This is a genomic window from Kocuria sp. cx-455 (genome assembly GCF_057707085.1).
The window spans coordinates 57,022-113,582 of sequence record NZ_JBYIPM010000005.1 but is presented as its reverse complement, the minus strand read 5'-3'; the positions used below and the strand labels follow the sequence as shown (position 1 = coordinate 113,582).

Annotated in this window: 53 protein-coding genes and 3 pseudogenes (1 of these 56 running past the window's edge); 21 read left to right on the top strand and 35 right to left on the bottom strand. The window is 64.2% G+C overall.

Annotation, left to right across the window (positions count from 1 at the left end; all coding sequences use genetic code 11):
- A protein-coding gene (gene selD, locus AC3ENJ_RS08930; RefSeq protein ID WP_431813780.1) for a selenide, water dikinase SelD crosses the window boundary here: on the top strand, positions 1–330 show its final stretch. It extends 687 nt beyond the left edge of the window; the window shows 330 of its 1,017 coding nt (coding positions 688–1,017); the start codon falls outside the window, past its left edge; the stop codon is at positions 328–330.
- Here the strand turns inward: selD and nrfD are convergent, their stop codons facing one another.
- From nrfD to AC3ENJ_RS08895, 7 genes and pseudogenes are all read right to left on the bottom strand, one after another.
- Complete coding sequence (nrfD, locus tag AC3ENJ_RS08925; RefSeq protein ID WP_431813779.1) at positions 331–1,431, bottom strand: NrfD/PsrC family molybdoenzyme membrane anchor subunit; 1,101 nt, start codon at positions 1,429–1,431, stop codon at positions 331–333.
- Complete coding sequence (locus AC3ENJ_RS08920) at positions 1,428–2,570, bottom strand: 4Fe-4S dicluster domain-containing protein (protein ID WP_190781490.1); 1,143 nt, start codon at positions 2,568–2,570, stop codon at positions 1,428–1,430. Before AC3ENJ_RS08920 ends, nrfD begins: the two co-directional genes overlap by 4 nt.
- Positions 2,567–5,308: pseudogene (gene fdh / locus AC3ENJ_RS08915) on the bottom strand (formate dehydrogenase); the annotation flags it as partial. The gene AC3ENJ_RS08920 and the pseudogene fdh, both read right to left, overlap by 4 nt.
- A gap of 12 nt (positions 5,309–5,320) precedes the next feature.
- Complete coding sequence (locus AC3ENJ_RS08910; protein ID WP_498957867.1) at positions 5,321–5,887, bottom strand: hypothetical protein; 567 nt, start codon at positions 5,885–5,887, stop codon at positions 5,321–5,323.
- 9 nt (positions 5,888–5,896) lie between these two features.
- Complete coding sequence (locus AC3ENJ_RS08905) at positions 5,897–6,130, bottom strand: hypothetical protein (RefSeq protein WP_190781487.1); 234 nt, start codon at positions 6,128–6,130, stop codon at positions 5,897–5,899.
- A 158-nt stretch (positions 6,131–6,288) separates the two neighbouring features.
- Positions 6,289–6,993 carry an SCO1664 family protein gene (locus AC3ENJ_RS08900; protein WP_190781486.1) on the bottom strand — a complete coding sequence of 235 codons (705 nt, stop codon included), beginning with the start codon at positions 6,991–6,993 and terminating at the stop codon, positions 6,289–6,291.
- 9 nt (positions 6,994–7,002) lie between these two features.
- Entirely contained in the window at positions 7,003–7,635 is a 633-nt protein-coding gene (locus AC3ENJ_RS08895; protein WP_190806996.1) for an MSMEG_4193 family putative phosphomutase, read from the bottom strand.
- Positions 7,636–7,757: 122 nt separating this feature from the next.
- Between AC3ENJ_RS08895 and AC3ENJ_RS08890 the strand changes: the two genes are divergently transcribed.
- The 5 genes from AC3ENJ_RS08890 to AC3ENJ_RS08870 all read left to right on the top strand — a co-directional run bounded on the left by AC3ENJ_RS08890 (position 7,758) and on the right by AC3ENJ_RS08870 (position 14,500).
- Entirely contained in the window at positions 7,758–9,146 is a 1,389-nt protein-coding gene (locus AC3ENJ_RS08890; RefSeq protein ID WP_190781484.1) for a sigma 54-interacting transcriptional regulator, read from the top strand.
- 8 nt (positions 9,147–9,154) lie between these two features.
- The gene (locus tag AC3ENJ_RS08885) at positions 9,155–11,155 is read left to right on the top strand and encodes a vWA domain-containing protein (RefSeq protein ID WP_190781483.1); all 2,001 of its coding nucleotides are present in this window, start codon (positions 9,155–9,157) and stop codon (positions 11,153–11,155) included.
- Positions 11,156–11,313: 158 nt separating this feature from the next.
- Positions 11,314–12,483 (top strand): baeRF2 domain-containing protein, encoded by a 1,170-nt coding sequence (locus AC3ENJ_RS08880; protein WP_431813777.1) that lies wholly within the window; start codon positions 11,314–11,316, stop codon positions 12,481–12,483.
- Positions 12,484–12,822: 339 nt separating this feature from the next.
- Positions 12,823–13,569, top strand: coding sequence for a helix-turn-helix domain-containing protein (locus tag AC3ENJ_RS08875; protein ID WP_431813776.1), 747 nt, complete (start codon positions 12,823–12,825; stop codon positions 13,567–13,569).
- A 133-nt stretch (positions 13,570–13,702) separates the two neighbouring features.
- Positions 13,703–14,500, top strand: coding sequence for a VOC family protein (locus AC3ENJ_RS08870; RefSeq protein ID WP_431813775.1), 798 nt, complete (start codon positions 13,703–13,705; stop codon positions 14,498–14,500).
- A 158-nt stretch (positions 14,501–14,658) separates the two neighbouring features.
- On the opposite strand, the gene AC3ENJ_RS08865 is transcribed toward AC3ENJ_RS08870, so the two are convergent.
- Positions 14,659–16,095: a phytoene desaturase family protein gene (locus AC3ENJ_RS08865; RefSeq protein ID WP_431813774.1), complete on the bottom strand. Its 1,437-nt coding sequence runs from the start codon at positions 16,093–16,095 to the stop codon at positions 14,659–14,661.
- A 58-nt stretch (positions 16,096–16,153) separates the two neighbouring features.
- Here AC3ENJ_RS08865 and AC3ENJ_RS08860 point away from each other — a divergent pair, with 58 nt between their 5' ends.
- The 3 genes and pseudogenes from AC3ENJ_RS08860 to AC3ENJ_RS08850 form a co-directional block, all read left to right on the top strand.
- A complete protein-coding gene (locus tag AC3ENJ_RS08860; protein ID WP_431813773.1) occupies positions 16,154–17,611 on the top strand; it encodes a lipase maturation factor family protein in 1,458 nt (485 codons plus the stop codon).
- Positions 17,612–17,653: 42 nt separating this feature from the next.
- Positions 17,654–17,983, top strand: coding sequence for a hypothetical protein (locus AC3ENJ_RS08855; RefSeq protein ID WP_190781477.1), 330 nt, complete (start codon positions 17,654–17,656; stop codon positions 17,981–17,983).
- A gap of 3 nt (positions 17,984–17,986) precedes the next feature.
- Positions 17,987–18,601 (top strand): annotated as a pseudogene (locus AC3ENJ_RS08850) (nitroreductase family protein); the annotation flags it as partial.
- 56 nt (positions 18,602–18,657) lie between these two features.
- Here AC3ENJ_RS08850 and AC3ENJ_RS08845 read toward each other — a convergent pair.
- The 4 genes from AC3ENJ_RS08845 to AC3ENJ_RS08830 all read right to left on the bottom strand — a co-directional run bounded on the left by AC3ENJ_RS08845 (position 18,658) and on the right by AC3ENJ_RS08830 (position 24,615).
- Positions 18,658–19,506 (bottom strand): methyltransferase domain-containing protein, encoded by an 849-nt coding sequence (locus AC3ENJ_RS08845; protein WP_190781476.1) that lies wholly within the window; start codon positions 19,504–19,506, stop codon positions 18,658–18,660.
- Positions 19,503–20,651 (bottom strand): type III polyketide synthase, encoded by a 1,149-nt coding sequence (locus AC3ENJ_RS08840; RefSeq protein ID WP_223841209.1) that lies wholly within the window; start codon positions 20,649–20,651, stop codon positions 19,503–19,505. The genes AC3ENJ_RS08845 and AC3ENJ_RS08840 overlap by 4 nt, the downstream gene beginning before the upstream one ends.
- Before the next feature lie 176 nt (positions 20,652–20,827).
- Positions 20,828–22,264 (bottom strand): dihydrolipoyl dehydrogenase family protein, encoded by a 1,437-nt coding sequence (locus AC3ENJ_RS08835; protein WP_431813772.1) that lies wholly within the window; start codon positions 22,262–22,264, stop codon positions 20,828–20,830.
- Between the two features lie 119 nt (positions 22,265–22,383).
- Entirely contained in the window at positions 22,384–24,615 is a 2,232-nt protein-coding gene (locus AC3ENJ_RS08830; RefSeq protein ID WP_431813771.1) for a multicopper oxidase family protein, read from the bottom strand.
- 319 nt (positions 24,616–24,934) lie between these two features.
- On the opposite strand from AC3ENJ_RS08830, the gene AC3ENJ_RS08825 reads away from it, so the two are divergent.
- Positions 24,935–25,639 carry a superoxide dismutase family protein gene (locus tag AC3ENJ_RS08825; protein WP_431813770.1) on the top strand — a complete coding sequence of 235 codons (705 nt, stop codon included), beginning with the start codon at positions 24,935–24,937 and terminating at the stop codon, positions 25,637–25,639.
- Positions 25,640–25,670: 31 nt separating this feature from the next.
- Here AC3ENJ_RS08825 and AC3ENJ_RS08820 read toward each other — a convergent pair whose 3' ends face one another.
- Both AC3ENJ_RS08820 and AC3ENJ_RS08815 read right to left on the bottom strand, forming a co-directional pair.
- The gene (locus AC3ENJ_RS08820; RefSeq protein ID WP_190781471.1) at positions 25,671–26,234 is read right to left on the bottom strand and encodes a protein-L-isoaspartate O-methyltransferase family protein; all 564 of its coding nucleotides are present in this window, start codon (positions 26,232–26,234) and stop codon (positions 25,671–25,673) included.
- Between the two features lie 8 nt (positions 26,235–26,242).
- The gene (locus tag AC3ENJ_RS08815) at positions 26,243–26,863 is read right to left on the bottom strand and encodes a DUF2238 domain-containing protein (protein ID WP_431813769.1); all 621 of its coding nucleotides are present in this window, start codon (positions 26,861–26,863) and stop codon (positions 26,243–26,245) included.
- A gap of 66 nt (positions 26,864–26,929) precedes the next feature.
- Between AC3ENJ_RS08815 and AC3ENJ_RS08810 the strand changes: the two genes are divergently transcribed.
- Together AC3ENJ_RS08810 and AC3ENJ_RS08805 are read left to right on the top strand one after the other, a co-directional pair.
- Entirely contained in the window at positions 26,930–27,547 is a 618-nt protein-coding gene (locus AC3ENJ_RS08810) for a hypothetical protein (RefSeq protein ID WP_431813768.1), read from the top strand.
- A 213-nt stretch (positions 27,548–27,760) separates the two neighbouring features.
- Positions 27,761–29,041 (top strand): glycerophosphodiester phosphodiesterase family protein, encoded by a 1,281-nt coding sequence (locus tag AC3ENJ_RS08805; RefSeq protein WP_431813767.1) that lies wholly within the window; start codon positions 27,761–27,763, stop codon positions 29,039–29,041.
- A gap of 81 nt (positions 29,042–29,122) precedes the next feature.
- Here the strand turns inward: AC3ENJ_RS08805 and AC3ENJ_RS08800 are convergent, their stop codons facing one another.
- Entirely contained in the window at positions 29,123–29,269 is a 147-nt protein-coding gene (locus tag AC3ENJ_RS08800; RefSeq protein WP_190781467.1) for a hypothetical protein, read from the bottom strand.
- Positions 29,270–29,398: 129 nt separating this feature from the next.
- Between AC3ENJ_RS08800 and AC3ENJ_RS08795 the strand changes: the two genes are divergently transcribed.
- On the top strand, positions 29,399–30,061 hold the full coding sequence (locus AC3ENJ_RS08795) for an NAD(P)-dependent oxidoreductase (protein ID WP_431813766.1): 663 nt from the start codon (positions 29,399–29,401) through the stop codon (positions 30,059–30,061).
- 21 nt (positions 30,062–30,082) lie between these two features.
- Here AC3ENJ_RS08795 and AC3ENJ_RS08790 read toward each other — a convergent pair whose 3' ends face one another.
- Positions 30,083–30,862, bottom strand: a complete 780-nt coding sequence (locus AC3ENJ_RS08790; RefSeq protein WP_431813765.1) for an amidohydrolase family protein — start codon at positions 30,860–30,862, stop codon at positions 30,083–30,085.
- Positions 30,863–31,101: 239 nt separating this feature from the next.
- On the opposite strand from AC3ENJ_RS08790, the gene arr reads away from it, so the two are divergent.
- Positions 31,102–31,530, top strand: a complete 429-nt coding sequence (arr, locus tag AC3ENJ_RS08785; RefSeq protein WP_190781464.1) for an NAD(+)--rifampin ADP-ribosyltransferase — start codon at positions 31,102–31,104, stop codon at positions 31,528–31,530.
- A 208-nt stretch (positions 31,531–31,738) separates the two neighbouring features.
- A complete protein-coding gene (locus tag AC3ENJ_RS08780; RefSeq protein WP_431813764.1) occupies positions 31,739–31,936 on the top strand; it encodes a dodecin in 198 nt (65 codons plus the stop codon).
- A gap of 45 nt (positions 31,937–31,981) precedes the next feature.
- On the opposite strand, the gene AC3ENJ_RS08775 is transcribed toward AC3ENJ_RS08780, so the two are convergent.
- Genes AC3ENJ_RS08775 through AC3ENJ_RS08765 form a run of 3 tightly spaced genes read right to left on the bottom strand, consistent with a single transcriptional unit; the run spans position 31,982 to position 33,881 of the window.
- Complete coding sequence (locus AC3ENJ_RS08775; RefSeq protein WP_431813763.1) at positions 31,982–32,332, bottom strand: Fpg/Nei family DNA glycosylase; 351 nt, start codon at positions 32,330–32,332, stop codon at positions 31,982–31,984.
- Complete coding sequence (locus AC3ENJ_RS08770; RefSeq protein WP_431813762.1) at positions 32,301–32,666, bottom strand: DNA-formamidopyrimidine glycosylase family protein; 366 nt, start codon at positions 32,664–32,666, stop codon at positions 32,301–32,303. The genes AC3ENJ_RS08775 and AC3ENJ_RS08770 overlap by 32 nt, the downstream gene beginning before the upstream one ends.
- Before the next feature lie 15 nt (positions 32,667–32,681).
- A complete protein-coding gene (locus AC3ENJ_RS08765; protein WP_431813761.1) occupies positions 32,682–33,881 on the bottom strand; it encodes a winged helix-turn-helix domain-containing protein in 1,200 nt (399 codons plus the stop codon).
- A 199-nt stretch (positions 33,882–34,080) separates the two neighbouring features.
- On the opposite strand from AC3ENJ_RS08765, the gene AC3ENJ_RS08760 reads away from it, so the two are divergent.
- Complete coding sequence (locus tag AC3ENJ_RS08760; protein ID WP_431813760.1) at positions 34,081–34,320, top strand: PspC domain-containing protein; 240 nt, start codon at positions 34,081–34,083, stop codon at positions 34,318–34,320.
- Positions 34,321–34,331: 11 nt separating this feature from the next.
- On the opposite strand, the pseudogene AC3ENJ_RS08755 reads toward AC3ENJ_RS08760, so the two are convergent.
- Positions 34,332–34,838 (bottom strand): annotated as a pseudogene (locus AC3ENJ_RS08755) (DUF429 domain-containing protein); the annotation flags it as partial.
- A gap of 337 nt (positions 34,839–35,175) precedes the next feature.
- On the opposite strand from AC3ENJ_RS08755, the gene arfB reads away from it, so the two are divergent.
- Positions 35,176–35,619 carry an alternative ribosome rescue aminoacyl-tRNA hydrolase ArfB gene (gene arfB, locus AC3ENJ_RS08750; RefSeq protein ID WP_190781460.1) on the top strand — a complete coding sequence of 148 codons (444 nt, stop codon included), beginning with the start codon at positions 35,176–35,178 and terminating at the stop codon, positions 35,617–35,619.
- Positions 35,620–35,684: 65 nt separating this feature from the next.
- Positions 35,685–36,431 carry an ASCH domain-containing protein gene (locus AC3ENJ_RS08745; protein ID WP_431813759.1) on the top strand — a complete coding sequence of 249 codons (747 nt, stop codon included), beginning with the start codon at positions 35,685–35,687 and terminating at the stop codon, positions 36,429–36,431.
- A gap of 308 nt (positions 36,432–36,739) precedes the next feature.
- On the opposite strand, the gene AC3ENJ_RS08740 is transcribed toward AC3ENJ_RS08745, so the two are convergent.
- The 4 genes from AC3ENJ_RS08740 to AC3ENJ_RS08725 all read right to left on the bottom strand — a co-directional run bounded on the left by AC3ENJ_RS08740 (position 36,740) and on the right by AC3ENJ_RS08725 (position 38,578).
- On the bottom strand, positions 36,740–36,994 hold the full coding sequence (locus tag AC3ENJ_RS08740) for a Txe/YoeB family addiction module toxin (RefSeq protein ID WP_431813758.1): 255 nt from the start codon (positions 36,992–36,994) through the stop codon (positions 36,740–36,742).
- Complete coding sequence (locus tag AC3ENJ_RS08735; RefSeq protein ID WP_431813757.1) at positions 36,994–37,254, bottom strand: type II toxin-antitoxin system Phd/YefM family antitoxin; 261 nt, start codon at positions 37,252–37,254, stop codon at positions 36,994–36,996. The genes AC3ENJ_RS08740 and AC3ENJ_RS08735 overlap by 1 nt, the downstream gene beginning before the upstream one ends.
- Before the next feature lie 61 nt (positions 37,255–37,315).
- Positions 37,316–37,762, bottom strand: a complete 447-nt coding sequence (locus tag AC3ENJ_RS08730; protein ID WP_431813756.1) for a GNAT family N-acetyltransferase — start codon at positions 37,760–37,762, stop codon at positions 37,316–37,318.
- A 258-nt stretch (positions 37,763–38,020) separates the two neighbouring features.
- The gene (locus AC3ENJ_RS08725) at positions 38,021–38,578 is read right to left on the bottom strand and encodes a helix-turn-helix domain-containing protein (RefSeq protein ID WP_431813755.1); all 558 of its coding nucleotides are present in this window, start codon (positions 38,576–38,578) and stop codon (positions 38,021–38,023) included.
- An 85-nt stretch (positions 38,579–38,663) separates the two neighbouring features.
- On the opposite strand from AC3ENJ_RS08725, the gene AC3ENJ_RS08720 reads away from it, so the two are divergent.
- Positions 38,664–40,331, top strand: a complete 1,668-nt coding sequence (locus tag AC3ENJ_RS08720; protein WP_431813754.1) for an FAD-dependent oxidoreductase — start codon at positions 38,664–38,666, stop codon at positions 40,329–40,331.
- A 526-nt stretch (positions 40,332–40,857) separates the two neighbouring features.
- Here the strand turns inward: AC3ENJ_RS08720 and AC3ENJ_RS08715 are convergent.
- From AC3ENJ_RS08715 to AC3ENJ_RS08705, 3 genes are all read right to left on the bottom strand, one after another.
- A complete protein-coding gene (locus tag AC3ENJ_RS08715) occupies positions 40,858–41,154 on the bottom strand; it encodes an AAA family ATPase (RefSeq protein ID WP_431813753.1) in 297 nt (98 codons plus the stop codon).
- A gap of 113 nt (positions 41,155–41,267) precedes the next feature.
- Positions 41,268–41,696 carry a hypothetical protein gene (locus AC3ENJ_RS08710; protein ID WP_431813752.1) on the bottom strand — a complete coding sequence of 143 codons (429 nt, stop codon included), beginning with the start codon at positions 41,694–41,696 and terminating at the stop codon, positions 41,268–41,270.
- On the bottom strand, positions 41,689–42,249 hold the full coding sequence (locus AC3ENJ_RS08705) for a MarR family transcriptional regulator (RefSeq protein WP_431813751.1): 561 nt from the start codon (positions 42,247–42,249) through the stop codon (positions 41,689–41,691). The genes AC3ENJ_RS08710 and AC3ENJ_RS08705 overlap by 8 nt, the downstream gene beginning before the upstream one ends.
- 144 nt (positions 42,250–42,393) lie before the next feature.
- Between AC3ENJ_RS08705 and AC3ENJ_RS08700 the strand changes: the two genes are divergently transcribed.
- The gene (locus tag AC3ENJ_RS08700; protein ID WP_431813750.1) at positions 42,394–42,627 is read left to right on the top strand and encodes an AbiV family abortive infection protein; all 234 of its coding nucleotides are present in this window, start codon (positions 42,394–42,396) and stop codon (positions 42,625–42,627) included.
- Positions 42,628–42,866: 239 nt separating this feature from the next.
- Positions 42,867–43,355 (top strand): recombinase family protein, encoded by a 489-nt coding sequence (locus AC3ENJ_RS08695; RefSeq protein ID WP_431813749.1) that lies wholly within the window; start codon positions 42,867–42,869, stop codon positions 43,353–43,355.
- 96 nt (positions 43,356–43,451) lie between these two features.
- On the opposite strand, the gene AC3ENJ_RS08690 is transcribed toward AC3ENJ_RS08695, so the two are convergent.
- The 8 genes from AC3ENJ_RS08690 to AC3ENJ_RS08655 form a co-directional block, all read right to left on the bottom strand.
- Positions 43,452–46,007, bottom strand: a complete 2,556-nt coding sequence (locus AC3ENJ_RS08690; protein WP_431813748.1) for an AAA family ATPase — start codon at positions 46,005–46,007, stop codon at positions 43,452–43,454.
- A 54-nt stretch (positions 46,008–46,061) separates the two neighbouring features.
- On the bottom strand, positions 46,062–48,644 hold the full coding sequence (locus tag AC3ENJ_RS08685; protein ID WP_431813747.1) for a DEAD/DEAH box helicase: 2,583 nt from the start codon (positions 48,642–48,644) through the stop codon (positions 46,062–46,064).
- Complete coding sequence (locus tag AC3ENJ_RS08680; RefSeq protein ID WP_431813746.1) at positions 48,645–50,783, bottom strand: site-specific DNA-methyltransferase; 2,139 nt, start codon at positions 50,781–50,783, stop codon at positions 48,645–48,647.
- Between the two features lie 39 nt (positions 50,784–50,822).
- Positions 50,823–52,574, bottom strand: a complete 1,752-nt coding sequence (locus AC3ENJ_RS08675) for an ATP-dependent nuclease (RefSeq protein WP_431813745.1) — start codon at positions 52,572–52,574, stop codon at positions 50,823–50,825.
- Positions 52,575–52,695: 121 nt separating this feature from the next.
- Positions 52,696–53,781: a redox-regulated ATPase YchF gene (gene ychF, locus AC3ENJ_RS08670; RefSeq protein ID WP_431813744.1), complete on the bottom strand. Its 1,086-nt coding sequence runs from the start codon at positions 53,779–53,781 to the stop codon at positions 52,696–52,698.
- Between the two features lie 30 nt (positions 53,782–53,811).
- Positions 53,812–54,711 (bottom strand): alpha/beta hydrolase fold domain-containing protein, encoded by a 900-nt coding sequence (locus AC3ENJ_RS08665; RefSeq protein ID WP_431813743.1) that lies wholly within the window; start codon positions 54,709–54,711, stop codon positions 53,812–53,814.
- The gene (locus AC3ENJ_RS08660; RefSeq protein WP_431813742.1) at positions 54,711–55,754 is read right to left on the bottom strand and encodes an alpha/beta hydrolase; all 1,044 of its coding nucleotides are present in this window, start codon (positions 55,752–55,754) and stop codon (positions 54,711–54,713) included. Before AC3ENJ_RS08660 ends, AC3ENJ_RS08665 begins: the two co-directional genes overlap by 1 nt.
- Complete coding sequence (locus AC3ENJ_RS08655) at positions 55,754–56,548, bottom strand: SDR family NAD(P)-dependent oxidoreductase (protein WP_431813741.1); 795 nt, start codon at positions 56,546–56,548, stop codon at positions 55,754–55,756. The genes AC3ENJ_RS08660 and AC3ENJ_RS08655 overlap by 1 nt, the downstream gene beginning before the upstream one ends.
- Positions 56,549–56,561: the final 13 nt, after the last annotated feature.

The window sequence follows — 56,561 nt, the reverse complement described above, 5'->3', positions numbered from 1 at the left end:
ACCGGTTTCGGGCTGCTCGGCCACCTCTACAAAATGGCCCGTGCCTCCGGGGTGGGTGCGGTCATCGACCGCAGCGCGGTACCCATGGTCTCCGGCGCGGCGGAAGCGCTGCGGGACGGATTCGTCTCCGGCGGCACCCGTCGCAACTTGGACTGGGTGCGCCCCCACCTGACGGCTGACTCCGGACTCTCGGAGGAGGACCTCCTGTTCCTCGCTGATGCCCAGACGTCCGGCGGGCTCCTCGTGGTGGGCGAGCTGCCCGGGTGCCCCGTGATCGGTGAGACCGTGGCCCTGCCCGAACACGACGAAGAGCTGGTTCGGGTCCGCTAATCAGCCGGCTGTGGTGATCGAATCGTCCACGATGCCCGCGGCCCGGCGTTTTGCCAACCGATTGCGCTGCGGTTCCACCGTGTACTTGGGGTCCTTCACGGAGTCCTTGCCCGCCTGGAACACTCCGAAACGGGTGAGCGCGGAGGAAGCCATTAACGCGGCGCCCGAGAGCGCGGCGGCCCAGCGGCGTCGTCCGCCGAGGATCGTACCCGCGGCACCGGCCAGGCTCAGCCGTTCGCTCCACGTGAGCCACGTACCCGGGCGGCCCTGCTCAAGAGGTTCGACGACCACGGGGTCCATGCGCTGCTTCATCAGGTGCATGGCCGCGAATTCACCCGCCACACCGACGAGGGCAAAGGTCCGCGCGGGCGCGGTCTCCGTGACCGGCGTGGTCAACATGGCGAGGCCGCCGGCGGCCAACGACGCCGAACTCACGAACACGAACGGAAGGTCCTTGTGCATCGCGTTCCACGTGGGCACCGCGGTATCACTGAGCAGCACGGCGGTGTAGGCAGCCAACGGTGCGCCCGTGACCGCGGCGCCGGCCGCGGCGGGCCGTTCGATAAGGCGCAGGACGCGACGCAGCGGCCCCAAGGGCAATTTCGCGTGGGTCACCCGATCCACTTCGGCGGCCGCGGCAAAACCCGCGTGAGTGGCGTAGTAGGCAAGCAGCCATGAACCCAGACTCATGGGAGAAGTGGGCTTGATGGTGCGCATCATGTTCAGGAACCGCTCGGGACGGCCCAGGTCACTCACCAGGGCGAGCGTGCCCAGGCTCGCCGCGGCGAGGGCGGACAGTCGCATGTTGCGCCTCAGCAGTGGCCGGCCGGTTAGTTCCGCGCCGAAGGCCAGGATCGAGGAGCCGCCCGCCAGCCCGCCCAGGAACAGGTACGCGCCGATTTGCGCCTCCCACGGCGGTGCCTTGACGATGGGACGCCCGTAATAGGACGTGAACTCCGGTTCGGGCACCATGGGCATTTCGCGGGACCCGTCGCCGCCTCTGCGGAAAGCGGATCCGGATGCCCTGCGGCGCCCTTTCCCCTTACGCTTACGGCGCGGCTCTTCGGGTGGGCGGTAGTTGTCGTATTCGGAGACGCTCATCGGCGGCCACCCGAGGCGAAAGCGACGGCGCCCACGGCCAACATGCCGGCAACGGCCATGCCCGCGCGCTTGAACATGTACGGGAGATCGGCGGTGGGAACGCGCGGGTCCGGTGGCAAACCGTAGGTCTCCGGTTCGTCCAGGAGCAGGAACACGGAACCGGTACCGCCCACTCCGTCATTGGGGTTGGCTCCGTAGAGGCGAGCCTCGGTCTTGCCCTGCTCGTGCAGCTGGGCCACTCGTTCCCGCGCCGTAGCGGCCATGGAGTCATGGTCGCCGTACTTTATGGACGTGGTGGGGCAGGCCTGAGCACACGCGGGCGTCTGATCGTTCTTCATGCGGTCGTAGCACAGCGTGCACTTCTGGGCGACGCCGTGCTGCGGAACCTTGACGGAGTCCGGCACGGGCGGGGAATCACGCTGATTCTTGGGTTCGAACACACCATCGCTGCGACGCTCGATCACTCCGAACGGGCAGCCTGCCACGCAGGTGCCGCAGCCGTTGCAGACGTCGTCCTGGACCACCACGGTGCCGTACTCGGTGCGGAACAGCGCGCCCGTGGGGCACACGTCCAAGCAACCGGCGTGGGTGCAGTGCTTGCACACGTCCGATGACATGAGCCAGCGGAAATCCGGGGTGTCCGGATGCACGGACGCGGCCACGGGTGACTCAGGTCCCTGGCCATCGGAAGAGTCTGCGGAGTCTTCCGGCGAGGGCGAACTGCCGCAACCGCACCCGCCGCCACCGGAACCGCACCCGGCCGGAGCGGCTTGCGTCACGGGGATGGTGCCCTGCGACGTCGTCTTCGATGATGCTGCACCCTCGGGCGGGCCGACCCGAGGCATGCCCAGATCCACCAGCGCGCGGCCGGACTCACGGGCACGATCGATTTGCTCCGCGCCCTGTTCGATGAACGCCACGTGCCGCCACGTATTGGCACCCAGGGCACCGGTGTTGTCGTAGGAGGAACCCAGCAGCTCATAGTCCGAGTCCACCGGATTACGGTTCCACTCCTTGCACGCGACCTCGCACGCCTTGCATCCGATGCAGATGGAGGTGTCCGTGAAGAATCCCTTGCGGGGGTGCGGGTGGTCGTAGTGGGCGTCCGCGGTCGGATTGGCGGCTGGATCTGCGGTCATTGAGAACCATCCTCTGTCTGCTCGGCGGTAAGTTCCCGCTGGGGATCGGTGACCTTCGTGTTACTGGTGGACGGTGTCAGCCCCGCGCGTTCTTGGTATTCCGAAACCAGTTCAAGTACCTCGGGTCCGCGGGGCCTGCGGCCGGGGCGGATATCGCACGTGCCGACCTTGGACTCCTGGATGTGCACGTTGGGATCCAGGGTGATTCCCAGCAGGTCGTTAGCGGCGTCTCCGGTCACCACGGCATCCCCGCCCTGCCCCCAGTGGTACGGCAGCCCGATCTGGTGGACGGTGCGCCCCCCGATGTCCAGGGGTGTCATGCGGTCCGTGACCAACACCTTGGCCTCGATCGCGGAACGCGGGGAGACGATGGTGGCCCAGCCGTACGGTTCCAGCCCACATTCGGCCGCCAGTTCCGGGGAAACCTCGCAGAACATCTCCGGTTGCAGTTCGGAGAGGTAGGGCAACCAGCGGCTCATGCCACCGGCCGTGTGCTGCTCGGTCAGCCGGTACGTGGTGAACATGTAGGGGTAGACCTCGGCCTGCGGGGTTCCCGGCTCCGGCGCGGAGAGGTTGCCCGGGTGAGGGAACAGCTCCCGGGCGGGATTTTGCTGCTGCGCGTACAACGGGTTGACCACGGGGGACTCCTGCGGTTCGTAATGGGTGGGTAGGGGCCCATCCACCATCCCGCGCGGCGCGAACAACCAACCTTTGCCATCGGCCTGCATGATGAAGGGGTCATCGCCGCTCAGTGCCGCCGCCCCGCCGAGATCCGGGTCCGGCCGGGCGGCCGGGTCCTTGTCCACGGGGAAGTCCGGGACGTCCGGACCGGTCCAGCGTTCACGCTGCGCGTCCCACCAAATCAGTTTCTTCCGCTCGCTCCACGGCTTGCCCTCGGGGTCCGCGGAAGCACGGTTGTAGAGGATCCGGCGGTTGGCCGGCCATGCCCAGCCCCACTCCGAGGCGATCTCGTCCTGCTCCCGCCCCGGCTTCCGGTCCGCGGCGTGGTTCTGCCCATCCGCGTAGACCCCGGTGTAGATCCAGCACCCGCCGTCCGTGGAGCCATCAGCCTTCATCTGGGTGTAGCTGGACAGCGGCTTACCCTTGTCCGGGCCGGTCAGATGTCTGCCGTTGATCTCGGCAAGCACTGCCCGCGGATCCGGTTCGCCTTCCGGCAGCAGGGGGTAATCCCACGTGAGCTCCTGGAGGGGCCGGTCCCGTTCGTCCTGGGAGTCGGCCAGCTTGGCCCGCAGCCGCTTGCCCAGCTCGAAGAAGAACTGCAGCTCGCTCTGGCAGTCTCCCGGCGGGGTGACGGCCTGGTGCCGCCATTGCAGCAACCGTTGGGTCTGGGTGAAGGTCCCGGCCTTCTCCACGTGGTTGGCCGCGGGGAAGAAGAACACCTCGGTGTCGATATCCTCGGTCCGCAACTCGCCGGTGGCGATCTCCGGGCCATCCTTCCACCACGTGGCGGATTCAATGAGGTTGAAGTCCCGCACCACCAGCCACTTCAGGTGGGACATCCCCAGCCGCTGCAACCGCCCGTTGGCCGAGCCGATCGCCGGGTTCTGGCCCAGGACGAAGTAACCCTCGACCTCGTCCTTGAGCATTGCCATCACGGTCTGGTACGTACCGTGGGGGCCGTTGAGCCGTGGCATGTAGTCATAGGCCCAGCCGTTGTCCTCCCGGGCGGCGTCCCCCCACCAGGCCTTGAGCAGGCTCACGGTGTAGGCGTCCGCCTCGGCCCAGAAGCCCTTCTGCTTCTTGACCGCGATGGCATCCACGTACTCGTCGAAGGACTCCTTGTCCACCGAGGGCATGGGCAGGTAGCCCGGCAAGAGGTTGAACAGTGTGGGAATGTCCGTGGAGCCCTGGATGCTCGCGTGACCGCGCAGTGCCATGATCCCGCCGCCCGGCCGTCCCACGTTGCCCAGCAGCAACTGCAGCACCGCCGCGGTGCGGATGAACTGCGCACCCAGGGTGTGGTGGGTCCAGCCCACCGCGTAAGCGAAGCACGTGGTGCGTTCCCGCCCCGAGTTCTCCGTGACCGCTCTGGCCAGGTAGTCGAAGTCCTCCAGAGAGATCCCGCACGTGTCCCGCACCATCTCCGGGGTGTAGCGGGCGTAATGGCGTTTGAGGATCTGCAGAACCGTGTTGGGGTCCTGCAGTGACTCGTCCCGGTCGGGATGATTGGTGTTCAGCGGCGGGCCGCCGCTGCCGTGCTCGTCGCCGCCGGCGCGTCCGCTCTTCTGATCGCCGTGCTCGTCTTCGCCGGAATCCTGGGCGCCCTCGTCCTCGTACCCGGGAGCGGTGCGGTAGCTCCAGGAGGTGTGCTCATAGGTCCCGCTGTCCGGGTCATAACCGGAGAACAGTCCCTCCAGGTCTTCGGGATCCCGGTAGTCGTCGTTGATGATCGTGGCCGCGTTGGTGTACGCCAGCACGTACTCGTGGAACCACAGGTCATGGGTGAGCACATAATTGATCAACCCGCCCAGCAGCGCGATGTCGGAGCCCACCCGGATGGGGAGATGCTTGTCGGACACCGCTGTGGTGCGCGTGAACCGCGGGTCGACGTGGATGATCTTGGCGCCGCGCGCCTTGGCCTCAGTGACCCATTGGAATCCCACGGGGTGGCATTCGGCCATGTTGGAGCCCTGAATGACGATGCAATCCGCGTTGGCCATGTCCTGCAGGGACTGGGTGGCGCCGCCGCGCCCGAACGAGGTTCCCAAACTGGGAACCGTGGCGGAGTGTCAAATGCGGGCCTGATTTTCGATCTGAACCGCACCCGCCGCCGTGAACAGTTTCTTGATCAGGTAGTTCTCTTCATTGTCCAGGGTCGCCCCGCCCAGTGCCGCGATGCCCATGGTGCGGCGCAGGAGCCTGCCCTGCTCATCCGTGTCCTGCCACGTACGGCGGCGGGACTCCAGGAAGCGGTCCACCACCATATCCACTGCGGCATTAAGGTCCAGCTGCTGCCACTCGGTGGCCCGCGGTGCCCGGTACAGCACACGGGTCTGCCGACCCGGCGAGTTGACCAGTTGCTCGCTCGCCGAGCCCTTGGGGCACAAGCGGCCGCGCGAAATGGGTGAATCCGGATCGCCCTCGATCTGGATGACCTTCTCGTCCTTGACGTACACCTTTTGTCCGCAGCCCACGGCGCAGTACGGGCACACGCTCTGCACCACACGGTCCGCCGTTTCGGTGCGCGAGGTGATGTCCCGGGTGTGTTGAGACACCGCAGCCGAGCTGCGGCCCGTGGAGTCCGCGGTGCGGAACTGCCGGAAGACTGGCCATTCCAGTGGGCTGAATCGCGACATGGGTCCAGGCTAGTCCACGTCGGGATCGGTGGGCAGCTCTTGATCTGCCGTGTCGATCCGGTTGTTCAGCTCCAGTTCGTCCACGTCATTGAGCGGGTCCTCATCGGCGCCCCACTGAGCGTCGTCCTCTTCCCACGCGGAATCCTCGTCACCGGTGGTGCCGATGAATTCGTCCTCGCGCAGGGGTTCCCGGGCGGCGTCCGGGTTGTCGATGGGGTTGGGGTCGGGAATGGGCTCAGTCATGAGGGGTTCCTTTCTCGCTGCGAGCTCGGTCACGTCGACCGGCCCGTAGGGCGATCATAGTACTTACTATTGGTCGTCAGCTGGTGCCGAGAAGGACCACATCACGCCAAAACGGTCGAACACCGTTCCGCCGACGGCGCCACGGTGTGCGTGCCCGTTCAGATCAACGGCCACGGGAACCTCCTCCCGGTGGGATCCGCAGGCAGCCGTCCCACGAGCCCCAGGACCCTCACGCGTTCCCGGATGGCCTGGACCTCCCCGGCGGTCAGCAGGTCCGCCACATCGGACGGGACCTGGTGTTCAAGGGGGCCGATGTCCTTCAGCAAGGACTCCGCAATGGGTTCCCGGGCGAAATCCCAGATGACCGTTCGCAGTTTGAACGGCTCGGCAAAACATAACCCGTGGTCGATGCCCCAGATGCGCCCGTCGAGACCCCGCAGGACGTGGCCGGCCTTACGGTCGGTGTTGTTGGCCAGCACATCGAAGACCGCCATGCGTTTGAGGTCCTCGTGGGAGTCCGGGGAATCCGTGTAGAGGGTGAAATAGTGCTGCGCCAAGTCCGTTTCAATGAACCGCTGTAACGAGCCGATACCGTACGGTCCATCCTCACGAATGATGGTGAGTGGCACGATCCCCCAGCCCAGCGACTCACTCAACAGATACGCCGCACGTTCACGCCGGTAGAGGCCCGGTTCGAAGTCGTACAGCGGCCGCTCCCCCAACTCGGGCTTGTAAATGGCCCAGCATTGATCATCCCCGTGGGTCAATTCGACCAGAAAGGTTTCGTTGCTGCTCGCCACGAGCTGCCCGAGGATTTCGATATCACCGAGCTCCAGGAGTTCACGCGTGCGCTGATCATCCATGATGACCCCTTACTGCGCCGTCAACGTGGCCAGGGAATCCTGCGTGGAATTGACGGTCAGCACCACGGGGTCCTGGCCCTGCGGGTAGGCGATCGCGGACACCGAGCATGGTCCCACGCTGAGGCGCTGGAACTTGTCCAGTGGTGTTCCCATGGCGTGTGCCAGCACGGCCCGGATGGGGTCCGCGTGAGAAAAACACACCATGGTGCCACCGGGATGAGCGGCGCGGATGCGAGCGAGCGCATCGACCATCCGCTCCAGCATGTCCTGGAAACCTTCTCCCCCCGGAAAGGTGAAGCTCGCGGGCTCGTGTTGCACGGTCTGCCATTCGGGCATGCGTGCCAGGTCGGCCAGGTTCTCACCTGCCCAGTCCCCGACGTCCAGTTCCAGCAGCCCATGCTCCTCCAGCACCGGCAGACCGGTCGCGTCCGCAGTTGCCTGCGCGGTCTCCCGTGTGCGTTCCAACGGGGATGAGTACAGCGCGGTCAACGCCAGGTCGGTCAGTCGCGTCGCCACGCGCGTCGCCTGCTCGCGTCCGGTGTCGGACAGGTGCAACCCCGGAGTGCGGCCGGGCAGGACGTGCCCGGTGGTGGGTGTCTGGCCATGTCGGACCAGGAGCAGTGTGGTGGTTTCGGGACTCACATCGCCCAGCCTAGGTGGCCGAAACCTTCCCGTCACGGCCCGCCGGTTCCACGACCGTCACGCGACGTCATCACCCTTTTCAGGGGTCGACGCCGTCCGCCCCCGGGCGTAGCGTGGCTTGCGTGAGCGTTCAGCCTGAGATCCGCACCGTAGGTGACTTGCGCGCCGCAGGTCACGTCCTGAAAACCCTGCGCGAAGAAATTCGCGACAACCTCCTGGCCGCGCTGGCGGCCGGGGAGAATCCGTGGTCGGGCCTGCACGGCTTTGACCGCACGGTCATCCCGCAGCTCGAGCGAGCCCTGATTGCCGGTCATGACATCGTGCTGTTGGGTGAGCGAGGCCAGGGTAAGACCCGTCTACTGCGCACCCTGCCCGGATTGCTCGATGAGTGGAGCCCGGTGATCGAGGGGTCAGAGCTCAACGAGCATCCGTACGATCCCATCACCGCTGAATCCGTGACCCGCGCAGCCCTTGAGGGTGATGCCCTTCCCGTCGTCTGGCGGCACCGCACCGATCGGTACGTGGAGAAGCTGTCCACCCCGGACACCTCCGTGGCCGACCTGATCGGCGACGTGGACCCCATGCGCGTGGCCGAGGGTCGCCGACTGGGTGACCCCGAAACCATCCACTTCGGCCTGGTCCCCCGCGCCAATCGGGGCATCGTGGCGCTGAATGAACTTCCTGACCTGGCTGAACGCATCCAGGTCGCACTGCTCAACGTCATGGAGGAGCGTGACATCCAGATCCGCGGCTACGTGCTGCGCCTGCCCCTGGACGTCCTGGTCGTCGCCTCCGCCAACCCGGAGGACTACACGAACCGCGGTCGGATCATCACCCCGCTCAAGGACCGTTTCGGGGCCGAGATCCGCACCCACTATCCCCTGGAACTTGCGGACGAGATGGCCGTGATTCGCCAGGAGGCCCATCTGACGGCCGAGGTCCCGGAGGTGATCCTGGAAATCCTGGCTCGCTTCACGCGCGCGCTACGCGAGTCGAATGCGGTCAACCAGGCCTCGGGCGTCTCAGCGCGTTTCGCGATCGCCGGCGCGGAAACCATTGCCGCCGCGGCAAGACATCGCGCCACGGTGCGCTCCGGTGAGGACGCCGTGGCGCGCCTCGTGGACGTGGACAGTGCCGTGGACGTGCTGGGCGGCAAGATCGAGTTCGAGTCCGGAGAAGAAGGTCGCGAGGACGAGATCCTGGGGCACCTGCTGCGCACCGCGACCGCAGACGCCGTTCGGGACCATTTCCGAGGGTTGGATTTCGGTCCGCTCGTGGAGGCTTTCGACGGCCAGCGCACCATTACCACAGGTGAACAGGTCACCGCCCAGGAGTTCCTGGACGCCCTGCCCGAACTGGAGGACAGCGACCTGTACGACCAGGTCGCATCCCAGGTGGGCGGGGACACCCCCGGTCACCGTGCCACCGCCATCGAGTTGGCCCTCGAAGGGTTGTTCCTGGTCCGGCAGCTCTCCAAGGAAACCGGTGACGGGGAAACCGTCTACGGATAGAGGCCATCATGCGTAACCGCCACAGGTCCTCCCGGTACGGCCGCTACGCCGGGGGCCCCGATCCCTTGGCACCACCCGTCGATCTCGCCGAAGCGCTCGACGCCGTGGCCGAGGACGTCATGTCCGGGTACTCCCCGGAACAAGCAATGCGAGAGTTCCTGCGCCGGGGCGGACGCAACCAGCGCGGACTGGACGACCTGGCGCGCAAGGTGCACCAGCGACGTCGTGATCTGCTGAGCAAGCATCGCTTGGACGGCACGATCCAGGAGGTCAAGGAGCTGCTGGAGAAGGCGCTGCGCGAGGAACGCAACCAGTTCCTGCGAGACGCTCGCATGGATCCCCTGGACCGGCAGTTCCGCGAAATGCAATTGGACAGCCTGCCCACCTCACCCGCCGCTGCCGTGACCGAACTCGCCGACTACGACTGGCAGTCCGACACCGCCCGGCAGCACTACGAGCAAATCAAGGATCTACTGGGCCGCGAAATGCTCGACCAGCGTTTTGCGGGCATGAAGCAGGCCTTGGAGAACGCGACCGACGAGGACCGACAGGCCGTGGCGGAGATGTTGAGCGACCTCAACGATCTGCTGGACAAGCACGCGCGCGGCGAGGACACGCCGGAAGACTTCGAAGAGTTCATGGCCAAGCACGGGGACCAGTTCCCCGAGAACCCACAGGACGTGGACGAGCTGATCGACGCGCTCGCCCAACGCTCGGCCGCCGCCCAGCGCATGATGCGCTCCATGACCCAGGAGCAACGCGACGAGTTGATGGCGCTGTCCGCGCAGGCCTTCGGCTCGCCCGAGTTGATGTCCCAGCTGGATCGCCTGGACGCGTCCCTGCAGGCCCTGCGCCCCGGAGAGGACTGGACGGGTTCCGAGCAGTTCGACGGCGATCAGGGTCTGGGGCTGGGCGACGGCACCGGGGTGCTCCAAGACCTGGCGGATCTCGATTCCCTGGCCGAACAGCTCTCGCAGTCCTATTCGGGGTCCACGCTGTCGGACCTGGACATCGAGGCGCTCTCGCGCCAGCTCGGCGACGACGCCGCGGTCTCGGCGCGCACCCTGGCCGAACTGGAGAAGGCGATGCAGGACAGCGGCTACCTTCGCCGCGGCACGGACGGGGACCTGAAGTTGTCCCCGCGCGCCATGCGCAAACTCGGTCAGTCCCTGTTGCGCGACGCCGCCGGGCGGATTTCCGGTCGCCAGGGTCGCCGGGACACCCGTCTGGCCGGAGCGGCGGGTGAACAGACCGGGTCCAGCCGAGCCTGGGAATTCGGGGACGTGGAACCGTGGGATGTCACGCGCACCGTCACCAACGCAATCGGCCGCACCGCGGCGGCCGGGCAGGACCCGATGGAGGGGCTGCGCATCCACGTGCAGGACATCGAGGTGCGTGAGACCGAGGCGCGCACGCAGGCGGCCGTGGTGCTGCTCGTGGACACCTCGTTCTCCATGGCACTCAACAACCGCTGGGTGCCCATGAAACGCACCGCACTGGCACTGCATCATTTGCTCTCCACCCGGTTCCGGGGTGATCGGCTGGAGCTGATCACCTTCGGTCGGTACGCCCAGCGGATGGACATCGGTGAGTTGACCTCGCTGCCCGCATGGCACGAACAAGGCACCAATCTGCACCACGGTCTCCTGCTCGCCGGCCGATTCTTTCGTCAGCACCCCAACATGCAACCGGTGCTACTGGTGGTGACCGACGGAGAACCCACCGCCCACTTGATGACCCATGGCGAGGCGTGGTTCTCGTATCCTCCGGATCGCCAAACCCTCATGACCACGGTGACCGAACTGGACAAGGTTACCCGGCAGGGTGCTGAGATCACGTTCTTCAGGCTCGGTGATGACCCGGGCCTGGTGCGCTTCGTGCAGGCCATGGCCCAACGTGCCGGAGGCCGGGTGGTTGCCCCGGATCCGGAGGATCTGGGCGCCGCGGTGGTCGGCGAATTCCTGCGGAACCGGTACGCGGATCCCGTGTGGGACATGAACTGGGACTGACAGTGTCGCAGCCCGCATTCTCATGGAACCTCCAAATTTTCGGTACTCAACCGTCAGGGGTAGTCCCTTGTCCCCGGTCGATTTGCATGGAACAGTGAGCTGCACCACGGCGCCACACTGTGGCGTCCTGTCGCCCGACAAGTAACCAGGAGGTCACCGTGAACCTGTCTTGGCTCATGCCCGTGCTCGAGACCGATGGACCGTTCCTGTCGATCTACATCGACTCCACTCGAACCGATCCCAGCTCCGCTTCGGGGCTGTCCACCCGATGGGGACATTTCCGTTCGAAACTTGCAGAGGACGGTGCCCCGGACGAGATCCTCGAGGAGATCGAGACCACGCTTTTGGAGCCCTCACCCGTGGGCGGGCGGCATGGCCGCGCCATTCTGGCGACCGGATCAGCCATTCTGGTCGACCGAGTGTTACCGGCGCCCCCGCGCGAGGATTCTGCCCACTGGGGCGCTGAGCCGGTCCTGGTACCTCTGCTGCAGCTGATTCCGCAGGCTGTTCGGCAATTGCTCGTGGAGGTAGACCGTTCCGGCGCGGATCTGCATCTCCGCGCTCCCGAAAATCCCAAGATTACTAAGAATGACAACGGTTTGGGTGAGGACGCCTCCGTGGACGGGGGCCACGATGAACTGCACAAAACCAGCGTGGGCGGTGGTTCCCAACATGGTTGGCGCTCCAGTAACCAGGAAGCTCGCGTGGAAGATTCTTGGGAACGCAATGCGGAGGCGGTGGCCGCAAAGGTCGACTCAATTGTCCGGGAGCGCCAACTGGACATGCTGTTGTTGACCGGTGACGTCCGGGCGCAGTCGTTGTTGAAGGACGAACTCGGCAAGGAGGCGCTGGCCATCTTGAAGGAGGTCCCGGGAGGCACGCGCGGGCAGAGCCTTGATCGTGCATCGTTCCGCGAAGAATTGGCCCGCGTGACCGAAGGGTTCATCGCGGAGCGGCAACGGCAACTGGCGGATACGTTCACCGAGAACCAGAGTCGCGGTGGCGAATCCGTGGCCGGCGCGGCCGAGGTCGCCGGGGCCTTGCAGCGCGGTCAGGTGTCAGAGCTCATCCTGACGATCGGTGGCGAGCCGGACAACGCTGAAGAACTCGCCCGGCAGGCTCTTGCAACCGATGCCGAGATCTCCACCCTGGGTGAGGAGTACGTGAGTCTGCCGGAGGGTGTGGGTGCGCTGTTGCGATGGCGGGACGAGGCAACGCCGTCGAACAGTCTCTCGAGCATGTCCGGGGACCACGGCCGCGAGACCGCGGCAGATCCGGACCGTGATCAATCACCCCACGAGCGCGAGGAAGAGTCGATCCACCAATGACCGCGACCGGTTCCCGGGCTCCAGCGCCCGGGAACCGGTCAAGACCGTAAGCCCCGAAGACGACGGGGCATGGACCGGCGGGGTTGCCGTGTTCACCCCTGCCGCGCGGGTTCCCGGGTGACCTTGCGGGTTGCGGGGTGACAGGGGAAGCTCAGCTGCGTTGCCGTCCTGCGTGGCTACTGTTGATCCTCCGGGTACCGATCCTATGCACGAGGGCTCACTCCCGCCCGCTGCCGCCGTTTGGGGCCGTGTCCAGTACTGCTTCGATCTGACATGTCGCTGCTCCCCCGTTTGGTTGGAGGGAACACCATGTCGGTGCGGCCTCCTACAATTGGGACCATGACCCGCATCACCACTGGTCTGACGGTGGAGCAGTGGACATCGGTCTTCGACCTCGCGGCCGCTCAGGCGCCCACCCTCAACGTCGGCGATCTCGCGGCTCACGCCGGGTACAGTCCCTTCCACTTCTCCCGGGTGTTCAGCGCACACGTGGGTATCGGGCCCGGCCAGTACCTCACCGCGCTGCGGATCGATGCTGCGAAGCGTCTGCTGCTGTCGGATCGGGATCCCGTAATCGACATCGCCACCGCGGTGGGCTTCGACTCCCTGTCGAGCTTCAGCCGGCGCTTCCGTAGTGCCGTGGGGATCACACCGGGACAGTTGCGGCACCTGGCGGACGTGATAGGTGACCGGCAACCCCGTCCGTTCATGGTGCCGGCTCCGGGCCCTGGCACGGCGACCGTGCGGCTCGAGATCCCCATACCTTTCGCCCCACGAGGGGAAGCGTTGATATGGGTGGGCTGGTTCCCACTTCCCGTGCCCATCGGGCTACCCCATGCCGGGGCGTTGGTTTCCGGGGCCACCCGGGTGCGGCTGCCGCTGTGCGAGGGGGCGCCGTACCTGTTGGGGTTCGCGGTGGCAGCGCAGGCCGATCCGCTGGAACAGTTGGTGCCCGCGGCCCCCGTGGTCGCGGCGCACCCGCATCCCATCACCGGCGCGTGCGAGGTCACGCTGCGTTTCGGACCGCAGGGAGCAGCGCGCCGGGTTCCGTTACTGGCGGCGCTCCCCAGCTTGTGTCCGCCCTGACCGTGCCTCGCGGGCACTGCCGCGCGATCTCCCGCGGGCACAGCTGCGCAGGATCGGACAAAGTTCTCCTGGCCCACATCCGTAGGGTGAAGTTACCGATCGGCCACGAGGCCCACGGACCCCAGGAGGAATCATGACCCGGACCACCGGTACCAGCACCTGGCTCGACCTCGGCATCCACGACCTCGACGCCGCAAAGACTTTCTACGCCGGCCTGTTCGGCTGGACGTTCGAGGACCTCGGCGAGGACTTCCACCATTACAATCTGATCCGCAACAACGGCGCCCTGGTGGGAGGCGTTATGGATGTCTCCGGTATGACGTGCCCGCAGGGCGAAGACATCCCCTCCGAGTGGGGAGTCTTCCTCGCCGTCGACAACGCCGACGCCCGCCTGGCAAAGGTCACGGCCGCCGGCGGCACCGTGGTGACATCCGCGTACGACGTCGGCGACTCCGGTCGGATGGCCGTGGTTCTCGACCCAACGGGCGCCGTTATCGGGCTATGGCAGGCCTTGGAGCTCGAGGGCTACGAGTTCACCGGATCCCCCGGATCCCCCGTGTGGTTCGAGTTGATGACGCAACGCTTTGACGACGCCGCTGCCTTCTACACCGCCGTGTTCGACGCCGACCTCATCCCGCTGAGCGAGCCCATGGAAAATGACGACTTCCGCTACGTGACCAACGGCCAAGGTGAGGATGCAAGCTGGGGAATAGGGGATGCGAGGGGGGTAATGCCGGAGACGGCCACCGGGTGGCGCATTTACCTGGGTGTGGCGGAATGCGATGCCGCCGTCGACAGGGTCCGGGAATTGGGCGGGAGCCTGCTGGACGGCCCCGTGAATTCACCGTTCGGGCGCATTGCCACTGTTGCCGACCCGGAGGGCGCGAGTTTCCAGATCTGCGCAATGAGCGAGGCCGCCCCTGAGGGATGAGGCAGGATGGTCAGGGCAACGAGGGGCTTCATCAGCCTCGACCGGACCATACGGATAACGGATTTCACTTTGAGCGCTGGGCCGGCCTCGAAGTAGTGCAGAACCTTACCATGGCCCCAAGACCCACCTATCCCCGGTAAGGGTGGTGGGCTGGCTGATCAGTACGCCTTTGCAGGCCCACCGGTACGCAAGTCCGCCAGCGCAATGGTCGCCGCGTTGTACCCGCACATGCCGTGCACGCCCCCGCCGGGGGGCGTTGCCGCAGAGCACAGATACACTCCCGCGATGCCGGTGGCGTAGGGGTTCAGGGCAGGCCGAGGCCGGGCGAGTAACTGACGCGGCGAATTCGCGCCCGTGATGATGTCACCGCCGACGAAGTTTGGATTGTAGCTCTCCCACTGCGTCGGCGTGGTCGCCACGGTGGCCACAATGCGTTCCCGGGCGCCCGGGGCGAAACGTTCGAGCTGGGCGAGCATTGCCTCCGTCACGTCACCCGCGTAACCGAAGGGTACGTGGGCGTAGGCCCAGACCGGGTGCACGTTGCCCCTCGATCGGGTCGGATCCGCCAGGTACTGCTGCCCGACGAGCATGAAAGGCTGCTCCGGCATCCGACCGGCATACACCTCACGTTCGGCGGCAACCACCTGGGCTGCGGCACCACCGACGTGCACCGTGCCGGCGCGATTGCAGTCCGTGTTGGCCCAGGGCAGGCCGCCCTCCACGGCGAGGTCGAGCTTGAAGGCGCCGGGGGCGCGTCGGAAACGCTGGTAAGCGCGGTGCACCCGTGTCGGCAATGCATCGCCGGCCAGCGCGATGGCGACGTCGGGCGCCACGTCGAGCAGTATCAGATCCGTGGGCGGCAGCTCAGACAGTGAACGCACGCGCACTCCGGTCTCGATCCGGCCGCCGTGCTCGACGAGGATCTGCGCGAGGGCCGCTGTGATGACGGCCGAGCCGCCCTCCGGGACCGGCCAGCCGACCCGGTGTCCGGCGGCCAACAGCATGAGCCCAATAGCAGAGGTCGCGGGCCGGGTGAGCGGATGAATGGCATGCGCGGCTGCCCCGGTGAACAGTGCCCGAGCCTCAGGCGTGCGGAAAGCACGCCCGAGTGCGGTGGCCGACAACCCGGCACGGGCCCCGAAGCGCGCCAGAGACACCGGATGCGCGGGTACATGCAGTATCGGACGCATGAGGTCCTCGAACAACTCGTCCAGGTGCTCGACAAGGGGCTCGAACACACGCCGCCACGCGGACCCGTCCGCACCCAGCCCGGCGCAGGTCGCCTCAAGTGAACGGTGCAGCACACCCGCGCTACCGTCGTCGAGGGGGTGCGCCGCCTCAACCGGCGCCCAGCGCCACTGCACCCCGTGCGCCCCCAGGTCGAGGCTGGTGAAAAATGGGGCTGCCAGGCCCATCGGGTGGAACGCGGAGCAGTGATCGTGCAGCAGCCCGGGAACGGTGAGCTCGCTCGTGCGGGTGCCGCCGCCAATGGTCCCGGCGGCCTCCAGGACGGTCACCTCCATGCCGGCCCGGGCGAGTGTGATCGCGCCCGCCAGGCCGTTGGGTCCGCTGCCGACGACGATGGCCGTAGTCATACTCCCATCCCATCACAGCGGGGCCATTTGGAACACCGCCCGGGGGTAGGCTGGCCACGTGGAGTGGTTCTTTGCGGACGACTACTGGTTTGCGCGGTTGCTTTTCATGCGGGCACTGGCAGCCGTATACCTCACTGCGTTCCTGGTGGCCCTCAATCAATTCCGTCCATTGCTCGGCACCAACGGCATGCTGCCGATCCCCCGCTTCACCGCCCGCGTACCGTTCCGACGCTCCCCGAGCATTTTCCACTGGTATTACTCGGACCGTTTCTTCGCCTTGATCGCAGGCTTTGGCGCCCTGCTGGCCGCTCTATCGCTGGTCGGCGTCACTGACGTGCTCCCCCTGCCGGGCGCCATGGCCGTGTGGCTCGTGCTGTGGCTGCTGTATCAGTCAATCGTCAACGTGGGTCAGACCTGGTATGCCTTCGGGTGGGAATCGCTGCTGCTGGAGGTGGGGTTCCTGGCCATTTTCCTGGGGAACGCGGCTACCGCTGCCCCGCTCCTCGTGTTGATCCTGCTGCGCTGGGTGCTCTTCCGGCTCGAGTTCGGGGCCGGGCTCATCAAAATGCGCGGCGACATGTGCTGGCGAGACCTGACCTGCCTGAACTATCACCACGAAACACAACCCATGCCGGGGCCATTGAGCTGGTACTTTCACCGGCTGCCCGCCCCGCTGCACAAGGTGGAGGTCGCTGGTAACCACTTCACCCAATTGATCGTCCCGTTCGGGTTGTTCTTGCCCCAGCCGGTGGCTGGGATCGCTGCGGGGATCATGATCGTCACCCAGCTGTGGCTCGTGATCAGCGGAAACTTCTCGTGGTTGAACTGGATGGCCATCGTCCTGGGGCTCTCCGTGCTCCCCGATACCTTCTGGCAGTGGTTGTTGCCGCTGCCCGCGGCATCGGACGCCACCGGGCCAGCGTGGTGGGTCGCGCTCGTGGCCGCCGTGACCGTCCTGGTGGTCATTCTGTCCTGGTGGCCGGCCAAGAACCTGCTCTCCCGCGGTCAGGCAATGAACGCCTCTTTCGACCGGCTGCACCTGGTCAATGCCTACGGGGCCTTCGGCTCGGTGACCCGGGTCCGGTGGGAGGTCGTGGTCGAAGGGACCCACGACCCACAACCCGGCCCCGGCACGATGTGGCAGGAGTACGAGTTCAAAGGTAAGCCCGGGAACGTACACCGCCGCCCGGCGCAGTTCGCGCCCTACCATCTACGACTGGACTGGTTGATGTGGTTCGCCGCGCTTTCCCCCGCCTATGCACGCTCCTGGTTCCCCGGTCTCGTCAACCGGCTGCTGAGAGGTGATCGAGCCACGCTGAAACTGCTGCGCCGCAATCCGTTCCCCGACGCCCCGCCCCGATACATACGCGCTCGGCTGTTCCGGTACCGGTTCACCACCCGTACCGAACGGAACGAAACCGGTGACTGGTGGGTACGCACGCCCGATGCCACCTTCCTGCCGCCCGTCACGCTGGCCGGCGAGGATCAGAATGTGGACCCTCGCCCAGGAAACTGACACGATGAGCCCTGGGCACGAACACCGTCAACGTGGAGGGACATGAATCTACCCCGCACTCTGATCACCGCTGCCGCGGGAGCCTATGCCGCGAATTGTTCCTTGGGGATTTCGGTGGCCAAGCAGTGGGTCGACACGTCCAACTTTCGGTGGGTTCATCACGGCCTGTACATCCTGACCGCGACCACCACGGCTGCCGCATTCTTCGCGTGCGCTACCCGGCGCTCGCCCGCGGCGCTTGCGTTGGCTCCGGCTGCGGCTCCCCTGTTCCTGCTGCAACATCACGGGGCGCGCCCGCTCCGGCGTCATACCCGTGACGCGCTGTTGGCGGCCCCCTGCTATGCGGCCGGTCTTGTACTGGCCCGGAGGTGATCCATGGAGTTTCTCGATGCCGTGTTCAACCGGCGCACCACCAATGGCCCCTTTCGGCCGGATCCGGTCAGCCCCGAGCATCAGCAGACCCTGATTCGCGCCGCGGCGGCCGCGCCCTCCCAGTTCAACAGCCAACCCTGGCGGTTCGTGCTCATTGAGGACCGGGACACCATCGAGACGGTGGCGACCATCAGCGGCGAAAGCATGGCCGAAGTGATGAGCTCCGGCACCTTCTTCAACAGGTACAAGAAGTACTTCAGGTTCAGCCAGAAGGAAATGGACACCCTGCGCAGCGGCATGCTCTTCGACAAGTTGCCGGCTCTGCTGCGGCCCTTCACCTCCCGGGCCTTCACCCCGTCCGGGCAGAACCTGATGAACAAGCTGCGCGTGCCGCAGACCCTGGGCCAGGAGAATCGCAAGCTGGTGGCGGGCTCACCCCTGCTGTTGGGCGTCATGCTCGAGCGAGGCGAGTATCGCCCGGATGAGCTCTCCGGTTTCTACTCGGTTTTCAGCATGGGCGCGGCAATGGAGAACTTGTGGTTGACCACGGTGGAGTTGGGCATGGGCATCCAGTTCGTCTCATTCCCCATGGAGGCCCCGCATCAGTGGCAGCGCATCGTGGATATGCTGCATGTTCCGGATGAGCTGGAACTCATGGCCGTGTACCGGCTGGGTTACCTCCCCGAGCGAACCCACCGCCCGGCCATCGACTGGTCCAGCAGGGAACGCAAGCGCCCCTCCCAGTTCGTTTTTCGCGAGACGTGCAATGTTCCGCAGGAGGGCTGGGACGACGACGTGCGGCCGGGTTCTGCGTGAGCTGGGAACACCGCAAGTAATCGGAAGAACCGCTGCCGACGCACGCTCCACCCCGGGGGTACGACAGCGGCCAGTTCACCCCGGCGATAGCTGCGACGAATCGACAAGAGACCGTCGAACCGGGCGAGCGTCCGCGTGCGAAGCAAAGGGAGCGTACCCACCCAGTACAGCAACCAGGCCAGTCGGCTGCGCCGCAGGTCGTTGTGGACCGCCACGCAGCGGGTCAGTGCGGAGGTGTCGGTGAGCAGTTCCGTCAGTTCGCGCTGCGATAAGTGGTGGAGGACATGGTTGGAGACCACGGCGTCGAACCGTTCCCCCGCAGCCACCAACGCATTGCTGTACTCCGCTCGGTAATCCACCCCGGCGCCGTTGTCGTGGGCTACCGCCCACGCATGGGCCCTCAGATCCGGATCGATCGCGGTCACGGCCAGAGGGAGCCCGTCACGGCGGGCCCACCGGGACAGGCTCCGAGCCACGTCACCGCCCCCGCTACCCACGTCCAGCAGGGTGGCCGTCCGGCCTTCTCGCGCGGCAGCCCGCAGGACCGGGCGGATCCACTGGCGGTACAGAGGCCGCCACGACGTGACCAACGGGTTGATCACCCCGAACAGGCGATACGTCGCATTCAACGCGACCGGATCGCAGTTCGGATCGTCCATCAACTCCGGCTCATGGGTACTTCGACGGCGCAGGAGCGGGTCTTTCATTGACCCGTCGCCTCGGCGCCCGCGGCGCGCAGCAAGGCGCTCTCGATGCTGAGTCCGGGTCCGAAGGCCATTGCGCCCAGCAAACCGCGGGCGTTCGAGTGTCGGATCCTGTCCAGGACGAAGAGGATGGTCACGCTGCTCATGTTCCCGGCGTCGGCCAGCACCGCACGGGACGGCTCCATTTGCTCCTCCGTGAGCGCCAGACGGGATTGCACCTTGTCCAGAATGCCCCGCCCGCCGGGGTGCACAGCCCACAGCGGGATGTCCGCGGGGTTCAGCTGTGCCCGGGTCAGTAATGGAGTCAGGGCGTCCGTGACGTGATCGTCAATGATGCGAGGGACATAGGTTCCCAAGATCAGTTCGAACCCTTGGTCCCCCACGCTCCACGCGAGTTCATCTTCACCCACCGGTGCCAGGGTCGTTTCGAAGTCCAGCAACTCCAGTGCTGGTTCTGCCGACGAGCCGGTGGTCTCTCGAGCGGTGATTACGGTGGCTGCGGCGCCGTCCCCGAACAAGGCATTACCCATGATGGTGTCCGGGTCGTTGCGCACGTGCAGGTGCAGGGTGCACAGTTCCACGCACACGACCAACACCACGGCGTTCGGATCCGCGAGGCACGCAGTGTAGGCGGCACGCAGGGCGGGGAACGCGGCATTGCACCCCATGAAACCCAGATGCATCCGGGACACGTCCGCCGGCAGCCCCAGATCCTTGACCACGCGCACGTCGGGGCCCGGCGCGAAGAACCCGGTGCAGGACACGGTGATCACGTGCGTGATGTCCTCAGGGGCCACGGTGGGCGCGGCCTGGGCGATGGCCGTGCGCGCAGCGCGCACGAACAAACGCTGCGCGTGCTCGGTGTAGAGCTGGTTGCGGGTCTGGGTTCCCGGTGAGAGCAGGTGCCCCGACTCGGGATCCACGAAGGGCCCCGATGCGGCATCGACATTGGCTTCGTCGCGGTCCAACGAGGCGGCCACACCGAGTTCCGGCAGGACCGTGCGGCGAGTGGCCACCCCGGAACCCGCGAAAGCCGAGCGGACCAGCCGTGATCCCAGCCGGGTCATGGCCGGTTGTTCAGCGAACATCTGTGCGGCGCCCGGTTGATGCATTTGGGTATCCGGAACGGCGGTCGCAATCGTATGCATTCGTACGGTCATACCCCATGGTAGGCACGACAGAGGCCACGGTGGCCGCACATTTTGCCGCTGGTGTGGCCTTCGTGGCGAGGTCTCGGCGTCGGACGCACTCAGTGCGGCCCCATGACCGGCGACCGGGGTGCTCGATCACCGACGAAGTGGCGATCAATACGTAACGATCCTGGTCAGTCCCGGGGGCGGCGCATCTCCTCGGGAAGACTTTCGAGCAACCGCAACCAGAGTTCGGACACCGTGGGGTAGCTGGGAACCGCGTGGCGCAGCACAGGCACGGGGATTCGGCCGGTGATGGCCACCGTAGCGGCATGCAGTTGTTCACCGGCCTCCGGACCTACGAACGTGGCGCCCACCAGACAACGGCTCTCGCGGTCCACCACGATCTTGGCCTGTCCGGGAACGTCATTGCGCAGCAGTGCGGACCCCGCCACGGCGTTGTAGGCAACCTGGGCCGTGACCACGTCGATGCCCTGCTCATCCGCCGCCACCTGGGTGAGACCCACCTGTGCCACCTGCGGTTCGGTGAAAATGACCTGGGGAACGGGCGGACTCTGAACCTCGAAGGGTTCCGGGTCACCCGTGGCCACCGCCCGGATTCGGGCACCCAGCACGCGTGCCCGGTATTTGCCCCAGTGGGTCAGGGGCACATCGCCGCTCGCATCACCCACGGCGTGCAGCCAGGACGGGAGGTCGCGGTCAATAATGTTCTCCGGGGTGAGGCCTACGGCATCCAGGCCCAGGTCGTCCAAGCGTGGAGCGCGCCCGGTCGCTGCCAGCACCTCGTCCACGTCCAGCTCGCCCGACGTGGTTTCCAGGTGCACGGCTCCGCCGTGGATCTTCCCCAGGCCGGTGTGCTCCGGGTTGTCCCGGCGGCATGCGGTCACGGAGGTGTTGAACATCACGTCCACGCCGTGGGTCTTCATGCCGTCCAGGACACTGTGTCCCGCGAACGGTTCGTTGCCGGTCAACAGAGCGGAACCACGTACCAGCAGCGTGACGTGTGCTCCGAGACCGGCCAGCCACGTGGCCGCCTCGCAGGCAACTACCCCTCCGCCCACGATCACCAACCGTTCGGGAACTTCAACCACCCCGGTCGCATCGGCGGAGGTCCATACGTGCGCACCCTCGAACTCCGCCGGCACCGAGGGTTCGCTGCCGGTCGCCAGGATCACGGCGTGCCGCGCGGTGATGGTGCGCGAAGCGGCGTCGTCATCGACCCTGACGGTACGCTCCCCCGTGAGGTGAGCGTGGCCGCGGAGCACTTGGATCCCGGTGGATTCCGCCCACTCGACCTGTGAGGAGTCGTCGTAGTGCGACACGAACGCGTCGCGGCGCTGAAGCATCCCGCCGTGGTCCAGACGCGCGGGTGACACGCCGTCGACGTCCGCGGAGGTCCCGGCCACGTCCAGGGGGCGCAGCAGGGCTTTGCTGGGCATGCACGCGTAGTACGAACATTCACCACCCAGCAGGTGGCCCTCCACGATCACGGCGGTGAGGTCGCTGCCTTCGATCGCGTATTGGGCCGCGTTCTCGCCCACCGCTCCGCCACCGATGACCACGACGTCCACGGTGAGATCTTGTCGATCCGCTTGCTGGGTATCAGGCATGAATGCCCCTTTTATCGGTCGATGTGGTGAGGCTGAAAACCGGCCTCACCACATCGAGTAAGCAGCCCACTGATTGTTGGTGACATCGTAAGCGTGCACCGCCCTCCTGAACAGTGGCCCTAGTGATGGCCACCACCATGCACATCGTGGAAGGCCATGACGCCCTTGGGCAGGACCGTGAAGGGCCGCATCATGGTGTGGTCCTCATGGTCCAGGATGTGGCAGTGGTACATGAAACTGCCCGTGGCCCCGGTGAAGTCTCCCAGGACCTGCACCCACTCTCCCGGCTGCACAACCCACGTGTCCTTCATGCCCGCGGTCTGCGGCGTTATCGGCCGCCCTGACCCCGGCACCGGCAACGGGTCGGGTGTGGAAGCCGTCACCGGATCGAAGCCCGGCAGCGCCCCGCCCGGTCCGAGCGGCCACTGCCACCGGTTGATCATCTGAAACTCGGTCATGTGGATGTGCATCGGGTGCGCAGGACCGCCCAGGTGCACGATGTTCCACACGACCCAGTCGCCCTCCGAGAACCTGATGGTCAACGTATCGTCGAACAACTTGGCCGCGGGTTTGAACGTCAGCACTTGACCGTCCGCGCGAGTCAACCGGATCACATCCGTGGCGCCGGGGTCCTCACCCTCCTCGAGTTGTCTCAGCTCCCACATTTCCGGGTGCACGGAACCCCTGATGCCGGGAGGTACCACCGCAACCCACGCGTGCCCGTGATGGTCGATCACCTCGGCTCCGATGATTAACTTGCCGTCATCCGTGTGGCGATACCGTACATAGTCGCCGTTGAGCACGGCCGGGAGCGTGAAGCGGTCGAACACCCGGCGGTCGTCCACCCGGAACTGCATGACGCTGGCCTCCACTTGGCCCGGCTGGGCATTGAGGGCCGTACCGTTCTCATTGCGCAGCTCAAGAGTGCGGCCCCGGAACGCCGAGAAATCCACGAGCACATCCACTCGTTCACCCGGGCCCATCTCGATGATCCCGTCCTCCGGTGTGAACGGGGCCGGCAACAAACCGCCATCCGTCCCGATCACCACCAGGGCGTTGCTCTTGCGGCGAGCGCCGAAGGCCGGGTCCGTACTGGGAACAGCCGTTCCCGGGGTGAATTTCTCATCAGTGGTGTCGTGGAGCGAAAACCGGTGGATCCTGGAGCTCGAGCCGTTGAGCAACCGCAGCCGGTACCAGCACGCGTCCACGTCCTTGGTGGGCCAGATTCTGCCGTTGACCATGGTGAACGGTGCCGTCACGGGAATCTCGCCCTTGATTCCGGTGGATCCGGTGAACCCGGCCTGTTTGTACAGGGCTCGGCCGGTGAACTTCATGGTCCCGGCCGGGGCATTCGGTGCTGATTCCAGGTTGCGATCGGCGACGCCCAGGAATAGTTCCCGATCGCCAGACGGCAACCGCAGCCTCGCTTCCTGGCCGTCACGAATGATGTAGAAACCGGAGAGGCCCGCAAAGACGTTGAACCGCGTCACGGCCATCGCGTGATCGTGGTACCAGAGCGTGGTGGACTCTTGCCGGTTCGGGTAAGTGCAGCGTGTGACGCCACCGGGCAACGCAACATTGTGCGCCCAACCGTCATTGTGCCCGTTGGTCAAGGCCCCGTGCAGGTGCACCACCGTGGCAGCGGTGAGTTCGGCGGTGTGGCCCAACCGCGGGTACGAGTCCTCGCCGGGCCCCTTGTCCGTGGCCCGCCCACCCGGAAGCACAGCCGCGCGGAAGTCCGCGTTCACCCCGGGCTGCCCGGGAGGCAACGGGGGCAATTCGGGCACGCGAACGACGTCGTACGGCAGGGGCAACGCGTGGCCGTCCCGTTCCAGCCCGTTCTCCCAATCGATGCGCACGGAACGGCCCCGCTGCACCTCGATCGTAGGCCCGGGCAAGCCACCCTCGTACGTCCATGCTTGGGCGGGCGGGATATCAGCGTGGAATCTCACGGGCGCGAGTTCGGCACGAACGCGAATGGGACTGTCCTCCGGCCGGCGCCACGCTCGGATGATGGCGGGTTGCGGTAGCCGATCACGGAACTTTTTCAGCCCCAGACCCGAGTCGATGCCCGGCAACGGCACCGGTCGCGGCGGCCACCACGGGAATCCGGCGGGAGGACTTGCAAGCGGATGGCTCGGTTTCTTCGCCGACGACGCCCGCTCCCGCGTGGGTTCGCGCGGCGGATCCGCCAATGCGTCGGGTTCTTCGGCGGTGTCCGGTTCGACGGGAGCCAGCCTCGCACCGGGCTCTGAGGGAAGTGGCGGAGCACTGCCTGTTTGGGCCAGGTCGGCGTACTCGACCGAGCCTGGCTCGGGAAGATTCTGGGGGGTGGGGGTGGGTGTAGCCATGATGAGCCCTCGCTTGGCGAGTAGTCCTGTGGCACGTGGTCCACCGCAGCCAACGGCGGCCCTCTACTGCCCTGGTACGAATTAGCATATGCAAATAACGGCCCGTTGGCGGTCACGATTCGGTTAAGGATCTTGCTGAGGCTAACGCTTTCCCTGCGTGCGGAAAAGTGCCTTTAACTAGGCGTAATACACCGTGACGTACCGCCTCTGCGTTCACATGTGAGCCACGTCATGTGTACCGTGGAAATGCCACACCGTAGAACGGTCGGCATCAACTTTCGGACGCGCCGGCCCAGCGGACCCACGATGAGGAGATGCCATGAACGAGCGTGACCTGACTTCCCCGACCCCTGCCACTGACCTGGCGACCACCCCCGCTAAGAAAACTTCTCTAACCCGCACGGGCTTGGCCTTTCTCGGCATCGCGGGACTCTTGACCCTGGCCGCCTGCGGCAATGACGGGGGCGGTGGGGCCTCGGAAGAAACTGGTGGGCAGGAAACGAGCGCGGCGGCGTCGGAATCCGAACCCCTGGCAACCGCGAATGTTCAAAATACCGAGGGCGAGGACTTCGGCACCGTCGAGTTCTCGCCCGCGGAAAACGATGATCAGGCCATGGTCGTGTCCGCAGAGCTGTCCGGTCTGGAACCCGGCTATTACGGATTCCACGTTCACACGAACGGTGTTTGTGAAGCGGAGAGTTCCGCTACCGACGACCCGTCCGAGACGGGGGCCTTCCTGTCCGCGGGTGGCCACCTGGGTGGCGATGACGCGCGGCACCCCGAGCACGACGGTGACCTGCCCGCCCTGTTGGTCATGGAGTCCGGAGAGGCCAAGCTGACGTTCCAGACGGATCGGCTCACCACCGAGACCCTGATGGACGACAACGGTTCCGCCCTCATGATCCACTCGGACCCGGACAATTACGCCAACATTCCTGAGCGGTATGCCGCGGCTGGTCCCGACGAGGATACTCAGTCCACCGGCGACGCGGGAAGCCGTTTGGCGTGCGGCGTGATCGAGTAAGCAGTTGCCCGCAGTCGTTCGCCGGCGGGGTTCAGTCCTCGCGTAGCGGTACGAATTTGAATTTCCCGTGGCGGGTGATCTTGGGGCCCCGATGACCCTGGCGCACACGCAGCATCTCACCGGCCACGGGGATGACCATGACGCCGCCCTCCCCCAGTTGCTCCACCAGTTGCTCGGGGAGGGCGTTGGCCATGGCGGAGACGAGGATGCGGTCAAAGGGTGCTTCACCCGGGGCTCCGAGTTCGCCGTCGGTGGCTTGCCGGATGTGCACCCACGGCTGATTCTGCTGGGCGTTGGCGGCGCGCGCCGTGCTGACGAGTTCGGGGATGCGTTCCACGCCGATTACCTCGCCCTGGTCACCCACCAGGGACCCCAGCAGCGCCGAGCTCCACCCGGATCCAGCACCCACATCCAGCACACGATGACCGGGGTGCACGGCCAATAGTTTGAGCATGGCTTTCACCGTGCTGGGTTGTGAATTGGTTTGCTGGTACCCGATGCTCAGCGGAGCGTCCTCGGACGCGAACCGACGAGTTTCTACGGGCAGGAAGTCGGTTCGGTTGATCCGGGTGAAGGCTTGTGCGATCGGGTCCATGACTGTCCCTAACGGGTTGAACTATGCGTCAATTCTCCCTCAGCGGGCCGCCGCCGGGGAGCCCTCCAGGCCAGGATGACGGCAACGATCAGAGCGGACAGGGTCCCGGTGATCATGTCGACCATGGTGTCGTAATTGTTGATCTGCGCCCGCGACCCCGTTGTCTGATCCGCCGCGAACTCTCCGACTTCCCACAGCATGGCGACCAAGGCGCTGACCGAGGTAATCACCGTCGCGCGTAGCCAGCGGGGCAGGACGAAACCATGCTTCCGCTCGACGGAGCGAAGAATGTAGTCCGCCCAGACAGCGATCATGATGCCCGAATAAAAGTGGACCACGGTGTCCCACGGTTCCCACACATCGTAGAACCGGCGATAACTGCCCATGTATCCGCCGGTGAACAGCAGGATGGCGTAAAGCAGCTGGAGGTACATGGGGATACGTGTCCGCCCAATGGCTTCAACGACCAGGGGTGTTAGCGACACCTGGAACAAGCCCATGGCCAGGAACGCGTTCTCAGCATCTCCCCGTGACCTGTCCCCGAGGAACGACACCACGAACACCGCCTCCACGATGATGAGCGGCGTATGCCTCAGCAACATCCCTCTGAGCGAAACACGTTTCGTCATGCTCCTGACCCTACGTGGCTACCTATGGATATTCTTGTGCTCCAGCCAGGGAAGAAGGTCTGACCCATGAGCCAGCGGGACATCGTCGATGAACTACTGGATGAGCATGGGCGCACGTACGCGCGGGAAGCGGGCATCAACCTCGAGGACACCCCCGCATCCCTGTTCCAGCTGCTGGTACTGGCCAACCTGCTGTCCACCAGAATTAACGCGGGGATTGCCGTGGCCACCGCCCGTGAGCTGACGAACAGCGGATTCAGCACTCCCGAGAAAATGCGTGACGCCACGTGGCAACAGCGCGTGGATGCACTCGGCCGCGGCGGGTACCGCCGATACGACGAACGCACTGCCACCATGCTCGGCGACTGCGCGGTCCTCCTCCTCGACCGTTACACCGGGGATCTGAGGCGGTTGCGTGACGAATCGCAGGACTCCCAGGAGAGCCTGAAACGGCTCCAGGAGTTCCCCGGAATCGGCCTCACGGGCGCAGCAATTTTCGCCCGCGAGGTTCAGGGATTGTGGCCGGTCATGGCACCGTTCTTCGACAAGAAAGCCCTGGACGGCGCACGGAAACTGAACCTGCCGGACAATCCCGATGCCTTGGCCGGTCTCGTGTCGCGCGAGGATCTGCCGCGCCTGGCTTCCGCACTGGTGCGCGTGACCCTGGACCGGTCCGCGAGGTAGAACGGAAAACTTACAAGGACGCCAATGTCATGGTGGTGGGCGCGCCCCCGGAATCTCCACTCGGTGTACTTCTTCATGTCCCGGCCACCCCAAGGCTTCCTGGCCGTCAGCTTCTTCCAGCACCGTTGGTCCTGCTGACATCCTCGGGACCTGGGGAAACACTCCGCCAGTCCGGTCTCGAGTTGCCCGACGTTCTTGACCGAAAGGTTCACCGTGAACACTCGAAGCCACCACAAGTTCGACCGCATCTCACAGGCCACTGCTGCCGCGGCCCTGTCCGTCGCGGTCCTCGCGCCGTTCGCTGCTCCCGCCCATGCACAGCCCGATACCCGCCCGACCGCGGAGGCTGCGGCGAAGAACGAAACGCGGGCGGCGTCGTCCGCGAACGAGCCTTTGCTCATCGGCCACCGAGGTGCGGCAGGTACCGCACCGGAGAACACGGTCTCGGCGTTCAAGGACGCGCGATCCTCGCACGCGGATTACTTCGAGATCGACGTGCAGCTCTCCGCGGACGGCGTGCCCTTCCTCTTCCACGATGACACCCCCGCGCGCACCACCAACGTGGAAGACGTGTTCCCCGGCCGCGAGAACGACCCGATCACCTCGTTCACCTGGGCCGAGCTGCAGCAACTGGACGCGGGTTCGTACTTCTCGGACCAGTTCGTGGGCGAGAAGATTCCGCACTTCAACGATGCCGCCAAGATCGCCAACAATAAGATCGGCGTGTTCATCGAGATCAAGTCGCCGGTCAACTCCCCCGGCATTGAACGGGTCGTGGCGGACGCGCTGCAGAACAACCGCGACTGGAACCGCCTGCTTAAGAACGACCAGATCGAGGTCCTGGGTTTCGACGCCGCATCCAACCAGCGGTTCGCCGCTCTCGCCCCGGATGTTCCCCTCCAGCAGCTCATCGGCACCGTACCCGACTCCGCAACCCTCGCGCAGATCGCAACCTACGCCGACCACTTCGGCACGAGCTACCGGACCTTGGACGCCGCCGGCGTGGCTCGCGTCAAGGCCGCGGGCATGGGCATTGGCGTGTACACCGTGAACTCCACCGAGGCTTATGACCAGATGGTGGCGCTGGGCGTGGACCGCGTGACCGGGGACTTCCCCGTCCAGTTCTCCCGCCACGAGCGCGGCCAGAAGCCGTTCCCACAGAACACCGGAGTCCGGATCGCCGGATCGATCAACGATGTGCCGGGAAACGATCTTCAGCCCGAGACCGGTGAGCACGTGATTCTGGAAAACACCACGAATCGGCCGATCGATGTCTCCGGCTACATCATCCGCGACGCCGCCAACACCCAACTCACCGTGGGCAACGGCTACATCCTGGCGCCCGGCGCGCAGTTGCGCGTCTACACGGGCCCGGGTACCAACCGCTCGGACGCCTACTACAACAATGGCACCACCAACGTGCTCAACAACGGCGGCGACTCCGTTGCCCTGTGGAGCGCCAACGGGAACCTGCAGGATACCTTCGCGAACTAGCGTCCTTCCGCACACGACGACGGCGGGCGGTCACCTTCGCACTGAAGGGGACCGCCCGCCGCAATGGGGTCAAGTGGCTTATCAGCCGCCGAGTCCGAGATCCAGCGACACGACGCCAACGCCAATCACCATGGCCAAGGCCAAGAAGAACCCGAGCATGATCACAATGAGCCCCCACGGGGTGCCCTTCTGCGGGTTGGTGGGCTGAGTCTTCGGTGAATCTTCCATGATCTTCCCTTCATTCGGCTGTGCGTCAAGTCTTACAGATTCCGCGTGCGCTCGGCGCGCATGACATGTTCGGTTTGTCAGGGCCACGTGGTGTGCTGGTGGATTTCTTCGGACTCCTCCTAGGAGCTCATGGAACGCTGGGTACTCACATCCAACCTATTGGGGGAAGAGGACACCATGAAGGTCACGATTATCGGGGGCTCCAGGGGCACCGGAGCGTACGTGGGCGCAGCGGCGCTCAAGGCCGGCGACGAGGTCACTGTCTTATCCCGCAGCGGCAACGTACCCGGGGACGTGCGCAGCGTCGTCGGCAGCGCGACCGACCCTGCCGTGGTGCGCGAGGCAATCGCGGGCGCCGACGCCGTGGTGGTCACCGTGGGCGGGGCCAAGGGCGTGAAGCGTCAGCGCGCCGCGGCCACGAGAACCGTGATTGCCGCGATGAAGGACGCCGGCGTGCGGCGGCTGATCGTGCAGTCGTCGTTGGGCGCCGGAGACTCCGCCTCTCAACTCCCGGCTCCATTAAACCTGATCACACCGATCATGCTGGCCAAGGCTCTGGCGGACCACAACGAGCAAGAGGCCGCGGCCGAGAACTCCGATGTGGACTGGACCATCGTGAGGCCTGCGGGGCTGACGGACAAGCCGGCGACCGGTCAGGTGAAAGCACTGTTGGTCGGCCAGGACGGCACACTTGACGGCTCGATTCCGCGGGCGGATCTGGCCCAGTTCATACTCGCCGCCGTGACCGACGAGTCCACATTCGGCCAGGCCATCGGAGTGAGCGGGCGATAGTAAGGAGGGTCTTGGGGCCCTTTATTGAGGCGGGACATTCAGGTAGAAGTCTGCTGCGTTGCCCCAGAACACGGCTGCCACCTGGTCGGGTGCGAAACCTTCGGCCTCGAGGGTCTGCTGGATCAATTGGAAATCCTCGTTCCGGAAGGGACGCTCAGCCCGTGTGGAGGGGAGGTCCGTTCCGACCATGAGCGCCGTAGGGTCCACCTTCATAATGGCGCGAATGGCGGTGGCCGGATCCATCTTTATCCGTCCGAACCCTGTCGCTTTCACCTTCACTCCCCGTTCGACCAGACGCAGCAGAGTCGGGAGACCGCCCGCCGTCATACCCAGGTGATCAATACTGACTGCTGGCAATGCAGTGATGATGCGCGCCAGGTCATTGTCGATTTTCTGCGCGTCGATGTAGAGCTCCGTGTGCCAACCCGCAAGGTCATGGGCGCGTCGAGCCAACCGGTCCAACTCGCCGAGGGAGGCCGAGCCGCCGCGGAACACGTTGAATCGAACCGCACGCACTCCGGCCTCATGGAGCTCAAGAATCTGTCGGTCGCTGGTGTCCACCGGGATCTGCGTGACGCCCACAAAAGTGGGCCCCAGCTTCTTGAGCGCCGCAATCAAGTAGCCCTGATCGAAGGCCTGAAACGACCCTGACACCACCGCGCCCCCGGCAACGTGCAGTTCGTCTGTTCGTTTCCGATAGTCGGCCACCGTGAACTGACCCGGCAGGTATCCCTCGTTCTCCACGAGCGGGAACGCGGAGTCCACAATGTGCAGGTGAGCATCGAATACCGGCTGTGCCATGGAGCGTCCGCCTTGTCTCGGTGAGTGGGTGATGCTCAACATACGCCCTGGCAGAGGCAGCTCACTTCAGACTTCTTACGCCGGCGCGAGTCGGGCATGAACCTCTATGCGCCGTGGACTACGGAACCGTAGCCTGCTCGTGTACCTGATGTGAACCCGGACACGAGGTTTAGGGAGACACTGAGTGTCGTTCGACTTGCAGGGCTGCGGTTGCCCGTCTCGCGATGAGAGGAAAGCTCATGATCGCTCAACCGACTCCATTTGTGGTGTTTCGGGAAGGTACTTACCTCCACGGGACCAAGGCCCAGCTCGCCCCGGGAGACCTATTGACTCCTGGATACTCCTCCAATTTTGAAGCCGGGCGAACTTCCCGTCACGTCTACATCACGGAAACGCTGGACGCGGCCGCATGGGGAGCCGAGCTCTCCATGGGCAGTGAGCCAGGGCGGATCTATGTCGTAGAACCAGCCGGGCCCATAGAGGACGATCCCAACGTCACTGACAAACGGTTCCCCGGCAACCCCACCCGTTCCTACCGAACGCGCGAGCCCGTCCGCGTGCTGTACGAGCTCGAGGATTGGACCGGGCACACGCCGGAACAGATTCAAACGATGCTGGAAGGGTTGGCCGACCTTCGCGCCCGGGGCGAGAACACAATCATCGACTGACCCTCGCACCGCCCTGCGTCGCGCACCCGATGTGATGTGACGGATAAGCATCTGGCACGCCACAATTCTGCAGTTTCCTCCCGTCAGACTCCGCTGTCCATCCCGTGACAGCCCAAGCCGGTCCGGTAGTGTGGCCTGCATCACATTCCCGACCACCCGTGTGTCCGCGACAGCGGCATCCACCTTCGGAGGAACCTTGGCCAACAACGTGTACAACATCACCGAAATCGTCGGCACCTCGCCGGACGGCAGCGACGCCGCCATCACGAACGCATTGGCGGAGGCTTCGAAATCACTGCGGAATCTGGATTGGTTCGAGGTTCAGTCCGTCCGGGGGCACATCAAGGACGGCAAGGTTGCCGATTGGCAAGTCACCATCAAGATTGGTTTCCGTCACGAGGGTTGACTTCGGATCCCTCCGGGTGACCGACCGCCGCTCACACGCTGAAGCCTATTTGAGCAGTCGGTCCATTCTGCGATCACTGAGCTTCTTCCCACCTGTTTGGCACGAGGGGGAGTACTGCATGGAGCGGTCCACGTAGGACACTTCGGCCACCGTGGCACCGCAGACCGGGCAGACCTGGCCGGCACGGTCGTGGACACTGAACAGCGGCTTTTTCGTTGCCTTGATGCCTTCCAACGGCACGTTGGCCAGAGCCTCACGAACCTCGGCCAGTACCTCCTGGACTGCCTGGTAAAGCGCCCCCACCTGGATGGTGTCCACTTTGTTGGCAGCTACGAACAGGGTGAGTTTGGCGCGGTGCAGGATTTCATCCGACCACGCATTGCCGTTCCCCGCCATGGTCGTTTGGTCCGTGAGGACCGTCGTCGAAATCCAACCGGACGGCCAACGGGCCGGGGCTGACCGGGGGTCTATCGCCGACGCCGCCTTCCCCGAGTTTGAGCCAACCTGCCAGGGCGAGGTTGATGACCGCGTAACGCTCTTCCGCTTCCAGCAACAAGAATTTTTCCCGGCGGAACACACCGGTCAGCTGTCGCCCCACCAAAGAACTGTGGGGTGGGTCCGCGGTTTTCAAAACGCTGAAAGCTGCAACGTGGACCACCCGGAGGCGACGCCCCACCAGGCGTTCCCGCAATTGATCGACAGCTGCATCCAGCTCAGGCAGTTCAGGCATGACTTCATTCCGCCTCTAGTGCGCACCCGGCTGAGGATGGGCGACACGGTCGAGCCCCAACCACCGCGCTAACGTCTGCAGGTGATTCTGGAGGGCGGGAAAGGCCTCAGGTGGGGCGTCGGGCTCCCACGTGCACCGCTGCACCAGCAGACGACCGGAGGTTCGGTCAGCCTTCAAGTCCACCCGGGCAACCAAGGTGTCCCCGAAGAGGAACGGCAACACGTAATAGCCATGGATGCGCTGGTGCGCCGGGGTGTAGATCTCCAGGCGATAGCGAATACCGAACAACGCTTCGGTGCGTTCCCGTTGCCAGATCAGCGAATCGAAGGGACTGAGGAGGGCTTCTACGTGAGCTTTCCGGGGAACCCGAGCCGAGGTGTCCAGGTACACGCGGTCCGACCAGCCGGGGACCGCCACGATCTCCAAGTCTCCGGAGGCCACCAACGACGCCAGGGCCTGGTTGGTGTCGGCCGCCTTCAGACGGAAGTAGTCACGGAGGCACCGCGCGGTCCCGATGCCGTGAGCGCGTGCAGCGATGCGCACCAACTCCAGATGCGCGGCTTTCGAATCCACCGGTTCCCGGGGCAGGTGCAGGTACTCCGGTAGAACGTAGGTGCGTTCGAACTGTGCATTTCGTCCTGCGCTCGTGATGTCGCCGGACCAGAAAAGGTACTCAAGGGCGCTCTTGACGGCGGACCAGTTCCAGCCCCAGGCGCCTTCGCGTCGGGGAATGTCCACCGTCATGGCGGCGTCGCATTCTCGGGCGGTTACGGGGCCACGCCTGCCGACCTCCGCCAGAACCGCATCCACCAGGTCCGGGTAGTCCTGTTGGATGCGGCGCATGCCTCCCCAGGCTTCATGTTTGGCCCGTTCTCTCCGGAACCCCAGCAAGGGCCAAGTGCTAGGTGGAATCAGACTGGCCTCGTGAGCCCAATACTCAATGAGCCGCCGCGGGTTGCGATCCCGAAAGTGATCCAGTTGAGCTCTGTCATAGCTACCCAGACGCGAAAAGAACGGCAGGTAATGACTGCGAGCAAGAACGTTGACCGAGTCGATCTGGACCACGCCCACCCTGTTGATCACTCGTTGCAGGTGACGGGTGGTGACCTTCCCCGGCTCCGGCCGCGGGTCCAGGAATCCCTGCGCCGCCAGGGCGATGCGCCGGGCGGTCGGCAGACTGATCCTGCGCGAGGTGCCAGTTTCGGGCGCAAGCATTACCTGCTCGAAACGGTCTGGGCCAGATCGGCTTGATTCATGAGTTCTACGGTAGAGCGCACCTCCGACATCAACCGCCCGCACGGGCCGGTTTCGGGCCCCCCATGCCCCGCCCGGTGAATGAGGTTCCAGGTGCGCCCAATGGATTCCGAGGTCGCCCCCACCGTGGCAACACGTGGGAGTGCGTAGTGTTGACTGCATGAACTCATTTTTCGATTCCATGCGCAATCTTGGCTTCCGGCGCGGCCCTCAGCGACTCGTCGCTGGTATTGGCGGAGGTATCGCCCGCCAATTCGGGGTCAATGTGTGGGTGGTCCGCCTGCTGCTTCTGCTGTCCTTTTTGTTGCCGGTCGTCGGGATTGCGGCGTACTTGCTGGCCTGGGCTGTTCTGCCCTGGCAGGACGGCAGCATTCCGTTGGAGAAGTCACTGCGGAAGTAGGCCGCACGCTTTGCGGAATTCTTTAAACCCTTGTAACCGCGGTGCGGCAATCCCCAGACCTTCAAAGCGGCCGCCGGGTAAACCTCGCACACCACACCTGCGCCATCTCGAGCAACCTCCGTACCCATGTCGCGGAGGCGGGCCTCGATCCCCGCCCATCGCAACGCGGGATAGGCGATCCGATCAGTGGAAACACTCAGCGGCGTCAGTCCCGTGCGTTGGTGCACGGCCTGATCCGTGGCTCGAAGAGCCAGATTACGCCGCCATTCCGACCCCGTACTGGCTGGGGCCTCAAGGGTCCCACTTGCGTGCGCGTAAATTGTTTCTACGAAATCCTTGGGCCAGCCGAACGGAACGTCCACGCCGGCGCGCGCCGCCACCTGAGTGGCGTCAATGAGATCCTCATCGGTCGCGCCCACTAGGACACCGTCCACGACGACGTTCCCCGCGCCTTCCCGAAGCACCGCGAGCCCCGTGCGTTTCACGTCGGCGGCCAGGTCGATTCCAACGAACGTCATGGTGCCACGGTAGCCGCCGCTCGGTTGCGTCTATGGACAGCGGGATCCCAACGGACCGTGACGGCACAGCCGAATGACTCCCCAACGCCTGGTCCTCAAGGTCTTTCATATCGCGATGGCTGCAGACAGAGTCTCGGAAACAACGGAACCGGTTGTGAAGCAGTGTCCCTCGAAGCGTGGGAATCCGCCGGTGAACGACGTTCCAAACAAACTCCGTAGCTAGCGGCCTACAATTTGTTGATGGTCAACTACCTTGCGATTCTCTGGATCCGGGCGGGCCTGACTACCGGAAGTAGTGAGTCACCGTCGCCGGAACGCAGATGTCTGGGTTCATGACATGAACGCACTGACCATTGCACCCGGCCCCGGGATCCCTGAGAGCCTGACGATCCCCGCTGCGGATCTCACGGAACATTTCGCTCGCTCATCCGGCCCGGGAGGGCAGGGAGTCAATACGACCGACAGCAAAGTGCAGTTGTCCGTGGACCTCGCGCGTGTAAGCGCGTTCAGCGCCTCGCAGCAGCGACGGGTGCTACAGAATCTCGGGCACCGGCTCTCCGGTACCGTCCTCACGGTCGAGGCGTCCGAGCACCGTGCCCAGATCCGGAATCGGGCCCTCGCCCGGCAGCGGCTCGCCGAGCTGCTGCGGGACGCATTGGCACCTCCCCCTCCCGCACGCCGGGCGACACGGCGCACCCGCGGATCCGAGCGCCGTCGGCTCGCGGGAAAACACCGGCGATCCGAGATCAAGGCGAACCGGCAGCGTCCCGCGGGAGAATGACCAGTTCGGCTTCGCAGTACACCGGGAGTCTGCACGGCCCAACACGCTGTTGCTAGATTGGGCCCGTGCTTACCAACTCCCTGCGCGACCTGGTCACAGCGGCCACGACTCATGCTGCCGGCCATAACGACAATGGTGACCACACGGTTGCTGCGGCCCTCCTGACCCGCTCGGGGCGGACGATTCTCGGGCTCAAGACCTCCCACGTCCCCGGCGGACCATGCGGTGAAACTTCCGCGCTGTCCCACCACGCGGCAACTTGCCCTGACGACCCGATCAGCGCAATGGCAACTGTTCATGGAGCCAGCGAGCAGGTGGTCGCCCCCTGCGGGTCATGCCGACAAGAGTTGTTCGACCTCGACCCATCAATCCAGTGCGTCGTGCGAGACAGCAGTGGCCTCAAAGCCGTGCCGGTCTCGGAGCTGTTGCCCTTCGCCCATGACTGGAATGCCGTTGAGCAGCCGCAGAAGATATCCATGTGGGAGGGCTATGAGGCGAGCATCCGCGACGGTTCCAAACGCCAGACCATCCGCATTGACGACCCTTTTCGCCGCGGACCGGCTCAGATTGTGATCGAGAAGGGCACCGGAGAAGTGGTCACGATCGATGCGTTTGTCACGTCCGTTATTGAGACGAGTTACCGCGAACTCACGGAGGAACAGGCCCGGCGTGACGGTTTCGCGTCCTTGGCGGAGCTGCATCAGGCGCTGAACACCCACTACCCCGACCTCGCTGAGAACGATCTGACCGACGTCGTGAGCTTCGAAATCGGCTCGAACGATGGGAACGGATCGGTTCGTAGCCGCCCGTAAATGTCCACGTCGATGCGCTCACCGTCAATAAGAAACTTCCCGCGTTCAGTCCCCTCCTTGCGGAAACCCGCACATCGGGCGACGGCGCCGGATCTCGGGTTGTTGAGGCGGTGCCCGAGCTAGAGGTGATCATCGAGGAGGCGACCGAGGTAGCGCTCGGCCTCAGCGCCGTCGGTCACCGGGCCCTGGCGGGCCATGTCCGGGTTCGAACGAAACGCGTCGAGTACGTCAGACGCATCCGCTCGGTGCGGCCGTGCGAAACACTAAACCTCAATCCAACCGCGTGCTCGAATATAGAGTGAGCCTGCTCAGTAGTGGTAGCGGGCCTGCAGGATCACGAGGTCCTCGTTATCCACGAGGTAGACCAACCTGTGCTCATCGGTGATGCGCCGCGACCACGATCCTTGCGCACCATATTTCAATTGCTCAGGTTTTCCGATCCCGGAGAACGGTTCACGGAGGCAGGCGTCGATGAGCGCGTTGACGCGCTTGAGGATCTTTCGGTCGGCCGTCTGCCAGTGATTGTAGTCCTCCCAGGCGAGCTGGTCCCAGACCAGACGCACTAGGCGTCCTCATCCGCCCGATCGAGCTTGTGGACCTCAGTCTCTCCGGCCCGGGCGCGCTCGTAGGCATCGAGCAATCGGCGGGCATTGGCCGGCGAACGGAATAGGTACGCGGTCTCCTGCCATGCGGCGTACTCGTCGGCCGGCATCAGGACGGCGTTGCCCTTGCGGGAGACGATCTCGACGGCATCGCGGTCCTCGTTCACCCGCTGGATCAGCGGGAACAGGGTCTTACGCGCCTCGCTTGCACTGATGGACATGATGAACTCTCTTCATGGAGCCGAGTGGTACCAATTAATGGTACCACCCGGCGTTGGTAGCTCAGCTGGTGGGGCGCACCCAAATTCTCGCCGTGGACGACACTGCTCCGGATTCATACGGAACTGCTTCACCAGTGGCTGAGTAACCCATCTTTTCCCAGAAGGGCTCCACCACCGCAGCATTCGTGTCCACGATCGACAACCGCAGCGTGTCGACTGAGCACCGGCCAAAGAGCTCCTCCACTACGGCCGTGTGCAGCGCACGCCCGAGGCCCTGCCCCTCTCGCGCCCCGTCCGTCAACAACAGACCGATGTGCGCGATTGAGGGCTCGGGCCAGCCGACAATCACATCCGCGAACGCCAGCAGTAGATCACCTTCCCACACCCCGCGGTCCCACTTCTGGTCGCGTTTGGTCCCGGGCGGCAGCGAAGCAAGCACTTCTCGTGCCGCATCCGCGCCAACCGCGCCACCTTGCACGCGACGGGTGTACCCGGGGTTCGACAGCATGAGCCGCTGCAGAGCTGATTCATCGGCCGGCCTGACCTCCCGGACGTTCCGGTACGGAAATCTATTCACCAAGGGACTGCCTCACTACGCACCCATGCAGACACATTCCCCCGGACGACCGGAGAATCCGAGCTCGAGCCCCGTCGTCGAGAACTCGCAGGAACACGTTCACCATGATGATCACCCTCGACCCGCTGATATCTCGCTGCCATTGTCCTCTTCGACCATGCTCACATGCCCCGCTGGCCCGGCGGCTTCTTAGTCCTCGCCGTCATGTCGATGCACGGCGTGCCCCTCCTGGTCGAAGATCATGATCACTTCGGCGGGTCCGCCTTCGGCCACGAAGGCATGCGGAGTCATCGTGCCGAATTCGGCGGCCTCCCCCGCCTCGACGATGACCGCGCGCTCCCCCAGCAGCAGACGGACCCTTCCCTCCATCACGAAGAACCAGTCGTGACCGGGATGCACCCGCTGCTCCGGAACCTCGGAGGCGGCCTCGAGCCGGACTTTGAGGGCCTTCATGGTGCCGGTCGCTTTGGAGAGCATCCAGGTGGTGCGCGAGCCCTCCCGGCTCGGCTCGGGACGGATGACGACGTCGTCGTCGGCCTCGTCCTTGAGCAGAGTCTCGACGTCGGTGCGCAGGGCGCGGGCCAGCGGAAGGAGCACGTCCAGACTGATCGCGCGCTTGCCGGTCTCGATGCGACTGATCGTAGAGGGGCTGAGATGGGAGCGCTCGGCCAGGTCCTCAAGGGAGAGGGACTGAGCGTGACGCAGGCTGCGCAGCCGGGTGCGTACAAGCTGTTCGATCTCGGACATGAGGGGTCTCCCAACGGTTTTCGAGCGTTCTTGCGAATGTTGCAAGACACTATGCACTATATGCGAGATTCACTATTCTGGCCCTATGACCTCCCATGAGCAGCACACCGAAACCCAGCCCGGCACCGACCGGGCCGACGACCACGGCGGTGACTCGAGCGCCGAGGCACACCCCGTCCTTCCCGCCATCACCCGCCACGCCGATGTCGCGATCATCGGCGGCTCCGCCGCGGGCCTGGCAGCGGCCCTGCAGCTCTCCCGCCAGCGACGCTCGGTGATCGTGGTCGACGCCGGGGAGCCGCGCAATGCGCCGGCCGCCGCGATGCACAGCTACCTCGGCCACGAAGGGCGCTCCCCCGCCGATTTCCTGCGGATCGCCCGCGCCGAAGTGCGCTCCTACGGCGCGGAAATCCTCACCGGACGAGCCGTCGACGTCGCCCGCGAGACCGAGGGGTTCCGCGTCGAGCTGACCGGTGGTCCCGTGATCCGCGCCCGGCGCGTGATCGCGGCGACCGGCCTGACCGACGAGCTCCCGGAGATCCCCGGCCTCGCCGAGCACTGGGGCACCTCGGTCATCCACTGCCCTTTCTGTCACGGCTATGAATCGCGGGACCGACGCATCGTCGCCCTGGTGAGCACGCCCGCCGGTCTGCACGCCCTGCCTCTGCTGCGCCAGCTCACCGAGCAGTTCACCGTTGTGATTCACGAGGGCCTCCCCACCGAGGATCCGCAGCTGGCGACCCTCAGGTCCGCGGGGGTGCCGGTGATCTCCACCCCCGTCCAACGGATCCTCGAGGACCGCGCGGGGCGGCTGCGCGCCTTGCGGCTGGCCGACGGCACCGAGGTCCCCGCCGATACCGTCCTCGTCAGCACCCGCCTGCACGCTCGAGTGGCACCCTTCGCCGGTCTTGGCCTGACCGCCGTCGAGCACCCCAGCGGCGTGGCCAGCTACGTCGAGACAGATTCACTCACCGGGGCGACGGCCGTGCCGGGCCTCTACGCGGCCGGCACCCTCGCCGAACCCACGCTGCAAGTGCTGCCCACCGCGGCCGCCGGTGGGCGGGTCGGCGCAATGGTCAGCTTCGACCTGGCCCAGGAGGACCTCGCCGCGGCGGCTCGCCCGGTCGCCCACGCCGCCGACTGGGACGGGCGCTACAGCGGCGAACCGCAGTGGAGCGGCAACCCCAACGGCTCCCTCGTCGCCGAGGTCGCGGGCCTGACTCCGGGCACCGCCTTGGACATCGGGGCAGGAGAGGGCGGCGACGCTCTCTGGCTCGCGGAGCAGGGCTGGCGGGTCACGGCCGCCGACATCTCGGCGTTGGCCCTCGACCGTGTCCGCGCGCAGGCGCAGCGGCGCTCGGTGCCGGTGGCAACACTGCAAGCAGACGCCAACGCGGCCGCCCCCTTCGACGGAGCCCGGTACGACCTGGTCACTGCCGCGTCCGCCTCGATCCCGCGAACCCCGGATGCGCGCGGAGTGACGAACTATCTGGACGCGGTGGCGCCCGGTGGGCAGCTGCTGATCATAAACCACGACGTGAGCGATATCCGGGAGGCCATGTCACACGCGGGTTCGGAGTCCACCCGGCCCTTCGATCACGAGGCCTTCATTGGCACCGAGGACTTCGTGGAGGCGCTGTCGGCCTCTTCGGAGTGGGAGATCGAGGTCAATGAGCGCCGGGAACGCCCCGCCGGAGCGGCCTCCGCCCATCACGTCCACGACATGGTCCTGCGCGCCCTCCGGATGGGCTGAGGTTCAGGCGTTCGTCATTGCGCAGCGTCACCCACGCGGGAGTCCTCGCCGAAGCGGCATGTCCTCTCCTCAGCCGATTCTGGTGTACCTAATGAGCGACGGGTCACATCGCACAGTGCTGGGACGGGCCAGACATTGAGACAGGATTCCGCTACGTCCCTAATCAATTATCAATTCCAACTATGGATTCCCGCACTCCTGCACGGGACAACCGAAACCGACCTCGCGCCAAAGTTGCTCTCGGACTGCGACCGGAGGCCGCCGGTTCAACTCAGCCATCGATTACTTCGCTCCGCCAGAGGTTAATCGGCGACGCATTGAACCGGAACTCCCCCACGTTGCCGCAGAAAGAAACCTCTCGTGCGTTTACATGAACGGAAAGGAACTATTCCAGGGCTTCAATATCATCGGCGAGGTCCACGACGGACCGAAGGCCGTCCAGCTCAACAGTCGCACCCCTGCGAAGAAGCGGCTCGACCTCCCACACATATCGCCGGACGTCTCGCTGCTGCTCCGTTGTGCGTCCTTACGGGTTGTTGATTCGCGTCGCGATGCGTTCGATCAGCACGTCGATGGGTGCACTGAGGAGGACGACGTGCTCGAAGCGATCGTAGAACCGCCCCTGATTCTCGGCCGTACCCGACACCACGACATCGGCATGGTGTGAAAGCAGATCATTCATTCGTGGTTCGTCCCACACGCCGCCGGTCAACTCCCAGCCGTCAAAGTCGGTATCGACGGTAACCCGCCCGCGGCACGCCAGCTCAGCAAGCAACGTCGACTTCCCGGCTCCCGACATTCCCGTGATCAGGATACGAGACATGACACCAAGCCTAGTGACGAAGCGCCTCCGCCTCAACAGCGGAATCCAGGCCCGAAATCAGACATTGAACCGGAACTCCACCACGTTCCGTAGCCGAACAACCTCTGCCGGAGCTACGTCCGCTCGGCGATGTAAGAGGCACAGGCGGTAATAATCGAGCTCGACGCATCGATGGCCTGCGCGGTAGCCGTCGGGCGATCTAGATCCGGATACTCCGTCGCGTTTCGCACCTGACGCATCCAGTCAAACTCGCCGAGGGCCGGATCCGTCACGTACGCGGCGGCAGCGATTCCTGTATTGCGGTGAGCTCCTCCTACGGGGCGCACGCGCAGCCCCTCGATCGCGATCACGGCGGCCAGAGCCTTCCGCGCGCCATCGTATGCAGCAGTGAAAGCCATCCCCTGATCGTCGGTCCCGGCTAGCACCCGAGCGGTAATGATGTGACGTTCTGCGGTCTGTACGACCGCGAGCGCATGCGCTGGATTCGGTTCGACGCGTTCGAGGCGGCGACTCGCCACCGTCTGCTCGATTACCTCAGGCATGAACCTCGCCCGTCAGCACGTCGACAATCGGCCTCGACCGGAGTGTCGCGACGAACGGCGACGGATCGCCCGCATCCCACTCTTCGGCAGCCAGTCGTGTCGCATTCACGGGAACATCCAGTTGCTCACCTGCGGCAGTAGCGATCGCGGCGAGTGCTCGGCGCGGCACGGATCCGATCACGAGCAGGTCGATATCGTTCGGGAAAGCACCACTTTGACCGGCGCGGCGCGCGGCCCAGGACCCATAAATCAGTACTTGGTCCGCACCATCGACGCCGTTAAAAAGATCACGGAGCACGGGAACGGGTCCGTACGTCGCCGCGATCAGATCGCGCATGAGGCCGAAAAGCGGATGCTCGCTGTTCGCCCGAATGAGCCGATTGCGCCCCTCCTGGCGATCGCGCAGGATTGCGCTCTCGACGAGCCGCCCTACCTCTCGATGGACGACCGGCCCGCTCACCCCGGTACGCCGCCCGAGCTCGGACAGCGACAGTTCACTGTCGGGGTGCCCGAGCAGCTCAGCCAGGATCGCCCCGACCGCATCCGAACGCACGAACGGAGTCAACTGTGACGCGGGAGTCTTCACAAAACAGGAACATATCTTCCATTTATAGGAAGAGTCAAGCTGGCAGTCACACGTTGAACAAGAATTCCACCACGTCACCACGGTTAGGAACGCACCTCGTGATCAATCTGCGTGCCGCCACTCGCCGCCTTGGTGCTCCTCAGGGGGAATCGCTCTAGGGAACTGCATCCGAGCACAGGGCGCACGTTTTGGAAGGCGCTCATGAGTAATGCCTCCGGGCTCATCACCGACGACGGCGCACTACTCCAACGTGGCTCGTTCGGACGAGCCCGATCACTCACAGTCCTCGCCCAGGAAGAGCTCGGCAAGGCGCTGTGGATCTACGAGACGTTCGAGCAGGCTTGAAGCACGGGAACCGATGAGAGGGGCGAAGTATCCCGGCTCACGTCAGACGGGCGTCGTCATGCGGTGAAGTACGTGGAGTCTTTCGTCTTCGGCCAGGAACTCGCCGCATTCTGGGGCGACGGGACTGCTGCACGGTTAGGTGACATCTTGACCTAACCGTGCAGCAGTCCCCTCGTGTTCGTAAGACCCGCCCGGAGAACTGCCCGCTCGCGGCCCCATATCCGAGACAGGAGACGGTCATGCATATCGGCTATGCCCGTTGCTCGACCCAACATCAGGATCAGGACCTCTCCGCGCAACGAGAAGGACTCGCAACACTCGGAGTCGAGAAGTCGCGCGTCTACACAGACACCGGACTGTCTGGCACGAACCGCGACCGGCCAGGGCTAAGCGAGGCTCCCGCAGCGTTGCGTGACGGCGACACCCTCGTGGTGACGAAGCTGGATCGCCTCGCACGCTCTGTGAGAGATGCGGCCGACATCGCTGCCGAGGTTGAGGAGCGGGGGGCAGGACTTTCCATCGGAGGTTCAGTTCACGACCCCACCGAACCGATGGGCAAGCTGCTGTTCAACGTGCTGAGCATGGTCGCCGAGTTTGAAGCAGACCTTATCCGCCAGCGGACGCGCGAAGGCTCGGGGGCGACTCCGGGGCAAGCAGCCGAAGCTCTCCCCCGCATAGGAACGGCACCTCGTCGGACTCATGGGGACCGGGGAATGCACCACTTTTGAGGTAGCTGCGCTAATGGGAGTGTCGCGCGCGACTGTCTATCGTGCGATACAACGCGCAAACGCCCGGTGACGCCACGGCGCAAACACCCAAGACGCTCACGTGGATTGGTACTTCTTCACCTTCTTCAGCCAAGACGCAAGCACACCAATTTCAGCATTCAACTGATCGATGGTCGGAGCGGTGTAATTCAACTCCGGGTGTGGATCATGACGTGACGCCCACCCCGAGATTCGACTGTAGGAGTCGTCATAGGTCTTCACGTCTTCATCTGTGACCCGACCAACGACTCGCAACTTTCCGACTCGGACCTCCAGAGACTTGTAGTCCACCAAAGGCTCCGCGAGAACCTGGCTGATAATACGCTCCCAGGTCTGAGACAAGTGACCTGCGATGTGCTCAGTCGCTCGAAGGTAGTCAGCTTCACTCATCCCCTCCTCGCTGCGGCGCCCAACCGCCACCTCCTGCCGCAACGAATCAATGCGTTGAGCAGCATCTTGCGCCGTCCACGGGTGATCCAGAGTTGCGAACCCCGGTCCAATCTTTCGCCGCTTCTCCATGCCTCGCGTCGCGAACTGAACCTTCAACTCCCCCGCGGCCTTACGCAGCATCATGGTGAACGCTACATCGTGGGTGAAGACCACAACCTGACGCTCTTCAGCCAATGCGACGATCCGCCTAGCGACAGACTCGCGCTTCATATGGTCCAGGGAAGAAACGGGATCGTCGAACACAAGAGCCGACCTGCTTGCATCGAAGTTTGCCTCAACGAGGAAACCAGCGAATCCGAGAGCTGTCTGCTCCCCCTCCGAGAGTACTTGTTCAAGTCTTGCTCCAGGGCGTGCGTTTAGAAAGTCCGCCTTGTGCAGTAGTGCACCCTGTCGCGCTTTGGTCGCCTTGAACGTGACGCGCTCCAAGCCAAGTAGGTCCGTCTCGTGGGCGAAGCGATCGCGCGCCTCCTCGGTCACGTATGTCCGAGTTAGTTCGCCCACCTTTTCAGTAACCGAGCGGGTATTAGCTTCCGAGAACTTCACGTCGAGAGCAGCGACTTCAATAAGCCTGGATCGTTCCGCCTCGATTAGGTTGCGGCCGTCACGCATCGCAATTTTGTCGCGAAGTCGCTGTTCTTCAGCCTGAGCCCCCGTTAGTTGTTCTGCGAACCCTTCTGCGTCTACATTCGCGGCTTGGTCACGGTGGTGAGTGGCCGCTGCTTGCAGTCGCATCAGTTGGGCACTGACATCGATTGGGTTTGATTGCTCGCCAGTCGACATCGCTTCCTTGCGAACTCGAAATTTCTCGAGGAGTGGATCGAGCGACTCCGCGAAGTTCTCTTCCCTCTGCTGAACAGTTGCGATGGCCGTCGACACAACGCGAGGCGGGATCTCCAATTGTCTGAGGTCATTTCGAAAGCGTTCAAGTGCGCGCTGGGCGGCCTCAGCGTCCCGCGAGGTAGTGTCTGTGACGAATCGGTGGAACCTGGCGAGCCGGTCTGATGCATCGTCGCTAAGTGTCTGCTGACACAGGACGCAGACTGCACCCTCTTCAGTATGAGGGAAGGCATGTTCCGGATACACGTCCTTGGAGTACGCCTCCGCGGCACGCCACAACTCTTGCCACACGCTTGATCCAACACCGGAAAGGGGCTCATCGGCGAAGGTATTGCGCGACGCGAAATCAGCTGCGCCTTGCGTAGCGGTGACCCTCTCGGACAGTTCGTCGAGCCGCTTCTGTCCGTCGGCACCCAAAGCCTTGTCAAGGTCTACGATGTGCTGAGAAACCGTCTCTAGCGCAGTCGCGTTTGCGTTAAGTTGACGCTTCTCCTGCGCCGGGTCGCTTGTCCTGAGCCGAGCAATCGCGTTCGCCTGATTCTCTAGTCGCTCGTCAACGTCAGTAGGACAAGCCACCGCGGCACTTATGGCGTCGTCCGTGGTAGAGGCGCTCAAACTTCGGAGGAAAACTCCGCCGGGACCAAGGTCGTCCACATCGGGTAAAGGTCCAGGTTGACTTACTGCTTGCTTCCAGCCATCGATCACCTGTCGTACGCCCGTACAAACTGCCGCCAGATCGTCCAGGAGTTGAACTGCGGCCGGCCGGTAAGAGATTACAGCCTCGGCGGTGAGATAGGTGTCACCACAGCGCTCATCATAAAAGGCGACGCGACTGAGATCAGGATCGGCTGGCTGCCCAAGTTGGACTGCACGCTCGTTCGCGCCGACAGTAAATAGGACCTCTCCTGACTGCTGACCTGGCGTTTCAGCGAAAACGTCCGGCAAGATGTCAGCATGATGCCGCGTTCGCACCATTGAGCGAATCACCCTGGCGTACCCGGACTTGCCACTGCCGTTGTTCCCGAATACGACGGTGAGCCCGTCTGGCTCGAATGTAAGTTCTTGACCAGGTGCAAGGCTGTTGACGTTCGAGAGTCCTTTCACCGCGACGACACGAACCGGCTCCTCCTTCGTGGCCTGCGTAGGTGCCAGTTGAGCAAACCAGCCTCCGCTAGGCGGCAATTCGGGCTCTTCGAGAAGGCTCAGCGCGATCGCTTCGTGGTCTTGCTGTCCAAGAGCCTCCCCAGCTGCGATCCGTGCCAGAGCCTTTTGCTGCCACCATGGCCTCGACTTGGCCCAGTCCAACACGTCTTCGAAGGCAGTCATCAGCGCACTCCTTCACGCACCAGGACGAACAGGGGAAGGAGTTGGGTGGGTAGGTCAGTAATCACTGGCGAACTCCGACTCGTACAGTGCCTTAGCACTCTGGGCATCTCGGATGGCATCGCGCACGCGTGGCCTAGTGATGTCGAGGACGCGCAGCACACCGCCTGTCTCGGCCACGGACTCGATTCGGCGGAAGTCGTTCGCGAAGCGCTCTGCGAAGTCGGCCAGTCCTCGCAGTTTTGGCACGGCGTCAGAGAGGTGGTGGCCGTGTGGGTCCACGAGGTCAACAGCAACGCTGCCGTCATGGTTGGTGCCGAAGAACAGGAAGTCCGGCCGCAGCGCCTTCCAGTCGCCCACCTCGTCTTTGTAGACCACGGCGAGGGATTCCTTCGCAGCGCGGTCGGGATTGCGGTACCACCCTTGGAAGCCCGGCTGCGCGGTTTCGGAGTCGAGGACCTTGTGCTCCCACTCGTTCAAGGTGGTCGGGATCGTCCCGTCCGCGGATGCGAGCAGGTGCATCACACAAGTGGGCAGGTCCTCCTCGGAGCCGTCCGGGTGGCGCACCTTGGTGTCGGCCTGGCCGTTCTTCGGCGTAGTTAGGCTGATCGGTTCTGGCGTCGTGGACATCGACTCCAGACCGTCGTACTCGGCCTGGCGCTCGTCGCTCAACCCCTTCCGAGCCACGCGGGTCTGCGTGAGCCAGTCACGGGCCAGCACATCTGCCTCGGCCTCGACCGCCTGCGCGATTTCGGGCACACGGCCGAGCGAGGCGACGGTGATGTGCGCTTCGAGGAGTTCGTCCTCATCACCGTCTGGCCCGACCAGGTGATCTACGTAGGAAGCGCACAACGCCGGGCTCAACACCCGGGCGGCAGTTCGGTAGTAATCCTCGATGGCGCGTGGGTCGGCGCTGACGGTGAAAGCGCGGTATGAAAATCCGCCGCCGACTCTGCCGCGGACCTCCTCACCCTCCATCGTGAGGACATCCTCGCGTGCCTTTTCAAGCTTATCCAGGTACTGGACGGCACGACCGTCGAGCACGGCATGGAGATGCTTGTGCGCCTTCGCCACGGCCTCATCCACGAGGTTGTCCTTCGACAGCGCCGTCGCCAGGGCGGTGAGTCGGCGGATGGGCTTCACGTTCTTCTTCGGGATCGTCACTGACGGGATGTCTGCGAAGCGCACCCACACGGCCTGGGCGATCGCCGGGTTCGGGTACAGCGGGATCGGATCGAACAGCACACGGCGTCCGAGCCCACCGCCGCCGTCCTCGCCCTCGTCGGAGTCCTTGCTCGTTGCGCCCGTCATCAGCAGTTCCGCGACGCCCGTGGCGGTCTTGCGATCGAAGAGCGGCAGCAGGCAGTCCACCGAGTTGAGCAGCTCGTTGCCGGGGATGCGCCTGGCGAGCGGTGTGCGCATCATCCGCCCGAGCAGCTGTGTGATGTGGGTGCGATCCTTGGCCGGGCGGAACGAGACAAGCACCTCGGCGCGCGGGCAGTCCCAGCCCGTGGAGATCGCGCTCTTGGCCAGTAATACTCGCACGTGCTTTGCGTCTTGCACCCGTTGCGGCTCGATGTACGGCACGACCTGCTGTCCGATGGTCAGATCAGTGTGCTCTCCGAAGACGTTCGCCACGGCGTCGTAGGGCAGCCCCGGCCAGGCCTCGTAGATGGTGTCCAGCGTCCGGGTGAGCGTCTCCTGCGAGGGTTTGTCCCCGACCTGGACCACCAGCAATGGGCGAACGGCTTCGGACTCACCCTGCTCGCGCGCATAGTCCTGCCACGCGTCCTCGGAGGCCTTAATCTTCTCGACGGCGCTGGTCAAGAGCACGGTCTCAAACGCGCCGTCCTCGGCGGGGATCGAGAGGGCGATGTCGTCTTTAAGGAGCCCCGAGGCCTGCACCAGCGCGGAGTCCACCTGCACCGACGGGAGTGCGTCACGGCCCTTCGCATCCTTCATCGCGGCCTCGAATCGCTCGACCGTGGCCGAGATGCCAAAGACGACCGGCATCCCGGGCACACTGCCCTGGCCGTTGATGAGTCGCTGGACGATGGTGGACCGTTCGCGTGCGCGAGTCCCCATCCCGCGGTGCGCCTCGTCCAGCACGAGGTAGAGCGTCAGATCCTCGTTGGCGATGGTGTTTGTGATGGTGTCGTAGATGGACGACTGGACCTCGTCGGGACGCGGTTCGAGCCCGGGCAGCGCGTCATCGCCGTTGACCTCCGGCGCACCCTTGACCAGGCGGGAGTTCTTGCTCAATTTCTGCGTGTTGAGGAAGTACACGTTGCCTGGCCGGAAGGTCGGCTCGGAGAACGTCGTCGGCACAACCCGTAGTCGGTGGTCGAGCTCGCTGGCCGCGGCCTGGATCCGCGCACGCGACTGCTCGTTCAGCGCCGGGTCGTCCGAAAACCACAGCACGGCGGCGCCCGGGTCACCGGCCACGTCGAACTCGTCGTTGCCGAAGAAGAGCGATTCGATCACGGCGGCGGCCATGACGGTCTTTCCAGCACCAGTCGTGGCACTCAGCGAGAATTGCGAGAGCGCCTTGTAGCGCCGGTAGGAGTCGCGGGCACGGTCCAGGTTCCGCAGAACGTCGCGGACGGCCTCTGCCTGGTAGTCCTTCAGCGTGTATCGCATCTACAGGCTCCGTCCCGTGTTGATCTCGAAGTTCTGGAGGTACGACTCGTAAAGACGCACCGGCACGACCTCGCTCGGTAGTTCCCGGCACACCATCTGGAACGCGCTGTCGTCGTCCGTGACGACGAACGCGATGTCGATGCCTTCACGAGCACTCACAGCCGCGACGAACTCGTCCGCCTGGTCGAGGTTTTCCAGCACTCCATAAGAATCGGCCACGTCCCAGCCGTCTTCGCCGAGGTCGTAGATGACGCGACCACGGGACCCGGCGCGCAGCCACAGCATCGGAGTGACGCGCTCGAAGGCACGGTTGTGCCGAACCGACAGCGGCGCCTCGTAGGTGAGGGTGAAGAACGCGGCGTTCTCCTCGAAGCCCTCCGACATCGGGAATTCATCGGTGAACTTGTAGTCGCCCTTGAGCGGCTCGCCCTGCGGGGTTCTGCCAGTGACTGCGGCGGTCAGGCGCGGCTTCGTGATGTAATCGCAGATGCCCCATTGCTCCCATTCGGGATCACCAGGGCGGAGACCTTCGAGGCGGAGCCGCTTTTGCTCGTCTGCGCTGACCTCGTTGTTGGTGATGCTTATAGAGCGACGACGACCTCCGTCCTGTCGGTTCAAGCGCATCACGGCGTGTGCCGTGGTGCCGGACCCGGAAAAGAAGTCGACGATCATGGCGTCGGGCTTGTCGGCAACGAAGAACCGGAGGGCATCTTCGACCGCATAGAGAGACTTCGGGAACGGGAACGGACGCGGATGCAGCAACGCCCTGATGAGCATTTTGCCACCCGACCCACCAGCATCATGTGAAGCGATCCGCCATTGACTACCTGGGACGAACTCGGGTTTGTACCCGGAGTCGTCCACGATGATCGACCCGTCACTCCGGTGGCCGATGATGGGGAATGAGCCTCGCTCGACTTTTCCCTGTTCCCCCCGAGGCACATATTCGATGGTTGTCCTGTCACCCCGCCACCGACTGATCCTGGCGTAACCGGCAGCGATAAGCTCCCGGAACATCTCCGCGGAGACACGCCAGCGGCCTTCACTTCCGTCAGACCGAAGCGGCCAGACAGCGACAGAGCCCTCACCCCCCGAAACGGCACGCCAATCCGACCCGAAATAGGCGTCTCCTACTCCGACGAACACAGGCCCTTCTGGCATTTGCTTGATGAAGATTGGATAAAAGCCGTTAGGCCTATCCGCACGAGCAGCATTCGTTCCTCGCCTCAGCAACTGCTCCCAGCTCAGCGACAGCGCGCGCTTGTCCTCGGCGACCTTCCATTCCAGGGAGAGCGGCACGGCCTTCGGCGATGAGGATCCGATCTGCACGAAGAAGAGATACTCGTCCGTACGGGAGAACGCACCCTTTCGTGACGATCCGGCTTTATTCACGACAGTCGAGATCATCGAGATACGCACCTCAGGGAAGGTCTGCTCTAGTAACAGCCCCAGTCGCAGGTACTCCTTCTCATCGATCGTGACGATCAGCACTGAGTCTTCGGGGTTGAGCAACTCTTGGGCAATCTTTAGCCGTCGCTCCATGAACGCCAGCCACTTCGAGTGCCGATAGTCGTCATCACCGGCGACGTAGTCGTTGTTGTACTTCCAGTCCCGCGCTCCGGTGTTGTACGGCGGGTCGATGTAGATGGCGTCGATGGAATGCCGGTGCGTATACGTCAGCATCTCTAGAGCGTGATAGTTCTCGGCGTCGATGACAGTGTGGAACGGCTTGTCGCCGCCCCGCTCAACCCTGCCCGTCTCCACCAGCCCGGGGTAAATGCGATCCCGGAATTCTGCGACAACGACCAAGTCATCAGCAAGCACAGCCTGCGTCTCGGGCTCCTCAGCGTCCATTTCCGCCAGGTGAGCGACCCGCCGCCCATCGACACGCTCGATCCGCGTGACGCGCCACAGCAGCTGGCCTCCAGCCTTCGTCTCCCCTCGGGGGGGCAGCACACGCACCTTGTCGCCGCGACGGACGGCCCTGCCGGGTAAATCGACGGCCTCGGGCTGATGTTGCTCGAAGACGAGCCCGAAGGTGCGACGTTTGGTCAGCGCAGTGATCTCAGCTTCCAGATCAGCACCAAGTTGCGCGTTCGCCTTGCGCGCCTGCCGCAGCAGTTCCGTCAATCTCGACACGGATTGGTCTCCTTCATTGTCATCCGCCGTTCACACCGCTCACTTCTTGCCTCCAGACGCTATGTCCGGGACTATCAGTCGACTGAGCGCCCTTAGGTGATCGGTGCAATCTTCGCGGATCAGCACCCCATCATGTTTACAGACTGCGGTTGCAACGGCCGTCTTCGCGCGATCTACGAGCTCCTCTCCAGTATCGACCACACCCAACTCTTTAGCCGCTGCAGCCAAGTTCGTGGACCACTTGCGACTCCGATTCACGAAGTGCTTCGCCTCGAATACACGACCAAACTCAATACCAAGTACGCCGACGTAGACCTCGGGGCGCAGAAGATCTTCGAGCTCTGACTGCGTCATACGCCCGCCCAGCAAAAAGACATTGCTATCGCGCAACATTTTCGCATCCCTGATTCGCCCTGCCTCGCCCCGCCCGGCATCATCATCATCCAAGACGACAAGAATTCGGCAAACCGTCGCCTTCTCTCTCTGGATCTGCGAGCGCATTTTCCCAGCACCGCGAGTGGCTCTAAAGAGAATCCGACCAGCTTTCACCTCTTGCCCAATTCGCGGGTCAACGTCGGCAAGTAGCACCGGGAGCGTGCCCTCGTCACTGACACCCTCGACTAGAACAATAGTCTCGGCCGACTGAAGATTGTCGCCAAGTTCAACTCCCAGGGCGTTTCGAATGGCCGAGACGTTCTTGGCTGGGCGGGCAGCGTTCGCTCTGACAAGGATGTTCGACCCTACGCGCTCACGATTGACAAATATCGGGTTGTGCGTGGCAAGGATGACTTGCTGGGATGTTGACAGACCTTGAAATAGACTCTGTAGCTCATGAACAGACGCCGGGTGCAGATGCGCCTCTGGCTCGTCGATGGCTAGGATGACGCTGTGCCCGCTCGACTGCTCTTGAGCGAGCTCTTGAATCAATGCCATTGTCACAAGACTCTTGATCCCGTCACCTTTGCTCTCAATCGAAGTCAGCGTGCCATCATTTATGACAAGATCCTCAATCGAGTTCGTCCGCTCGATGTCGGCATTCTGCAATTCGATGGACTCCATTGAGGGGATGTAGCGCTTCACGGAGTTCATCAGATCGCTCGATACTTCCCCAACTGCCTCGTATCGCAACTCGTTCAGTCTCGAGGTCAGAGCCTGGTATTCATCGCTGTCGAGGAGTGAACGCGTTCGAATACGTGCAAGTTCGTTCACCAGCCCAATCGCTTGGTCGCTTGTACGAATTGCTGGAACTGACACCAAAGAGATGCGTGATGCGATGAACTCGGCAATTTCTCGAGCCTTAGCACGATGAGTTGCCGCTCCTCGACCAGGCTTTACGACGCCGAAAGTAACAGACATTCGTCCAAGGGTTATCTCTATCGGGAGCTCACCATTGTTCGCGATTCCGGTATGCTCGCGAAACGCCCGCACTTCGTCGCGTGTAAGCCTAAAACGCAGCCGGAGTAGAGTGGGATGTGCACCTCGGCTGGTCTGTTTCGCCAGGGGGTAATCATCGCCCCATCTATAGCCGCTCACCAGCTGCGCACCCCGAGCAAGACGACGCGGCCGCAAAAAGACCATCGCTTCACGCCCCGAGATCTCACCGTTGCGCACATGCTCAGGGCGTGCAGTGCTCCAGCGCTGAATCACTTCCATGCCAAGAGCCAGAGCCTTCAGCAGATTCGATTTACCCTCGTTGTTCGGCCCCACGAGCGTCGTCAAATTATCAACACTGAATTTCGTCTGCGTCGTGATCGAGCGGTAGTTCTGTACGGTGACCTCAGCTAGCTGCAAAGTTGTTCTCCTTCAACTCAGTCAGACTGCCTCCGCGTCGCCGGCCATTTGGTTCTATTGCGATGTCAACTCCATACAAGGTATCCAGCTGGGTCACTTCTTACATCCAGAGGTGAATCCGCTACACGTTAAACCGGAACTCCACCACATCCCCATCCGCCATCACGTAATCCTTGCCCTCCATGCGGACCTTGCCCGCAGCCTTGGCGTCGGCCATGGATCCGGCGGCTACCAGGTCGTCGAAGGACACGACTTCGGCCTTGATGAAGCCCCGCTCGAAGTCCGTGTGGATCACACCGGCGGCCCTGGGCGCGGTGTCGCCCTTGTTGATGGTCCAGGCCCGAGATTCCTTGGGGCCGGCGGTGAGATAGGTCTGCAGGCCGAGGGTCTGGAAACCGGTGCGGGCCAGCTTGTCCAAGCCGGATTCGTCCTGGCCGGACATTTCCAACATCTCGCGGGCCTCCTCATCGGACAGCTCCACGAGGTCGGACTCGAGCTTCGCGTCCAGGAACACGGCCTGCGCGGGCGCCACCAAATCGGAAAGTTCCTTCTGACGATCCGGCGAATCCAGCACGCCTTCATCAGCGTTGAACACGTAAATGAACGGCTTGGCTGTCAGCAGGTTCAGCTCACGCAACTGATCGAGTTCGAGCTTCTCGGGACCCGCAGCCTCGAAAATCGTGCGGCCTTCCTCAAGCACCTTCTGCGCGGCCTGGTACGCGGCCAGCTGCTCGGGAGAGCCCTTCTTGATCTTGACCTGCTTCTCCAGGCGCGGAATCGCGTTCTCCATGGTCTGCAGGTCGGCCAACACCAGCTCGGTGTTGATGGTCTCCATGTCGGAGGCGGGGTCGATCTTGCCGTCCACGTGGATCACGTCCGGGTCGTCGAACGCGCGCACCACCTGGGCGATCGCGTGCGCCTCCCGGATGTTGGCCAGGAACTGGTTGCCCAACCCTTCACCCTCGGACGCGCCCTTCACAATGCCTGCAATGTCCACGAAGGACACGGTCGCGGGCAGAATGCGCTCCGAGCCGAAGATCCCGGCCAGCGTGTGCAAGCGCGGGTCCGGCAGGTTCACCACACCAATGTTCGGTTCGATGGTCGCGAACGGATAGTTCGCGGCGAGCACCGTGTTGCGCGTGAGCGCGTTGAACAGCGTTGATTTACCGACGTTGGGAAGACCGACAATTCCAATAGTAAGAGCCACGGTAGGACAGTCTACCGCCGCAGGCTCGGACTATTTCGAATACAGCGCGTGCCCCACCACGTCTGCGATGCGTTGATACACCGGCAGCACCACATCGCGTGGGGCGCCGAGCATGTTGAAGCCGTGTCCAACATCCGGCAGCTCCATGTGTTCGACGAGTGACCCGGCGGTCCTGAGACGCGTCGCATACCGCTCGGCTTCTTCCTGGAGGATGTCTCGCTCGCACGAGATCACCAAGGCAGGAGCGATCCCTGCCAGCGACACCGTGTCCTGTTCTCCCGCCGGAGAGATGAGGCGGCCAACGCGTAGCTTCTCGTCGGGACAGTAGACCGTGTCGAAGATGGGGCCCATCCGTGCGAGCAAGGACTCTTTGCCGGGTTCCTTCTTCGCTTTGGCAGGGATGGTGAGGTCCAGTGCCGGGTACATGAGCACCTGTGCCGCTATCCGTGGAGCCTCGTTCTCGAACGCGAGCCTGGCCGCGCCCGCGGCCAGGGCGCCACCGGCAGACTGCCCGCCGATGGCCAGCAGATCGCCGTTCCATGCACGATCGGGCGCTGCCGCCCATACGGCGACGTCATAGGCTTGCTCGACCGGTCCGGGGAACCGTAGCTGCGGTGCGGTGGTGTAGTCGATGTTGAGCACGTTCACGTTCGCGTTCGCGGCAATGAAGCGGCATATCGGGTCGTCCTGCTCGGGATGGCCCATGACGAACCCGCCTCCGTGCAGATTCACGTACACGCCGGCCTCGGCCGCGCCATCCGGGGGAGAGTAGTGGGTGGCCGGGATGTCACCGTGCCTGGTGGGAATGATGATCTCGGTAATGATCGCCGGCACCTCGGAGAACCTGAGCTCCGGAGCCATCCGAGGCGTCCCCGGGCCCTTCTGCATCAGCTTGGCGATCATGTCGGCAAACCATAACGGAACGGTCATCAATGTTCCTTTCGGGACGAATTTTCAGGCGCTACAGCCTCCTGGTGGACACCGTCAGCAGCTGTGCCGTGGGCATCGGCCACCTCCCCGGAGATGGGGGCCTCCCCGGAGGTTGGGGCTTCGGCGTTTCTCGAGGAGAGGTGGTCGGCAAGCCAGGTCTGAGCGGTGCGCAGTAGCCGCCGGGCGAGGTCCGTATCCTTGGCCCAGTTCTCGAAGCCGTGAGCGCCGCCCTCCACGATTTCGAGCTGAGTCTCCACACCTGCTGCGCGCAATCTATCGGCATAATCGACGATTTCGCCGTGAAACAACTCGATATCGCCGGCGTAGAGCCAAGCGGGCGGCAGACCGGCGAGGTCGCGGCGTCGTGCGGGGACCGCGTATTCGGGAGGCTGGGCCGCGCCCGGCTCACGACCGAGGTAACTTGCCCAGGCAAAACGATTGACCGTGTTGTTCCACACCGGATGGTTCTTCGCGTCGAATTCGCGCCGGGCTGCCGTGCGGTCATCGAGCATGGGGGCGAAGAGCCATTGTGCACAGGGCTGAATGCCACCGCGATCTCGGATGCGGTGGGCGGCCGCTGCGGCCAGACCGGCCCCCGCGCTTTCCCCGCCAATTGCGATGCGCGAGGGATCGACGCCCAGACCGTTGGCGTGGGTGAGCAGCCACTCCCAGGCACGGACAACGTCGTCGAACGCCGCGGGAAAAGGATGCTCGGGCGCGTGTCGGTACGTCACGGAAACGATGGTGACACCCAGTTGCGCGGCCGTTTCAGCACACAGCGGATCGTCCTGTTTCGGCGCGCCGATCACCAGGCCCCCGCCGTGCACCCAGAGCAGTGCGGGTCGGGGTGCCGCGCTGTCGGGGCGATACAGCCGTGCTCTAAACACCCCGTCGCGCACATTCGTGACGGTGACGCCGGGAGTCTTCCGCGAGCGCAGTAGTTTTGGCCCGTGTCGTCCGACGAACCTGCCGACACGGGAGGTGGGGGCGATCTTCGGCAGGCGCTCGAGCGGCCCTTGAAGTTCGGGATGCACACCGTTCATCAGCCGACGTCCTTCATTTTCTGCGCAATCAGACGGATGGCCCGCTCGGGGATGAGCCGGCTGAGTTTGTCGAACAGTTTCGCGTCACGACCGATGTGCACACGGAAGCACTCTTTCTCCATCGCATCGACGATCTGCCGCGCAGCTTCTGGGGCAGTCGTGGTGTTCGGTGCGGTATTCCCCTTGTTTTCATTGGCTCGTTCGACACCGGAGTTCTTCATGATGTCCGTGGCGATCCCACCGGGAAAGACCTCGGTCACCACAACGGGGGTGTCTTGCAACTCCGCGAACAATCCCTCGGTGAACAAGGACACCGCGGCCTTGGACGCGCCGTAAGCCGTCTGCCCGGGCACGGGCAGGATCGCCCCCATGCTGGAGACGTTGACCAGACTTGCCGCCGGACGTTGCAGCAGCACGGGCAAGAAAGCCTTGGTCATGTTCACCGTGCCCCAGAAGTTGACGTCCATCACCCGCTCCATGAGCTCGAAATCCAGCTCTCTGACATGCACGAAGGGCTGAATGATGCCCGCGATGTTGACCAGACCGTCAATGTTCCCGTGCACCTCGGCGATGTGCGCCGGCAGCGCAAGCACTGCCTCGCGGTCAACGATATTCGCCACATGGATGCTCAACCGGCTGGTTCCGCCCGCCACGGCCTGCGTTTCCACAAGACCGGACTCATTGAGGTCCACGGCGGCAACGGTGGCACCGCGCGCCAGCAGCGCAAGGACGGTGGCCCGACCAATGCCCGCACCCCCACCTGTCACCACGACAACCTTGTTCTTGAGTTCCATCCGCGACCGCCTT

Coding starts and splice junctions, on each gene's coding strand:
- AC3ENJ_RS08760 (WP_431813760.1), top strand. CDS start 34,081: ATGAACTCATTTTTCGATTCCATGCGCAATCTTGGCTTCCGGCGCGGC.
- AC3ENJ_RS08920 (WP_190781490.1), bottom strand. CDS start 2,570: ATGACCGCAGATCCAGCCGCCAATCCGACCGCGGACGCCCACTACGAC.
- AC3ENJ_RS08800 (WP_190781467.1), bottom strand. CDS start 29,269: ATGGAAGATTCACCGAAGACTCAGCCCACCAACCCGCAGAAGGGCACC.
- AC3ENJ_RS08660 (WP_431813742.1), bottom strand. CDS start 55,754: ATGAACGGTGTGCATCCCGAACTTCAAGGGCCGCTCGAGCGCCTGCCG.
- AC3ENJ_RS08820 (WP_190781471.1), bottom strand. CDS start 26,234: ATGGACCCGATCGCACAAGCCTTCACCCGGATCAACCGAACCGACTTC.
- AC3ENJ_RS08655 (WP_431813741.1), bottom strand. CDS start 56,548: ATGGAACTCAAGAACAAGGTTGTCGTGGTGACAGGTGGGGGTGCGGGC.
- AC3ENJ_RS08765 (WP_431813761.1), bottom strand. CDS start 33,881: ATGCTTGCGCCCGAAACTGGCACCTCGCGCAGGATCAGTCTGCCGACC.
- AC3ENJ_RS08710 (WP_431813752.1), bottom strand. CDS start 41,696: ATGCCTGAGGTAATCGAGCAGACGGTGGCGAGTCGCCGCCTCGAACGC.
- AC3ENJ_RS08885 (WP_190781483.1), top strand. CDS start 9,155: ATGCGTAACCGCCACAGGTCCTCCCGGTACGGCCGCTACGCCGGGGGC.
- AC3ENJ_RS08725 (WP_431813755.1), bottom strand. CDS start 38,578: ATGTCCGAGATCGAACAGCTTGTACGCACCCGGCTGCGCAGCCTGCGT.
- AC3ENJ_RS08865 (WP_431813774.1), bottom strand. CDS start 16,095: ATGACTACGGCCATCGTCGTCGGCAGCGGACCCAACGGCCTGGCGGGC.
- AC3ENJ_RS08875 (WP_431813776.1), top strand. CDS start 12,823: ATGACCCGCATCACCACTGGTCTGACGGTGGAGCAGTGGACATCGGTC.
- AC3ENJ_RS08685 (WP_431813747.1), bottom strand. CDS start 48,644: ATGCGATACACGCTGAAGGACTACCAGGCAGAGGCCGTCCGCGACGTT.
- AC3ENJ_RS08715 (WP_431813753.1), bottom strand. CDS start 41,154: ATGTCTCGTATCCTGATCACGGGAATGTCGGGAGCCGGGAAGTCGACG.
- AC3ENJ_RS08900 (WP_190781486.1), bottom strand. CDS start 6,993: ATGGATGATCAGCGCACGCGTGAACTCCTGGAGCTCGGTGATATCGAA.
- AC3ENJ_RS08815 (WP_431813769.1), bottom strand. CDS start 26,863: ATGACGAAACGTGTTTCGCTCAGAGGGATGTTGCTGAGGCATACGCCG.
- arr (WP_190781464.1), top strand. CDS start 31,102: ATGATCGCTCAACCGACTCCATTTGTGGTGTTTCGGGAAGGTACTTAC.
- AC3ENJ_RS08665 (WP_431813743.1), bottom strand. CDS start 54,711: ATGACCGTTCCGTTATGGTTTGCCGACATGATCGCCAAGCTGATGCAG.
- AC3ENJ_RS08795 (WP_431813766.1), top strand. CDS start 29,399: ATGGAACGCTGGGTACTCACATCCAACCTATTGGGGGAAGAGGACACC.
- AC3ENJ_RS08695 (WP_431813749.1), top strand. CDS start 42,867: ATGCATATCGGCTATGCCCGTTGCTCGACCCAACATCAGGATCAGGAC.
- AC3ENJ_RS08735 (WP_431813757.1), bottom strand. CDS start 37,254: ATGTCCATCAGTGCAAGCGAGGCGCGTAAGACCCTGTTCCCGCTGATC.
- AC3ENJ_RS08830 (WP_431813771.1), bottom strand. CDS start 24,615: ATGGCTACACCCACCCCCACCCCCCAGAATCTTCCCGAGCCAGGCTCG.
- AC3ENJ_RS08775 (WP_431813763.1), bottom strand. CDS start 32,332: ATGGCGGGGAACGGCAATGCGTGGTCGGATGAAATCCTGCACCGCGCC.
- AC3ENJ_RS08870 (WP_431813775.1), top strand. CDS start 13,703: ATGACCCGGACCACCGGTACCAGCACCTGGCTCGACCTCGGCATCCAC.
- arfB (WP_190781460.1), top strand. CDS start 35,176: ATGAACGCACTGACCATTGCACCCGGCCCCGGGATCCCTGAGAGCCTG.
- AC3ENJ_RS08770 (WP_431813762.1), bottom strand. CDS start 32,666: ATGCCTGAACTGCCTGAGCTGGATGCAGCTGTCGATCAATTGCGGGAA.
- AC3ENJ_RS08825 (WP_431813770.1), top strand. CDS start 24,935: ATGAACGAGCGTGACCTGACTTCCCCGACCCCTGCCACTGACCTGGCG.
- AC3ENJ_RS08730 (WP_431813756.1), bottom strand. CDS start 37,762: ATGCTGTCGAACCCCGGGTACACCCGTCGCGTGCAAGGTGGCGCGGTT.
- nrfD (WP_431813779.1), bottom strand. CDS start 1,431: ATGAGCGTCTCCGAATACGACAACTACCGCCCACCCGAAGAGCCGCGC.
- AC3ENJ_RS08810 (WP_431813768.1), top strand. CDS start 26,930: ATGAGCCAGCGGGACATCGTCGATGAACTACTGGATGAGCATGGGCGC.
- AC3ENJ_RS08790 (WP_431813765.1), bottom strand. CDS start 30,862: ATGGCACAGCCGGTATTCGATGCTCACCTGCACATTGTGGACTCCGCG.
- AC3ENJ_RS08835 (WP_431813772.1), bottom strand. CDS start 22,264: ATGCCTGATACCCAGCAAGCGGATCGACAAGATCTCACCGTGGACGTC.
- AC3ENJ_RS08855 (WP_190781477.1), top strand. CDS start 17,654: ATGAATCTACCCCGCACTCTGATCACCGCTGCCGCGGGAGCCTATGCC.
- AC3ENJ_RS08840 (WP_223841209.1), bottom strand. CDS start 20,651: ATGCATACGATTGCGACCGCCGTTCCGGATACCCAAATGCATCAACCG.
- AC3ENJ_RS08845 (WP_190781476.1), bottom strand. CDS start 19,506: ATGAAAGACCCGCTCCTGCGCCGTCGAAGTACCCATGAGCCGGAGTTG.
- AC3ENJ_RS08720 (WP_431813754.1), top strand. CDS start 38,664: ATGACCTCCCATGAGCAGCACACCGAAACCCAGCCCGGCACCGACCGG.
- AC3ENJ_RS08905 (WP_190781487.1), bottom strand. CDS start 6,130: ATGACTGAGCCCATTCCCGACCCCAACCCCATCGACAACCCGGACGCC.
- AC3ENJ_RS08910 (WP_498957867.1), bottom strand. CDS start 5,887: ATGTCGCGATTCAGCCCACTGGAATGGCCAGTCTTCCGGCAGTTCCGC.
- AC3ENJ_RS08690 (WP_431813748.1), bottom strand. CDS start 46,007: ATGACTGCCTTCGAAGACGTGTTGGACTGGGCCAAGTCGAGGCCATGG.